This is a genomic window from Kordiimonas lipolytica (genome assembly GCF_001550065.1).
On record NZ_LRUB01000002.1, the window covers coordinates 112,209 to 169,228 of the forward strand.

Here is a 57,020-nt window from a genome sequence, read left to right on the forward strand (position 1 = left end):
CCTGATGCCGGCACCGATCGATTTCTCGCACCGCATCCTGAAGTCCCTTGCTGCTGCGCGTCATTCCGGTGAGGCGCCAGAATTGGAGCCAGACAGCAAAAGCCAGGTGACGCTTCGCTATGTGGACGGCAGGCCTGTTGGTGCCACATCTGTTGTGGTTTCCACTCAGCATAAGGAAGGCGTCACGCAGGAAGTTCTGCGCGCCCTGGTGCGCAAGCACGTGGAAGCGGTGCTGCCGGAAGGCTGGATGTGCCCTGAAGGTGAGTTTTATGTGAACCCGACCGGCAAGTTCGTGATCGGCGGGCCAGATGGTGACGCTGGCCTCACGGGCCGCAAGATCATCGTGGACACCTATGGCGGCGCAGCCCCACATGGTGGCGGTGCCTTCTCGGGTAAGGACCCAACCAAGGTGGACCGCTCAGCCGCTTATGCTGCCCGCTATCTGGCGAAAAACGTGGTGGCTGCGGGCTTGGCCAACAACTGTACGATCCAGTTGGCTTATGCCATCGGCGTATCCAAGCCGCTCGCGGTGTATGTGGACCTCTGGGGCGATCAGCCGCGGGTGGACCCGCAGCATCTGTCAAACGTGCTGCAGCAGATGGTGAACCTGAGCCCCCGCGGCATTCGCGAGCATTTGGGCCTCAACAAGCCGATCTATACCCGCACGTCGTCCTACGGTCACTTTGGCCGCAAGCCGGCGGAAGACGGTGGCTTCTCCTGGGAGAAGACCGATCTCGTGGACGCGCTGAAAAGCGAATTCGGCGTTTAATCAAATTGGGCCGGTTCGCCGGCCCAATCTCGTCTTGTGCCACCTCGGGCAAAGAGGCTACTCTCTCCTAGTTCAAGATGATTTTCTGTCTTGGTCCAAGGGGAGATTTTGGCTGTGCCGTTTGGTGACCTGCCATCATATGTAATCTGGATCGTCATTGGTGTTGCTGCAGCCGCGTGGGTTGGTCTGGCGCTATATGCCTTGTGGCGCACCGGGCGGGCGACAGACAGGGCGCGGTCGCTGCAGGACCTTGCCAACTTCCTTGATAGCATGATCCAGACAGACCGCCGTCACCCCATCTGGCTGTGGGCGGATGGGCGCATGCAGGCTGATGCCGATACGCTGGATCTTGTGGGCCTGGACGACAGCGCGCGTACCCTTGATGAGCTTGTCACAGCAGAAAACGGCATTCCGGACCGCACAGTCGCGGATATCAAGCGCAGCCTCTCTTCCGGTGGGGATATTTCCACACCGCTGATCATTGATCGCGGCAAGAACCAGCCGCGCCTGATCCTTGATTTTCAGTGGCTGCCTGCCCGCGATGACCGCTGGCCCGCGAGCATCCTGTGGATCGAAGAAAGCATGGACCGCGCAACGCGGACCAACCGCCAGGGCGTGCGGGCGCTTGAATTGAAGCTCAAGGACCTCACGCGGGTTTTCAACAACCTGCCGTTCCCGGTGTGGGTGCGGGGGCCGGACTATGGCATCGTGGATGTCAATGAAGCCTATGTGAAAGCCGTGGACGGCAACAGCGTCTATGATGTGACCGAACGCAACCTGGAGCTCTTTGACCGTGGCAGCCTGGCTGCTGCCCGCAAGGCGCGTGACAAAGGCGAGCGGGTGCGCGAACGCCGCTTCGGTGTCACGGACGGCCAGCGCCGGGCCTTTGCCGTTACCAATATTCCGCTTGATGATGAAGGCCATGTCATGGGCATCGCTGTGGATGTCACAGGTGAAGAGGAAGCCCTCTCGGAGCTCGCGCGTGTGCTGGAGGCTCAAAACGAAACGCTCAACCGGCTTCGAAGCCCGGTAGCGATTTTCGGACCGGCGCAGACGCTGAGGTTCTACAACAGTGCGTTTGCCCGGCTGTCGCATCTGTCCGAAGACGTGCTCTCAAGCGAGCTTCGCCACAGCGAAATCCTGGATGCCATGCGTGAAAAACGCCGCCTGCCAGAGCAGGCTGATTTCCAGCAGTGGAAGAAGAATATCCTCAAGCATTACACCACGCTTCTGGAGCCGTTCGAGGAAATGTGGCACTTGCCTGACGGCACGGCCCACCGGGTGGTGACCCAGCCGCACCCGTTCGGCGGGCTCCTGATCCTTTTTGAGGATGTTACCGACCGGCTGGCGCTTGAGCGGTCCTACAACACGCTGATGGCGGTGCAGCAGGAAACGCTGGATAATATGGTTGAAGCGATCGCCGTGTTCGGCACGGACGGGTTGTTGCAGCTTTCGAACCCGGCGTTTCGGTCTTTGTGGAACCTGACGGCAGACGATATTGACGGCAACCCGCACCTGACCGAACTGACTGCCAAGGTGCCTGCGATTGCGGACGAAAAAGACCCACGCTACAGCGATTTCAAGGATCGTCTGGTCAGCTGGATCAGCGAACATAAGCACCGGAGCGGCCGTTGGTACCGCACCGATGATGCGGTGATCGACTTTGCCATCGTGCCGCTGCCGGACGGCGGCGTGATGCTGACGCAGTCGGATGTGACCGACAGCTTCAAGGTGGAGCAGGCGCTGAGGGAACGGTCCTCGGCCCTTGAGGCAGCCGATCGGCTCAAGAGCGAATTTATCACCAACATGTCCTATGAGCTCAGGACGCCACTCAACAGCATCATCGGCTTCGCTGAAATGCTGGACCAGAAGATGTTCGGTGAACTCAATGACCATCAGGCGGACTATGTCAAAAATATCCTGACAGCGTCGGGCGAGCTCAAGGACCTTATCGCAGACGTGCTTGACCTGGCGGTGCTGGATGCGGGCGAGGCACACCTGACGCTCAAGCCCATGAATGTGACTGAGGCAATCAACGACACAGGCCATCTGGTGGTTGAACTGGCGCGCAAGTCGGAAATCCAGATCAAGCTGGACAAACTGCAGGATGTCGGTGTGATTGAAGCCGACGAGCGCCGCATTCGGCAGGCATTTTACAATATGGTTTCCTCCATGCTCAACTTTGCCCGCCATGGCGGCAAACTGTCGATTGAGCTTTCAGGGAGTGATGATCTGGTCACCATCAATATCAGCAACCCGGATTCCGGGCTGACCGAGCGGGAACGCGACCGGCTGGTGACCACCGTGCGCATGGGCGCTTCCCCGGGCGGCAAGCTTGCGACAGGCCTTGACCTGGCGCTGGTGCGTTCCATCGTCAATCTGCATCATGGCAGCATTCGGCTTGACCCGCTTGGCGAGGAAGGGCTATCGCTGAGCTGTGATCTGCCGCGTACCCAACCGGCTGACGCCGAACCCGCCAAATAGACTTTATGACCATGAGCGACACAGTTTCCCGGACCATAAAATGCCGAACCGAAGCAGACACACTGAAGCTGGCCGAGGCCCTGGCGGACCGCGTTCCCGCGGGGCGTCTCATCGCGCTTGAGGGCGACTTGGGGGCGGGCAAAAGCACGCTCGCCCGCGCCTTCATCCGCGCGCGCCTGCATGACCCGGAAGCCGAAGTACCAAGCCCCACCTTCACGCTGGTGCAAACCTATGGCTGCGATGATGGTGTTGAGGTCTGGCACGCTGATCTCTACCGCCTCACGGACCCCGAAGAAGCCTTCGAGCTTGGGCTGGACGAAGCGCGGGATGAGGCCATCTGCCTGATCGAATGGCCGGACCGCATGCCACAAGACTGGTGGGTTGGTGCGCTTACGGTGCGGCTGACGATTGGTGAGCGCGGCGAACGCACAGTCGTTCTGTCGGGCGATGCTCGCTGGCAGCCGCTCGTGGAAGGGCTTGAGGCATGAGCGCACCCCAAAACGCCATAAAGAATGCCATGGTGCTGGCGGCGGGCAAGGGCACACGCATGGGTGCGATCTCTGACACCACGCCGAAACCGCTTGTGCGCGTCGCTGGCGTGCCGCTGCTGGACCGCATTCTGGCGCACCTCTGGAAGGTGGGCTGTGAAAAAATCGTGGTCAATGTGCATCATCTGGCTGACCAGATCGAAAGCCACCTTGCCCCGCTTGTGGCAGAGGGGCATGTGGCTATATCTGACGAACGCGACGCGCTTCTTGAAACCGGCGGCGGCGTGAAAAAAGCGCTGCCGATGCTCGGGCGCGACCCGATCTATGTGATCAACAGCGACGCCCTTTGGGTCGATGGGACGGGCGGCACACTCACCCGGCTTGCGCAGGTGTTTGACCCCAAGCGCATGGATGTGCTGCTGTTGCTGGTGCCCACAGCGGAGGCGCTTGGTTATCATGGTGCAGGAGACTTTATTCCGGACGGTGATCCGTCTGGTCCAACACCTATTCGTTTCCGCGGCTCCGCTGCGTCTGCGCCTGTTATGTTCGGCGGCATTCAACTGGTGAACCCCGCGCTTTATGATGATATGCCGGAAGGCAGGTGGTCAAATGTGGAGATTTTCCGCAAGGCTGAAAAGGCTGGCCGGCTGTTCGGACTTTTGCACACCGGGCACTGGATGCATGTGGGCACGCCCGAAGCCATCAAGGCGGCGGAGGACAAGCTGGCCTCCCTGCGACTGGGCTAGGCCATGGCTGATCGCGACCCCACTATTTTCACGGTTGATCCCGCCTATCCCTTCGTGGATGCGCTCGCAGCGGGCCTGATCAGCCGCGCAGGCGGGGACCCTACAGCGCTCGCGGACATGACAGTGTTGGTGCCTAACCGGCGGGCCGGGCGGTCGCTCCGCGAAGCCTTCCTGCGCCAGCTTGGTCAGAAGCCCACGCTCCTCCCCGCCATGCGCCCGATCGGCGATGTGGACGAAGACGAAATCACTTTCCTTGGGGCTGGCTTGGGCCTCGACCCATCTGACCTTAAGCCCGCCATTGGTGGCACGCGGCGACAGGTTCTCTTGATGCAGCAGGTGATGCGCTGGATTGCGCTCAAAGGCGAGCGGCTCGCTCCCGCACAAGGCTGGCGTCTGGCCGGCGAGCTTGCCAAGCTGATGGACAGTATCGACACGGAAGGCCTGTCGTTTGACGGCCTCAAGGACCTGGTGCCCGAAAATCTGGCGCACCACTGGGAAGATACGCTCGCCTTCCTCAAGATTGTGTCAGAGCACTGGCCTGCGATCCTCGAGGCAGAGGGTGCGATGAACCCGGCGGCCCGGCGCGATGCCATGCTGGATATTGTCGCTGAAGCCTGGGCCCAGCGCCCGCCTGTTGGGCAAGTGTTTGCGGCCGGTTCCACGGGCTCGATTCCGGCAACAGCGAAGCTTCTCTCAGTTGTCGCGCGGATGCCGAACGGGGCGGTGATCTTGCCGGGGCTGGACCGCGACATGCCCGACCGCGCCTGGGACGCCATCGATGCCACGCACCCGCAAGGCGTGCTGAAAAGCCTGCTTCTTACCATGGGCGCAAATCGGCACGAGGTAGCCCACTGGCCTGTGCCCAGTCTGCCTGTCGGGCCGAACCGGGGGCTCCTTCTCAGGCACGCGTTGCTGCCTGCCAAGGAAACCGATGGCTGGCGGGGTCTTGGCCTCGCGGATGCTGATGACCCCTTCGCGGGCCTGAAGAAACTGGTGGCGCCCACGCGCCGCGAGGAAGCCGACGCCATTGCGGTGATGATGCGTGAGGTTCTTGAAGAGCCATCAAAGACCGCGGCGCTTGTGACGCCTGACCGGGCGCTTGCCCGCATGGTGCGCGCCAGCCTGTCGCGCTGGGGCATTGAGGTGGACGATTCCGGTGGTGACCGGGTGCTGAACACACTGCCCGGTCGTTTTATGGGGCTTTTGGCATCTGCCGCATCTGAACAGTTTTCGCCTGTTGCGCTGCTCTCGCTCCTGCAGCATCCGTTTGTCGCTGTGGGGCTGGATCGCCCGGCGTTCCTTGCGAGCCTCCGGCGGCTGGATACCTTTGTTCTGCGCGGCGTGCGGCCGGCGGGTGGCCTCCATGGCCTGATGGCCCGTGCCCGCGTTGTGGCCCAGGACACTAAGGCTGGCTTCAACGACGATGACATTGCGGTGCTTGAGTGCGTGATCAAGGCGCTTGCGCCGCTTGAACAGGGCCTCGCGGAAGAATTGCCGCTCGATGCGCTGCTGCGCCGCCATGTGGGTGTGGCCGAAGCGCTTGCCTCGACCGAGGCTGAAGCTGGCGAAGCCATCCTGTGGAAGGGCGAGGAAGGCCAGGCGCTGGCGGATGCGCTGGCGGACCTGATTCAGGAAACAACGCCAGTGACCGGTGTGATGGCAGACGGCTATGCCGCCCTGTTCGATGAACTGCTGGCTGGCGTCAGCGTGCGGCCCGTGTGGCGCCAGCACCCGCGCCTGTCCATTTGGGGGACGCTGGAGGCCCGTCTGCAGCGGGCTGACCTGATGATCCTTGGCGGTCTCAATGAAGGCACCTGGCCGGGCGAGGTGAAGCCCGAGCCCTGGATGAACCGCCCGATGCGGGCAGAGTTCGGCTTGCCGCCGCTTGAACGCCGGATTGGGCAGTCTGCCCACGATTTCGTGCAGGCGGCTTCAGGCGGTGATGTGGTGCTGACGCGCGCGGAAAAAGTGGGCGGCGCGCCAACGGTGCCAAGCCGCTGGCTGTTCCGTATTGAAGCCCTCGCAGGCCGCGAGGTCCCAAGTGCAGGGCCTTATCTTGATTGGGCGGCAGCGCTTGACCGCAGCGCGGTGGTGACACCCTGCCTGCCGCCGCGGCCTACGCCGCCACTGGATGCGCGCCCCTCCAAGCTTTCGGTTACACAAGTGGAAACCTGGATGCGTGACCCATATGGCCTTTATGCGCAGAAGGTGCTGGGCTTCCGCCCGCTTGACCCGGTGGACGACCGACCGAATGCAGCCACCAAAGGCACGCTGCTTCATGAGGCGCTTGAACGCTTCCTTCTTGAAGACGGCCCCACGCGCGGTGATGCGGGGCTCAAGCGCCTGATGGAAGTAGGCCGTAAGGTGTTCGAAGACGTCCTGACCATGCCCACGGTTTATGCTTTTTGGTGGCCGCGGTTCGAGCGTATTGCCGACTGGTTCGTGAAAAATGAGGCCGAGCGCGCGGAGCTTTATGACGTGGCAGCGGTGGAAAGCTGGGCAGAGGCGAAGCTGCCGGGCGCCGATTTCACGCTGATCGCCAAGGCAGACCGGATCGACCGCCGGCGGGAAGGCGGCGCGCTGACCATCATAGACTATAAAACCGGCAACATTCCCACCAAACGCCGCATGGAAGCGGGCTTCGCGCCCCAGCTGCCGCTTGAGGGCTGGCTAGCTGAGCGCGGCGCGTTCGAGGGCGTGGACGGGACAGAGGTTGAAGACCTTGTGTTCTGGGAACTGAAGGGCGGGGAGCCGGTGCAGAAACAGCACCGCCCCATCAAAGACGTGCCGGATATTATTTCGGACGCGGAACAAGGCTTAACCGGCCTGGTGAAAGAGTTCTCGAAGCCCACGACACCATATCTTTCCAACCCGCGGCCCAAGGAAGCCGGTTATGGCGACTATGACCATCTTGCGCGGGTGAAAGAATGGCGTAACGCCGATGATCCGTTCGGGGGAGGCAAAGATGGCTAAACCCCGCATGACGTTTGAACAGGCGCGTGCCACGCACCCGGAACTGACAGCCTGGGTGGGCGCATCTGCCGGAACGGGCAAGACCCACGTTCTGACCGCCCGCGTGCTTCGGCTGATGCTGACGGGTACAGACCCTGAAAACATCGTCTGCCTGACCTTCACCAAGGCTGCGGCAGCGGAGATGAAAAACCGTATCTTCGAGGAACTCGGGCGCTGGACCCTGATGGCCGATGACGTGCTGGCCGCAGAGATCAATCGCCGTACCGAAGAATACCCGGACGCTGACATGCTGACCCGCGCGCGTCAGCTGTTCGCAAAGGTGCTTGATCTGTCTGGTGGACTGCAGATCCAGACGTTCCACAGCTTCTGTCAGGCGCTTCTGGGCCGTTTCCCGCTGGAGGCTGGGATGGCACCGGGGTTCGAGGGCATGGACGAAGCGGACGCCGCAGAGACCATGGCGTCGGCCAAGGACCAGATGCTGGCTTACACCCAGACGCCAGCTGGCGCGGCGGTCAAGAAGGCGCTCGACAAGGTCGCGGGGCTGGTAACGGAAAACACCTTCGATGAGGTGATCGAGCGGCTGTCGTTCGAAGCCTCCACCCTCCGCCGTGCGGAGCAGGCATACGGCAGCATGGGGCTGGTGCCCGCCCTATACCGCGCGCTTGACCTGACGCCGGGAGAAACAAAAGCCGCAGTGCTTGAGGCGGCGATAGCGGACGACGCGTTCGACCTTGGGGGCATGCGCACTATCGGGCCGGTTCTGCTTGCAGGCAGCAAGACGGAAGCGAAAGCAGGGGAAGCGATCACCGCATTCACGGCAGCGGAAGGGGACGCGCGCAAAGCATTGTTTGATGACTATGCGCTGGCCTTTCTGACTGCCACCGGTACGCCCCGCGCCCGGATCGCGGTCAAGAAAACGCTAACAGACCATCCCGAGTTTGAAGCGATCATTGAGAAAGAACAGACGCGCCTCATGCGCGTGACGGACCGTATGGCACGGATCGAGGCGGCAGAGGCCACAACGGCGCTGTTGCAGCTTGGGCTCGCGCAGCTTGGGCGCTATCACGATATCAAGTCTGAGCGCGGGCTTGTGGATTTCGACGACATGATCGACCGCACGGTGGGTCTTCTGAGCCGCGGGGACGTGGCGCCGTGGGTGCTCTTCAAGCTGGACGCGCAGGTGGACCATATATTGGTTGATGAAGCGCAGGATACCAACCGCGACCAGTGGCGGGTGGTGGAGGCGCTGGCGGCTGAGTTTTTCTCAGGCGAGGGCGCGCGTGACCGGGATGTGGTGCGCACCATCTTTGCCGTGGGGGACGCCAAGCAATCGATCTTTTCTTTCCAGCGCGCCGACCCGCGCGAGTTCGTTGCTGCGCGCGACCGGGTGTTCCACCGTGCCTGGCAGGCGGAATGCGAGGCCGAACCTGTACCGCTTAATCTGTCGTTCCGCTCGGGTGGTGCTGTACTGTCGCTTGTGGATGCTGTGTTCCACCGGGAAGCAGACGCGTGGCACGGACTTTCCGCGGACCTTGAGCATGTGGAACACCAGTTTATCCGTTCTGGCCATGGCGGCCTTGTGGAGCTGTGGCCGCTCGAGGCACCAGCCGCGGATAATGAGGGCGACGAGGAAGCCACATGGGTGCCGCCTACCGTTCAGGAACAGGCAGATGACGCGGAAGGCCGCACGGCCTGGCGCATCGCCCGACGTATCAATGACATGATCCGCAACCGTGAGATTCTGGAAGCGCAGGGCCGCCCCATTGAGGCAGGCGACGTGCTGGTGCTGGTGCGCCGCCGGACGGCGTTTGTCGACCATCTGGTGCGCGCGCTCAAGTATCTGGGCGTGCCGGTGGCGGGCCGCGACCGGATGGTGCTGACGGACGAGCTGCCGGTGATGGACTTGCTCGCGCTGGCGCACGCGGCGCTTCTGCCCACCGATGACCTGACGCTGGCGACCGTGCTCAAAAGCCCGTTCGTGGGCTTCGATGACGACTTGTTGTTTGATCTCGCTTACGGCCGTAAGGGTGCCTTGTGGCACGCGCTCCAGAAGAAAGCGGGGGAGAGGCCGGAGTTCGCCCGTGCACTGAAGTTCATGCAGGACGTGGTGAAGGGCGCGGATATCCTGACGCCGTTCGAGTTTTTCTCTCATGTGCTCACTGACCTGGGCGGTCGGAAAAAGCTGACATCCCGTCTCGGGGAAGAGGTGCATGACCCGATCGATGAACTTCTGGAGGAAGCGCTGCGGTTCGAACACACGCAGGCCGCCAGCCTGCAGGCCTTCATTCACCGGGTGGAGCATGGCGGCACCCAGATCAAGCGGGATATGGAAGCTGCGGGCGGTGCCGTGCGCATCATGACAGCCCACAGCGCCAAGGGCCTTCAGGCGCCGATTGTGTTCCTCTCGGACCTTGTGAGCATGCCGGATGTGAGCCGTGACGGACGCGTGCTGCCCTTGGAGGCAAAAGACCCGGATATGCCGCCGCTATTGCTGTGGACATCGCCTGCCAAGAACCTGGCGATCGTTGAGGAGATGAAAGCGGCGCTGAAGGAGAAGCAGGTTCATGAATATAGGCGGCTTCTTTATGTGGCGCTGACGCGCGCCGAGGACCGGCTTTATATCGCGGGCTGGCAGGACAGGCGGGAGCCGAACGAGCACAGCTGGTTCAAGGCCATCGAGGCCGGTTTTGAGCGCATCGGGGCGGAGGACGTGACGCTTGCGGACGGGCGTGAGGTGAAGCGCCTGACGGTCGAGCAAACTGCCGAAGTGCCACCCGCGAAGGCGAAAGCAAAAGCAGACGCTGTGGCTGCGCTGCCGGATTGGATCACGCAAAGAATGCCCGATGAGCCTGATCCGCCGCGACCGCTGGCGCCCAGCCGCCCGGACGAGGACGAACCTGCCGCCACAAGCCCGACTGCGCGCGGTGACGGCAAGCGGTTCGAACGCGGACGCTTGATCCACACACTGCTAGAGTGGCTACCTGACATGCCTGTGGATACCCGGGCAGACGCCGCGAAAGCCTATCTGCGGCGCTCGGGCGGCTTGCCCGAAAGCGATGTGGATGCCTTCTGGGGCGAGGTGGAAAATATCCTGAATGATCCGGTCTTCAGCCCCTTGTTTGCACCAGGCAGTCGCGCCGAAGTGCAGGTGGCCGGCAGCGTGGGCAGCCGCATCATTTCTGGCCAGGTGGACCGCCTTGTGGTGACCGAATCAGATGTGCTGATTGTCGACTATAAGACCAACCGCCCGCCACCGAGGGATGCCGCGGGTGTGGCGCCAATTTACCTCAAGCAGATGGGGCTCTATAAAAGGGCACTCGAGGGCATATACCCTGGGCGCACGGTCCGTACTGCCCTTTTGTGGACGGACATCGCGCTTCTGATGGAACTCAGCAAAACCCAGATGGATGAAGCACTTAATACCATGGGGCTTTAGCCCATATCTGGTTTGTTTTCACGACCGTGTTACTAAACCTTGACCCCGCGCGGGCCTGTTCTTACGTTAGCTTTCAAGCCGCCAGTGAGGCGGACAAAAGAGGCAACATTCCGCTCGGGCCTTGTAGCGTTCCGGCCCGGCGAGCAAAAGAAAGAAGACAGAGTTATGGCGACTATCACCATCACCGACGACAATTTTGAAGCTGAAGTGCTGAAATCCGACAAGCCAGTTCTGGTTGATTTCTGGGCGCCATGGTGCGGCCCCTGTAAAATGATCGGCCCGGTTCTGGAGCAGATCTCCGGCGAGCGTGACGACATCGTGATCGCGAAGATGGACATCGACGAAAACCCAGAGACGCCAACGTCTTTCGGTGTGCGTTCGATCCCAACCATGCTGATCTTCAAGGGCGGCGAAGCCGTGGCGACCACCATGGGCGCCAAGCCGAAAGCCCAGCTTGAGCAGTGGATTGACAGCGCGCTCTAAGCGTTCGCTTCATCGAGACTTGAGAAAGGCGCCCTATCAGGCGCCTTTTTTTGTTGCGGAAGGCGTCACCCTGAACTTGTTCCAGGGTCCATTGCTTTAGGTGTCAGCGCGGAAGACGAACTGTATGGATACTGAAACAAGTTCAGCATGACAGTTTTTATCCTATTTAGCTCGGCAGGATGCCTGCTTCGCGAAGCACCTGGCCCGCGAGATAGAGCGAGCCTCCGATCAGGACAAAAGGCGGGCGTTCGTCCTGGGCCTTTTCACCCGTCATCTTGAGCGCCGCTGTTACGTCCTTGGCCACCAGTCCATTGATGCCTGCGTCGGTAGCCGCACCCGCAAGGAAGCCGGGTTCCGCGGCACCCGGCTCACCCGGGATCGGCACGGCGATCACTCGGTTGACGATGCCCGAAAGGGGCTTCAGGTAGCCCTTGGCATCCTTGTTCCCGAGCATACCAAGGATCAGAATGATCTCGCGCTCCACCGGGTCCACTTCTGATAGGAACGACCGGATCACTTGCCCTGCCGCCGGGTTATGGCCACCGTCCAGCCACAGGTCATGGCCTTCCGGCAGCATGGCGTTAAGCGGGCTGTTCTTGATCTCCTGGAGGCGCGCTGGCCAGCGCACCCAACCAAGCCCCGCCTTGATTGCGGCATCGGGGATGGTGATGGCCTGTTGCGCGTGCGCAAGGGCAATGGCCATGCCCGCGTTTGTCACCTGGTGTTCGCCCACAAGGTTCGGCATGGGCAGGTCAAATTCGCTTTTCCAGTCACCATAATTGAAGCCGTCACCGCGTGGTTTGATGCTGGCCTGCCAGTCACGCTCAAAAAGTTTCGGCTGTACGCCTTTTTTCTCGCACACGCCCAGGATGGTCCTTGCTGCTTCACCCATTTGTGGGCCAACGACCGTGGGGACGCCTTCCTTGATGATGCCGGCTTTTTCAAACGCGATTTTGGCGAGCGTGTCGCCCAGGAACTGTTCGTGATCCATGCTTACGGGCGTGATGCCCACGGCGGCAGGCTTTGCCACGACATTGGTGGCGTCAAGACGCCCGCCAAGGCCGACCTCGAGGATGCAGAGGTCTGCCGGCGTGCGCGCGAACGCAAGGATGGCAGCGGCAGTGGTCACTTCAAAGAAAGTGATCGGGTCTTCGCCGTTCGCTTGCTCGCATTCTTCCAATAGTTCCGTCAGCGCGTCTTCGGAAATCAGCTTGCCTGCAACACGGATGCGCTCTGCGAACCGAACCAGATGAGGGCTGGTGTAGACATGCACCCGGTGCCCGGCGGCCTCGGCAATCGCGCGCAGGGTAGCGGTGGTGGAGCCCTTGCCGTTTGTGCCGGCGATATGGATCACGGGTGGCAGCTTGTCCTGCGGGCGACCAAGTCGTTCGAGCAAGCGTTCCATGCGGCCAAGCGACAGGTCGATCTTCTTGGGGTGCAGGCGCATCAGGCGCGCCAGAACAGCATCGCTGGCCGATGTATCCACGAATGGGCTCCCTAAAGAAAGGCCGCCTGGCTGGATGCCGGCGGCCGGTCAAGACTTACAAAATTTATTCGGCGGCCTTTTTCTTATGCCGCCCGCCCATCAGGAGGCGGATCATAGTACCCAGCTTTTCGCCCAGCTCATGCCGGTGCACAACCGCGTCCACCATGCCGTGTTCCTGCAGATATTCTGCTGTCTGGAACCGTTCCGGCAGTTTCTCACGGATGGTTTGTTCGATTACACGCTGGCCTGCAAAACCGATCATGCAGCCCGGCTCAGCGATCTGAACGTCGCCCAGCATGGCATAGGATGCAGACACGCCACCTGTTGTCGGGTCTGTCAGCACAACAATGTAAGGCAGGCCCGCGTCGCGGAGCATCTGGATCGCGACCGTGGTGCGCGGCATCTGCATCAGGGAAAGAATGCCTTCCTGCATGCGTGCGCCACCCGAGGCGGTCATCATTACATATGGCGCGCCGATCTTCAGTGCATGGCGAGCGCCGGCAATGATGCCTTCGCCCACGGCCATGCCCATGGAACCGCCCATGAAGAAGAAGTTCTGAACCGCGACGACAACCTGTTCGCCGCCGATCTTGCCCACAGCAACCTTGATGGCATCTTCATCGCCGGTTTTCTTGCGCGCGTTCTTGAGGCGCTCGGAATATCTTTGCGTGTCGCGGAACTTCAGCGGGTCCTGCGTCACGTCTGGCAGGTCGATAAGATCGTAGGTGCCATGATCGAAAAGATTGTCGAACCGGTCGGTGGGCGGTACGCGGTCGTGATGGTCGCAGTGCGCACACACATATTGGTTGGCGACAAATTCTTTCTGGAAGATCATCTGGCCGCAGCTTTTGCACTTGTGCCAAAGGTTGTCTGGTGTTTCCTTTGGGTTCAGTACTTTTTGCAGCTTCGGTTTTACATAGTTGGTGAGCCAGCTCATGCGTCTCAACCCCTTCTCTTATCTGCCTTTTTGGCGCTTGGCGCCCTTCAGCCTTTTGTCCCGGCCCGCACACCTTCTGCGAGTTTCCCGGTAAAGTCCAGCACGTCCTTGACCATACCCTCTTTCGGCATGTGGGTGTCATCGAGCCCGGTTTCAATCAAGGAGACGATTGCGGACCCGACCACAGCCCCATCCGCCACGCGGGCGATGGCTTCGGCCTGTTCAGGCGTGCGGATACCGAATCCGACGGCAACTGGCAAGTCTGTATGTGACTTGATACGCATTACCGCCGATTCGATATCATCTGCCGTAGCAGATTTGCCGCCCGTCACGCCGGCTACGGCTACATAATAGACGAATCCGCTCGCGCCATCCAGTACTGTAGGCAAACGGGCGTCATCGGACGTTGGTGTGGCAAGGCGGATCACGTCGATCCCGGCCGCATTTGCGGGCAGGCGAAGCTCCTCATCTTCCTCGGGCGGCAGGTCGACGACGATCAGCCCGTCAACGCCCGCGGCGGCTGCGTCCGTGCAGAATTTTTCGGTTCCATAAGCATAAATGGGGTTGAAATAACCCATCAGGACAATCGGCGTACTGTTGTCGTCTTTGCGAAACTCACGCACGATTTCAAGGGTCCGATTCATGTTTGCGCCAGCCTTCAGCGCGCGCTGGGCCGCTTTGTCGATTGCTGGGCCATCGGCTGACGGGTCGGTGAAAGGCATCCCCAGTTCGATGATGTCGGCACCTGCGCCGGGCAGGCCTTTCACGATTTCCATCGAGGTCTCATGCGTTGGATCACCGGCGGTTACGAAAGTAACGAAGGCAGCGCGTTTTTCTGCGGCCATGCGCTCAAAGCAATTTGAAAGTCTGCTCATGCTTTAAATCTCCGCACCCAGGGCGTCTGCCACTGTGAAGATGTCCTTATCGCCGCGACCAGACAGGTTCATGACGATGATATGGTCCTTTGGCAGGTCTGGCGCCATGCGGATGACTTGCGCCAGCGCGTGGCTGCTCTCGAGCGCTGGGATGATGCCTTCCGTGCGGCACAAAAGCTGGAAAGCCTCAAGCGCCTCATCATCGGTGGCGGAAACATAGTTCACCCGGCCCGCTTCATGCAGCCACACATGCTCCGGCCCGATGCCAGGGTAATCGAGCCCGGCCGAGATCGAATGCGCTTCGGTGATCTGGCCGTCATCGTTTTGAAGCAGGTACGTGCGGTTACCGTGCAGGACCCCGGGTGTGCCACCGGCGATGGAGGCAGCGTGCTTGTCTGTATCCAGGCCGTGGCCTGAGGCCTCGACCGCATACATCTGCACGTCCGGATCATCAAGGAACGGGTGAAACAGCCCCATGGCGTTCGAGCCGCCACCCACACAGGCCACAAGGCTGTCGGGCAGGCGGCCTTCCTGGGCTTGCAGCTGCTCGCGGGTTTCGCGGCCGATAATGGATTGGAAATCGCGTACCAGCATAGGGTAGGGGTGCGGGCCCGCCACTGTACCGATGATATAGAAGGTGTCATGCACATTGGTGACCCAGTCGCGGAGCGCATCATTCATCGCGTCCTTCAGGGTCGCGGAGCCGCTGGTCACCGGTTTCACCTCTGCGCCCAACAGCTTCATGCGGAACACATTCGGCTTCTGGCGCTCGATGTCCACCGCACCCATGAAGACAGTGCATTCAAGGCCGAAGCGGGCGGCCACGGTGGCGGTGGCAACGCCGTGCTGGCCCGCGCCAGTTTCGGCGATCACGCGGGTCTTGCCCATGCGTTTCGCCAGCAGTACCTGGCCGATGGCGTGGTTGATCTTGTGCGCACCGGTGTGGTTGAGGTCCTCGCGCTTCAGGTAAATCTTGGCGCCGCCCAGATGCTCGGTCAGGCGCTCAGCAAAATAGAGCGGGTTCGGACGGCCAATATATTGGCGGTTCAGTTCGTCCAGCTCGGCCAGATAATCCGGGTCCTTGATGGCGTCGCGGTATGCCTTTTCCACCTGGTGCACCAGTGGCATCAGGGTTTCCGAGACATAGCGTCCACCGAATTTTCCGAAGTGACCCTTTTCATCAGGGCCGGTACGATAACTGTTAAGCGACATTGGTACGTCCTAACTCACATAAAACCACCGGAAACCCTACCTTACGGCTTTCGCAGCACTAAGGAAGGCTTCAATTTTCTCACCGGACTTCTTGCCCGGCGCATCTTCAACGCCCGAGGAGACATCCACGGCGTGGGCACCACTTTCCTGAACCGCCTGCCGGACATTCTCTGGCGTCAGGCCACCTGCCAGCAACCAGGGGTACGGCAGGTCCCTGCCCGACAGCAGGTTCCAGGGGAAGCTGTGCGCGTTGCCGCCCGGGCGGTCAGACCCTTTCGGCGGCTTGGCATCAAACAGGATCGCGTCCACGTGGGGGGCGAACATGTCAGCCTGATCGATATCCTCTGCCGTTGATACCCCGATTGCCTTGATGATTGATACGCCAAGGCGGTTCTTCAGGATCAGTGCCTCATTGGGGTATTCGTCGCCGTGCAGCTGCACCCAGTCCAAATCCAGCGCGTCGCAGGCATCCTCAATGAAATCATGATCCGCGTTAACGAACAGGCCCACCCGTTCAGTTGAGGACGGCAGCTGACGGCGCATGGCAGCAGCGTCCTTGAGCGTCAGGTTCCGGGGCGACTTATCGAAGAAAACAAAGCCAAGCCAGCGGGCGCCATAAAAGGCTGCCAAGTTGGCGTGTTCAGGCTTTGTAATGCCGCAAATCTTTACCGAAACAGACATGCCCCATGGGTTCCTCAAAACCGGCGTGGGGCAGGGTGCGCCCTTAGGCCGGATCGTCGCTTTTCATCAGATCGTCGAATTCCACGCTTTGGCGCGTCAGCGCAGCCGTTGCGGCCTTCATCAGATCTTCGCCAAGGAGCATCCCGCTGTTCCAGGTGGCGACATAATCAAGGCCGTCCGCAACCGAATGATCCCGTGCATGATTGAGTACAGCTTTTGTGCCTGCAACCGCAAGAGGACTTTTGGAAGCAATTTCTTGCGCGATCCGTAAGGCCTGCTGGTGCAAGTCGTCACGGTCTTTCGCGATATGATTGAGGAAACCTAACCTGTGGGCTTCGTCCGTGTGCATCTTGCGGCCCGTGTAGGCCAATTCCTTGACGATGCCGAACGGGAGCACGTGCGGGGCACGCTGCAGCGTGCCCACATCCGCCACGATTCCCACGTTGATTTCCTGGATGGTGAAATAGGCGTCCTCAACCGCCAAACGGATATCGCAGGCGGTGATCACATCCACGCCCGCGCCGATGCAGGCACCGTGGACAGCGGAGATTACAGGCACGCGGCAAGTGTCAATGGCGGTGAAACAGTCCTGCAGCCAGAGGATATGACGGCGGAGCTTTTCACGGATGCGCGCGGGGTCGCCTTCTGTTGCCCCCAGCACCGCGCCGCTTTCCTTCAGGTCCAGCCCAGCGGTGAAATGCTTGCCGTTGCCGGACAGGATCACTGCCCTTACGGAAGGGTTTTCATCAAGCTCGCGGAAGGCTTTGCCGATCTCGCCGAACATGGTGCCGTTCATGGCATTAAGCTTGTCTGGCCGGTTGAAGGCCACATGGGCGATATGGTCCTTGATCTCAACAGTGATGGTTTCAAACGTCATGCGTGGCTCCTCCCGGCTGTTCTGCTCCATTATATTGGGCGAAACAGCCGGGGGGCCACCTTGCTGCCGTGATTTTTTACCGGTAGAGCGCGACCAGCTCTTCGAAGCTTCCGGCCTTGGCCATATCCTTGCCGATGCGGCCTTTCTGGAACCAGTTGTTCGCGAATTTGCGGGCCTTTTTGTCTTTGATGTGCATATCCAGATGGTCTGCGACAGACTGCATATCGGCATAGCCGACGCTCAGGTCCGCGCGCATACTGCGCACCAGGGCGAAGAACTCGTCGCGGCCGAGGAGTTCATCTAATACATTGAAGGTAAGTGTGCTGACGGTATTGATCTTGCTGTCAAATCCTTCAACTGCATACTCGGTCAAAGGTGTCTTTGAAAACATTGGGTCTTTGGACGCGAATTCTCTGACGGATCTGTAAGCGCCTTTTCTCAAGTGCGGGAGGGCGACCTCTTCATTCAGTCGAATCTGAAGATACCGATCAATCCCAACAGCCCAATGATCCTGCTTGCCTCTTGGGTTCAAACGCCATAGGTCGATCAAGTTTGATCGTACAAATCCTTCGGACAGGTGACCAGTGACACCATTGGCCTGAAAGATATCGTCTGTATTGTCTTCAATTGGATGGACCCGTCCTGTTTTTTGCGCCAAATCAGGGACATTGATCTGATCCAGAGTTAGCAGGGCAAGGCCGGTGTCGCGCGGGTGTTTAAATCCATCGGGGATTTCGGCGATTGTAAGGTGTTTGGAATTTGGCAGTGGACCCAGAATATTCGACAGGCTCGATATTTCCCTTTCCAGAGATACGGCCACAGCTGCTGCAGATGATTGGTCCATAGTCATATACGCCAGGCTTGCCGCTGGTTGCGGCATGAACTTATAAGGCCCTATGGCGAGTGTCATCAGGCCGGTGGGTTGCTCGCTTTTCATTTCGAACTTGGTGATGTCGCCATCGGTGGTTTTCTGGGCAATCTTCAGGTTGCCGACCACGGAGTTCAAGCCGGGCACGTCAAGGAAGGCGACCTGATAAAAGGGTTTGTGGGTCCACGCCTCTTGGATGGACAACCTATCTGCGTCTGCGAACACAGGATAGCCGAAGCTTTGGGCGCGGATCATGGTGAAATCTGGGTGCAGCGTTTCCTTGACCCCCACGAGGCCGGTCTGCGAGAGGTCCTGCAGATACCCGCGGTAATGCACTACGATCTCCAAGCGGCTTTCACCCTTGCGCAGCGATTTTGGCAGGGTCACCTCGGCGACGTTCAGCTCTAACGGACGCATACCCGTTGCGGACGCAACCCGGCTGGTCAATTTGAGCGTCTTGCCGCCTGGACCCACAACTTTGTCGAATTGCAGGCCGGGGTTGAGAAGGAGGGAGATCTTGCTTACCGGCGTGTCGCCAATGTTGCGGAAGCTGACCTGATAAGCCCCCACCATCTGGCCGTCAGGTGCCTCTTCCGCGAAATGGAACTTGGCCACCAGTGTGGCGTTCAGAAGCTCGATATCGCTTTCCGCCCTGGCGCTGACAGCCCCCAGCAACAGCAACAATGCCCCAACCAACAATCGCATGATGTTCCCCAACTTCATTAACGTAATAGAATAACATAATGATAATTGGAGGGAAGGATCAAGCTAAAAAATGCGGGTGGTTGCCCTGGGGTCAGTCCGGTGCGCAGAAACGGGTGATCAGCGTATCGCCGATCTCGGCTGCCGCTTCCACGTGCGCGATATCGATATTCAGGCCAAAAAGCACCATTACGATGTGCGTGGTGTCTTCCGTCACCGCCGTGCGGGCGCTGTCGGAAAAGGGGGTGCCGAAGGGGCCTTTGTCGTCCTTCAGGACCGGTAGGCCCTCAAGGTTGATCGGCCCGCGGCCGATGCCTTCGTATGTGTCGCCTTTCGCACCGATGGTCAGCGTCATATCGCCATCGATTTTGGCGGTGTCATAGATGCCGATCGGGATGCCGGTCATCAGCGACACAAGGTTGCCGCTGTCGACCACATTATTGACCTGATATAAGGGCTTGCCCGCGATCACTCGGCGGGTCAGGGATTCAGATGACGGGCGGTAGCGGCTCGGGTCCTTGCCGCAGGCCTTGAAGGCGGCTCGCACGTTCGCGATCACCGGGTCGCTCGCCGCCGCTTCGCCCAAAAGTTCCTGCAGCCGCATCTCTGCGCCGTCCTCAATGGAGGTAACAAGGCCCGGCGGTGACGGCCGCACAGCGACATCATAATCAAGCGCGCCCACATGGACGGCAAAACCAAGTTCCTGAAACCGGGGATCGATGGATAGCTGCGGCATAATATACTCCCTGACTACCTCCATCTTAACGGGCGGTTTCCGTAAAGGCCATAATCTCCGCAGCACAAATTTCCGGCCGCGTGTGGGCTCAGATTTTGGCCCATATCCGCCGGTGAAAATAGAACCAGGCGCCCCAAAGGGTGGCCGAGAGCGTAAGCGCGGCATAGATGGCGGGCATGGGGTCATCCACCGTGCTGACTGAACCGGCATAGGCCGCGATCAGGCAATAGGGGACGGTGCCCAGCCACCATGCTGTCAGGAAGCGGCTGAAGCGCATCCGCGTGATACCCGACATGCAGGCTGACACTTCCGGGATGATGGGCATGGCGCGCCCGATCAGGATCATCAGGAAACCGTGCTTCTGGAACATGTCCTTGGCTTCAGCCACTTGCTGTGGGTTTCGGGCAATGCGCGCGAGAAGCTTGTCGCCATACAGGCGGCTCAGGCCGTGGCCCGCTATGCCTGCCAACGTCAGGCCGGTGATAGACGCCATGCTGCCGACGCCAAAGCCCAGAAAATAGCCCGCGAGCAGGCATAGCGTCAGGGTTGGCATGGCGATGAACAGGTCTGCAAACAAAAGGGCGGCGATGATGGCGGCGACAAGGCCCGGCGACAGGTTCGAGGCGGCATCAAGCCAGCCTTCGATCTGCGCGACAGAAAGAATGCCAGTGGCTTTCAGCACCACAAATGTTGATGCGAAGGCGAGCGCCAGCATCAGGAATATTTTCACAAGGGCTGCCATGTCATGCTCCCTTCAGGATGCGTGCGGCCAGTGCCGGGCTCAGGCGGCGGATGAACATCAGCAATTTCACTTTGCCAATGAAGTTGTCCGGAGTCCCGCGCTCAAGCCCCTTTAGGATGCCCTGCGCGGCCTCCAACGGGGATATCTTGCCGCTGCCCCGGCCTGTGGTCATGGCCGTGTCAACAAGGGGCAGGAAAGCCTGCTGAATCTCAACCCCCGTGTCTTCAAGCTGATACCTCAGCGACTGCGTCAGGATGTTGAGCGCGCCTTTGGTGGCGCAGTAAACAGCAGAGCTTTTCTTTGGTACCAAGCCGAGGGCTGAGTTGATATTCAGGATGCGGGCGTCTCCTGCGGCCTCAAGGCAGGGCAGCAGGCCATGGATCAGGTAGCAGACGCTGGTGAAATTGGTCGTGACCTCTTCCGCGATGGATGCTGGGTTGAAACCCGGGTCCGTGAACAGGGGCGTATGCTGGATGGCGGCATTGTTGATCAGGACATCAATTGGCCCCAAAGTTTGCAGGTGCTTGATTGCGGCGCGCAAGGCCTGAAGGTCTGTAAGGTCGGCGCGGATGGTCGTAACATTTGGCGCGGCCTGTGCCAGTTTCTGAAGTTTCTCTTTGCTACGGCCCAGTACGATCACCTGGTTTTCATGGCAGAGCATCTCCACAAGCGCGCGCCCCACGCCCGACGTGCCGCCCGTGACCAGAATCCGCTTATCCTTCAATTGAAATTGCATTTTCGCCTCGCTTGTTCCTTATTTGTGTGCGGACCATAAGGCGCGGCCAATGGGGCGGCATTAACCTGGGTTAAGAGGCGATGGATTTTTCCGAATTCCTGAATGAGCATGCAGAGACGCGCCAGTTTGTGCGGGGTGACCATGTCTTTCGGCAGGGCGACGCGGACCGCAGCCTTTATTTCGTGAAGGCGGGTTTCCTCAAGGCCTATTACCTGACAGAAAGCGGTGGGGAGCAGATCAAGTCTTTCATGGATCAGGGCAAGGTGATCGGCAGCCTGACGGCAGCGGTTGCGGCGGAACCCAATACCTTCAGCCTTGTGTGCCTTGAGGATTGCACATTGATGCGCTTCTCTTTTAGTGCCCTGCGTGAGAAGGCAGCGCATTCGCCCGCATTATCAGACATGGTGACCGGCCTGCTCCTGGAACTTGCGATGAAGAAAGAGCGCCGGGAATATGAACTTCTGTGCCTGTCGGCCGAGGAACGCTACCGACGCCTGCTAAAGCGCATGCCTGAGCTGACGTCACGCGTGCCCCAGCAGGACATCGCGCTTTATCTTGGCATCACGCCTGTGGCCCTTAGTCGGATCAAGAAGCGGCTTGCTGAACGGGGCGCGACTTAAAGAGGCTGGCGATGCAGGCTCGGCGCGCGCTGTTCGATCTTGCCGTCTAGATACATATCGACAATCCGATCACCGTACACTTCATAGACCATCCTAAGGTGTTCGGGCCTCCAATCTCCGGATGGCCAAAGCTTGCCGGATGTCTTGTGGTCTTTTTTGGCAATCTCGTGCCCGGCCGCGAGGCGCGCGACAAGCGCAGGCAGGTCGGCTGCCAGGCTCAAAACGGCGCGACAGGCCAGGTCATGCAGGCCATCGCCGCGAACCAGTTCGGCGACGCATTGGTGAACTACGGCACCAGCGTCCAGTTGGTTGGTCAGATCATGCAGTGTCATGCCGGTCATCTGCGGCTCCAGCATGTAACTGGGCCAGAAATGAGTAATAGCGCCCTTGTACCAGGGGGACAGGCCGCCATGGATGTTCCAGCGCTCGCTCGTGGCACAAGCCAGCGTTTCGTCCGACAGCTTGTGGCAGCCATAGGACAACAAGAGATCGGGTGCCTGCTTCTTGATGAAAGCCTGCACTTCTTTGCTATTACAGTCGGCCGGGTCAATGGACATCAGCGGCACATCGGGCCATTCGGCCAGGCCGTAGAACTTTTCTTCGCTGGCGATATGGCGTTCGAAATGCGTTCGGTACAGGGCCTGCAGGTCGGGTGCGAGATCTTCCGGCGGCTCCGGCAGGAACAAGGCGCGCTCCTCGCGAATGATGGCTGCCAGGTGGCCGGTGGCGGCTAGGGTGCGAGCCATGAAGGCGTGACGCCTGTGATTGCCGGTGAAGAAAACGATTTTCATCAGACAGGGTCCTTCTGGTGATAGGAAATCAGCTTTTCTTCTTCCAACCGTTCAATGATGCCCTTCAACTCGCCAATGCTGCAACCGCACTTGTCGGCAATTTCCGCAAGGGAGGTTTGCCCGTCCGCCATATTGAGAACCCACAGAAGCCGCTCCAGGCTGGTTCGACCGTCTGACAAGGCATCGTTTGAATCCGATCGTGTCTTTTCGGAATTCATGTTGGGGTAGAGATTACGTTTCCCAAGCTGTGGTTCGCCAAAAGGCGAATGATTGACCGGGTTGCCAGCAATCTCACCAAGTGACAGGAAGTGTTCTAGCGCGTCAACGCTTTCCACAAGATTGTCGATGCCCATGAAGTCTTTGGTGTCGTGCGAATTGTGGTAGCCGTCATAAAATCCATATGCTGCGCGTGCCACCTGTCCCATCGGCAGGTTAAAGCCGGGCGCACAATATTGCCGTTCATCACTGCCGCCGGTGGGGGTGAAATCCATATAGCTGAATGGCAAAGGGCCTTCTTCTTTCCCATTCGTGAAGCGCATGGCCAACGAATCAAAAAGGCTGTTGCCGCGTCGGCTGGCCTTATAGCGCAGGCCGGGTGCGCCGCCGCCGATACAGGTCACAATCAGGCCCGCTTCCAGCTTTTCCCGAAGGTGGTTGTGATAATCATAGAGGAAGCAAAGAGACCCGATGGTCTCTGGATTTAGCACGAAGCGATAGCTATAGCGCCGCTTGGGCCAAGCCTTGATGCGGCGATAGAGTGCGAGAAGCGTCAGCGGACCGCTCAGCTCATTGTTGGCCAGCGACGGGTGGCACAGATAGCTTGTCAGCATGATTTCCCTGTCGCTGTCGCCGGGCAAAACGCACGTGGCGTAGGGAACGCCGCCGTCCTTGAAGTCGCTCTCGATCAACACACGGTACTGGCCGGGCTGCAACGATTGCCGCGTCTCGTGGCTCATGCAAAAGCCCCAGGTGCGCTTATAGTAGCTTGTCACATACGGGATGGCGTCGGGAAGATCGGGCAGGCTGTGGAGATGCGGCTCTAGTTCTTCAAGGCTGAAGGTGCCGTCCACCGGCTCCGCATAGTTCACGACCGACAGGTTGTTCACCTCTGTGTCGCATAGAAGCGTGCCGTCGGGCGCCCAAAGGCGGGCTCGCTTGCAGTGCCACTCAGGCGGCACCGTCCAGTCGAACACCTCCGAACCGGTAGGAATCTTTTTGACTTCCAGGGGCATAAATTGCCTGAAATAGTCGATGGACGCCTCAATTCCCGGCCCGGTGATCGAACGGAAAAGCGGAAAAAGGTGGTCGAAACTCTGGTCAAGGAGGTCGAAATCCGTCTGAAAGCGGTCAAACATGCAAGAAGCCTACACTCAAATTTCTGAAAAATATGGTTTTCTTCGATCTAAAGCTCAGCAAGCACCATGCCAACGATGTCGTAAGGTCAAAACAAACAACTAACAGGGCTGTCCTTCCCTAGGGCTCACTTTGTCTGAATGGCGGCCAAAAACTCAGAGAAATGGGGCCGATTATGCTGGTATGTACCGTTTATCCCCATATATGCGACGCCGATAACGCCATTCGATGTAGGCCAAGATACAAATTCTTTGTGCAAAGCTGTGGCCTCATCCAGAATATGATCGCTGGTAAGTGGTGTGCTTGGGATTTTCAGTTTGGTTGTCCCAGCGGACATTCCAAATTGCTGCGTCCAGAAAGACTTGAACTTTTCTTCGTCAGAATCTGCGGTGTAGATAAGCATCAGGGTCGCTTGTGAATGCCCGTCTTTGCCTTCATGGTGCGCCGAGCCCGTGGATATAATCGCCAATTGGGTCTGTTGGCCATTGTTGGCTGTGAAATCGCGCAAGTCGCCAACCATAAAATAGTAAGGAACTCGCGTATGCCATGCTCCTGTTTTGGAGCCAACTTGAAGCATGCCATTTTCAAAGGTGAGAGTGAATGAATCTGGTACATGGCGAGAAGAGGGGATTGGTCCCATCTTCAATGGCTTGACTGCTTCATAAACCATAGACCCACCATAAACACCTAACCGCTCCGCCCATGAAAAGAGCGTGGCCAATATAAGGTCCGGTTCGCCTATTGGTGCGGTTGCAACCCCGCCATATTGGTTCTTATTGTGAGAATTGATCAGGTAATACAGGTGTTCACGAATTTGGGGTAGGCGATCTTCTGAGATTCTATCAATGTTTGCGTTGAGCCAATTATTGAGTTTCGCTGTGTAAACTGCGACCTCGGCCTCAGAATAAATTGCTTTGAGCGGTGTTATAGCTGTGTAGTTAATTTGTTCTAGCGAGGCAGGGTTTTGTGTCGCGGTGGCGGGCGAGTTTGTGATCAGAAAACCGGCGATCAGAAAGAGCAAGAATTTCATTATTTCCCCCATGGTTTCCAGCACGCTAACAAAAAGGGGCCGCCTAAGCGACCCCTTTGATACTCGATACAGCGCCAGAAACTGACATTTAACTGGCTGATCTGTTTTACGCAGCCTTGGCCGGGATTTTCCCGCGGCTGTCGCCCTTCGTGTAGAAGGTCTCGCCCTTGTCGGCCATGTCGCGCAGAAGCTGCGGCGGCGTGAAGCGGGCACCGTAGGCTTGCGCCAGGCGGTCGGCTTCTGCCACGAACTCATCCACGCCCATGGTGTCGATGAAGCTGAACGGGCCGCCGGTGAAGGGCGCGAAGCCCCAGCCGAAGATGGCGCCGATGTCGCCCGAGGCCGTGTCGCGCAGGACGCCTTCCTCGAAGCAGCGCGCGCATTCAACAGCCATGCGCACCATCAGGCGGGATTTCACCTCGTCAACGCTTGGCTGGTCGTCCGCCAGCGGGAAGTGCTCGGCAAGGCCAGGCCACAGGTGCTTGGGGCTACCGTCGGTCGGATAGTCATAGGCACCCTTGCCGTTCTTGCGGCCGAAGCGCTCCAGCTTTTCCACCATGGTTTCAACGAACCCGTCAGCAGGGCTTGGGACATATTTGTCGCCAAGGGCTTTCCTTGTCGCCATGCCCACTTTGTAGGAAAGGTCGATCGCCACTTCGTCGCCAACCGCCAGCGGGCCAACCGGCATGCCGGCCATCTTGCCTGCGTTCTCGATGAGCGCCGGGTTCACGCCTTCCTTGACCATCGCATAGCCTTCCTGCACGTAGGTGCCGAAGCAGCGGCTGGTGTAGAAGCCGCGGCTGTCGTTCACGACAATCGGGGTCTTCTTGATCTGGGAGACATAATCGAGCGCGAGCGCAAGCGTTGCGTCGTCGGTCTTTTCACCCATGATGATCTCAACAAGCGGCATTTTGTCCACCGGCGAGAAGAAGTGAATGCCGATGAACTGGTGCGGGCGGGTGAAGTTTTTCGCCAGGCCCGTGATCGGCAGTGTGGAGGTGTTCGAGGCGAACACTACATCCTTGCCGATAACCGCTTCGGTCTTTTCCGTAACGTCCTTCTTGATGTCTTCGGCCTCAAACACGGCCTCGATGATCAGGTCGCAATCCTTCAGGTCGTCGTAATTGTCGGTCGGGATGATGCGCTCAAGAAGGGCGTCGCCCTTTTCCTGGGTTACCTTGCCGCGCTCCATGCCTTTCTTGACCAGGTTGCGGCTATAGTCCTTGCCTTTTTCAGCAGCGGCCATGTCGCGGTCCAGAAGCACCACTTCCATGCCGGCTTTTGCGGAAACATAGGCAACACCTGCGCCCATCAGGCCCGCGCCCAGCATACCAAGGCGCTTCACTTTCTTGCGCTCAAACCCAGCGGGGCGGAGCGAACCCTTTTCAACGGCCTGCTTGTTGATGAACAGGCTGCGGATCATGTTCGGTGCCACAGGGCCCGAGAGGAGCTTCATGAAATATTTGCTCTCGATCCGGATTGCGGTGTCGAAATCAACAATGCCTCCTTCATAAAGGCACGAGAGAATCGCTTCCACAGCTGGGTAGTTGTGCTGTGTCTGCTTTTGCGCCATGGCGTTCGCGCCAATGAAGGTCTGAACGGCCGCCGGGTTCATGGCACCTGCACCGCCCGGATATTTGAAGCCTTTCTTGTCCCATGGGGCAAGCGCGGATGGCGTTTTCTTGACCCATTCCTTGGCCTTAGCGACAACCTGGTCGGTGGGCACCATTTCCTGAACGATGCCAAGGCCCATGGCGATCTGGCCATTATATGGCTTGCCGGTGGTGATGGCTTGCGCCGCTGCCTGAATGCCCGTCAGGCGTGGCAGGCGCTGAGTGCCGCCAGCACCAGGCAGCAGGCCAACCATCACTTCTGGGAAGCCAAGTTGCATGGCAGGGGTGTCGGAGATCACGCGGTGGTGGCAGGCAAGCACCAGCTCGAACCCGCCGCCGAGCGCGAGGCCGTTCACGGCTGCTGCGAAAGGCTTGGTGCCTTCCTTCATCAGTACCTTGCGGTCTTTGTCGCCAGTTTCCATTTTGCGGAAAATTTTGTTCAGACGGAAAGCGTTCTCAAACGCCTGCTCAGGCGTCTGGTTGGCGTCCGCGCTGCCGAGCATATTGAGGTCAGCGCCAGCGAGGAACGCATCCTTGCCGGAGGTGATTACAGCGCCCTTGACGTTTTCGTCGGCCAGCACTTTGTCCACACACGCGTCCAGATCTTCAATGAGTTGCGCGTTGAAAACATTCATGTTGGCGTTTGGCAGGTCGATCGTCAGAAGCGCGATGCCGTCGCCGTCTACTTCATAGCGGATGGTCTCAGTCATTGGTTTAAACTCCCCTTGCGCTTCTTAAACACGTTCGATGATGGTTGCGGTGCCCATGCCGGCGCCGATGCAAAGTGTTGCGAGCGCGGTGGATTTGCCGGAGCGCTCCAGCTCATCGAGAACCGTACCCAGGATCATTGCGCCGGTCGCGCCGAGCGGGTGGCCCATGGCGATTGCGCCGCCGTTCACGTTGATGTCGCTATGGTCGATATCCAGCGCTTCCATGAAACGCAGAACAACAGACGCGAAGGCTTCGTTAAGCTCCCACACATCAATATCGGATTTGTCCATGCCGGCGCGCTTAAGGGCTTTCTGGGCCGCGAATTCAGGGCCTGTCAGCATGATAGTTGGCTCAGAGCCGATAGACGCCATTGAACGGATGCGGGCACGAGGCTTCAGGCCGAACTTCTCCCCCATTTCCTTGCTGCCGAGAAGGATAGCAGCGGCACCGTCCACGATGCCGGAAGAGTTGCCCGCATGATGCACGTGGTTGATGCGCTCATACTCAGGGTATTTCTGTAGGGCCACATTGTCGAAGCCGAACTCGCCCATCTGCACGAAGCTTGGCTTCAGGGCGCCAAGGCTTTGCATGGTTGTCTCTGGGCGCATGAACTCGTCATGGTCCAGCACAGTCATGCCGACAACGTCCTTGACCGGCACGATGGACTTGGAGAAACGGCCTTCGTCCCAAGCCATTTTCGCACGCTTCTGGCTTTCAACAGCATAGGCATCTACGTCATCGCGGCTGTGGCCGTATTTGGTGGCGATAAGGTCAGCCGAAACACCTTGCGGTACGAAATAGCTGTGGAAAGCGACAGATGGGTCAACTGGCCATGCGCCGCCGTCGCTGCCCATAGGCACGCGGCTCATGCTTTCGACACCGCCGCCGATGGCCATGTCGGCCTCGCCTGACATGATTTTTGCGGCCGCGATGTTGGTTGCTTCAAGGCCAGAGGCACAGAAGCGGTTTACCTGAAAACCAGCTGTCGTCTCAGCGTAACCTGCGTTGATCGCGGCAACGCGGGCGATATCCGCCCCTTGCTCACCTACAGGGGAAACACAGCCAAAAGCGATGTCATCCACATTTTCAGTGTCGATCTCGTTCCTGTCACGCACCGCCTGCAGAACCTGTGTCGCCAGCTGGATCGGTGTGATTTCGTGAAGGCTGCCATCCTTGCGGCCACGGCCCCGTGGCGTCCTGACGGCATCATAAATATAGGCTTCGGTCATTTTGGATTAACTCCCCTTGGATCCCTATGCTTAGAAGTTCGCTGCGTCGAGCGCCATGACGTCGTCGGCGCCAGTCTCAAGCTCAGCGAGCAATGCTTTGATCTCTGGCATGCGGCGCTTCATATAGTAGCGACCCGTGGCCAGCTTGTTCTCATAGAAGGTAGGATCGGATGTGCCCGCGTCCAGCGCATCAGTGGAAACTTTTGCCATCTGGGTCCACATCAGGCCCAGAAGCACATGACCAAAGAGGTGCATGTAAGGCGTGGAGGCGGCCCCGGCATTGTCCGGGTTGGCCATGCCGTTTTGCATCAGCCACATGGTGGCTTGCTGAAGGTCTTTCAGGCCAGAGCCAAGCGCGTCAGTGAATGGACGCAGGCGGTCGTCGCCCTTGGCGCTTTCGCGGATTTCACCGGCATATTTGAAGAAGGCCTGCATCGCGCGGCCACCGTTGGCTGGCAGCTTGCGGCCCACCAGGTCAAGCGCCTGGATGCCGTTTGCGCCTTCATAGATTTGTGCAATGCGGGCATCGCGCACGAACTGTTCCATGCCGGTTTCAGCGATATAGCCATGGCCACCAAAGATCTGCTGGCTGGACACGCAATACTCAAAGCCGCGGTCGGTGAAGACGCCTTTGATGATTGGCGTCAGGAGGCCGATCATATCGTCCGCCCATTGGCGCTCTTCTTCGGTTTCGGCCTTGTGCACAAGGTCAACGAGCAAGCCACACCATAGGCTGGCGGCGCGGGATGCCTCATTGAACGCCTTGGCGTTCATCAGCATGCGGCGCACGTCAGGATGTACGATAATCGGGTCCGCCGGGCCGTCCGGGTTCTTCGGCCCCGTGAGCGAGCGGCCCTGGATGCGGTCGCGGGCGTATTCAACAGCGTTCTGGTAGGCGACTTCAGAGTTCGCAAGGCCCTGCATGCCAACGCCGATCCGTGCTGCGTTCATCATGATGAACATGGACTTCAGACCCTTGTGCGGCTCGCCGATCAGATAGCCTTCGGAGCCCTCATAGTTCAGAACGCACGTGGAGTTGCCGTGAATACCCATCTTTTCTTCGATGGAGGCCACATTCACATTGTTGAATTCACCCGGCGTACCGTCTGCGTTCAGCTTGTATTTCGGCACAATAAAGAGGGAGATACCCTTCACGCCCTTCGGGGCATCGGGCAGGCGCGCCAGCACCAGGTGGATGATGTTTTCCGCCATGTCGTGGTCGCCGGCGGAGATGAAGATTTTCGTGCCGGAAATGGCGTAGGAGCCATCTGCATTGGGCTCGGCTTTGGTGCGCAGCATACCCAGGTCGGTACCGCAGTGCGGTTCCGTCAGGTTCATGGTGCCGGTCCATTCGCCGGTGATCATTTTCGGCAGGTAGGTCTGTTTCTGTTCGTCCGACCCGTCGATGCTGATCGCAGCTTGCGCGCCGGCGGCCAAGCCTGGATACATGGCAAAAGCGTGGTTCGAGCTGATCATCATTTCTTCAAAGCAGAAGCCCAGCACATGCGGCATGCCCTGACCACCATATTCAGGGTCAGACGTCAGGCTTGGCCAGCCGTTCTCAATGAACTTCTGATAGGCTTCCTTGAAACCCTTGGGCGTGGTGACAGAGCCGTCTTCATGACGGGTGCAGCCTTCGCGATCGCCGGAATAATTGAGCGGCTGAAGCTCGTTCTCACAGAATTTGGCGCCTTCCTCAAGGATGGCGCTCACAAGGTCTGGGGTCGCTTCCGAATAGCCCGGCAGGTTGGAATATTTGCCGATATTCAGCACTTCATTCAGGATGAAGAGCTGGTCTTTCACAGGGGCGCGATAGATTGGCATTTTAGGTCCTCAACTATGTTGTGTGTTCTGATGAATCGATGAATGTCTGTTACGGCTGATATTTACCGAGCGGTTCACCGGTGTCCCGGCGTACCCAAAGGCCGCGGTCCTTGTCGCGGACCAGATTGGAGATCAGCTCGCTGAATTCTTGAAGCTCCTCGATGGTGGCGTTGATGTCGTCCCGCTGGGCTTCCAGTGCGCGAATACGCTCGCGGCAGCGCTCAGCCGTCACGGCGCGCTGGGTCTCGCGGCCATCGCCGACATTGTAGAGATCAAGCATCTCGCCGATCTCTGACAGTGAAAAGCCCACGCGCTTGCCGCGCAAAATCCAGGCAAGGCGCACGCGGTCCTCAGCGCTGTAGATGCGGTTCTGGCCCTGGCGCTCGGGCGAAATCAGGCCCTGGTCCTCATAGTGACGAAGCGTTCTTGGCGTCACGCCGAAGTCGCAGGCCAGCTCTTTGATAGAGTATGTTTTTGGCTTGTCTGCAGGCATGAAAGGTTCCCTCTAATGTGCCCCATTAGATAGTTGACGTTTACGTTAACGTCAACCTTGATCCGATCACAATTGCTAGACTCTTGGAAATCCTTTATATTTTCTGGACGCATGAGTTTGATTTCGGCCGAAATGGTATATTTCAATGGCTGAAGAAGGTGCGACTCGAGGCCTTGGGGGAGGCTTTGGCCGCAATAGCCTGCGAAGGGGAGAGAAAATGGCACCAAAATTTGACAGTTTCCGGGAGTTTTTCCCTTACTATCTGGCCGAACACGCCGACCCGGTGTGTCGGGCGCTCCATTATATGGGCACAACATTGGCGACACTGGTTTTGCTTTATGCCCTTTACAGCCAGAATTGGTGGCTGCTTCTGGTGGTGCCGCTGTGTGGCTACAGCTTTGCCTGGGTTGGCCATTTCGTGTTTGAGAAGAACAAGCCTGCGACATTTGATTATTGGAAATGGTCCCTGATCGGGGACTATAAAATGTACAGCCTTTGGATCACTGGAAGGCTTGGCCCGGCACTTGAAGATGCGCTTGCACAGTATGGTCGCCGCAACAGCAAAGGCGTCACTGGCGCGTAAAGGCACATAAAGGCCCTATTTCGTTAGGCCTTTGTTTGCATTTTACAATTAGTTTCGGTAGGTCTTAGCCTTAAGTCGTCCGCGGTCCATCTTTTGGAATCCGAAGCAGCATGCCTCTGTATCTACCCATTGCAGAACTGTCGATGAATGTCTTTGTTGTCATGGGCATGGGCGCCCTTGTGGGCCTTTTGTCCGGCATCTTTGGCGTGGGCGGCGGCTTCCTGATGACACCGCTACTGATTTTCGCAGGCGTGCCGCCGGCCGTTGCTGTGGCGACCCAGTCGAATCAGATTACCGCAGCGAGCGTATCGGGCGTGATTGCTCATTGGCGCCGTCAGGGCGTCGATGTGAAAATGGGCGTTGTGTTGATTGCGGGCGGCGCGGTGGGCGCTTTCATCGGCGCTGAAATCTTCACCTATTTGCGATCGCTCGGGCAGGTCGATCTGATGATCTCGATCGCCTATGTAGTGTTCCTCGGGCTCATTGGCGGCCTGATGTTCTGGGAAAGCATGCGGGCGATCATGCGCCAGCGGCGCGGCTATGTGCCGCCGCGGAAACCCCGCGAGGAAAGGCACAAGGCCTGGATTCACGCGCTACCTTTCAAGATGAGGTTTCGCAAATCCCGGCTCTATATTTCGGCGCTGCTGCCGCTGTTGATCGGCTTCTTTGTTGGTGTGCTTTCAGCCATCATGGGCGTGGGCGGCGGTTTCGTGATGGTGCCCGCCATGATCTATATCCTTGCGATGCCAACCAACGTGGTGATCGGCACCTCGCTGTTCCAGATCATATTTGTGACGGCCCTGACCACCATTTTCCATTCGGTGAATACCCAGACGGTGGACATCTTTCTTGCGATCCTGTTGCTGCCGGGGGCCGTGATCGGCGCCCAAATCGGCGCCCGGATCGGTATGAAGCTGAAAGCTGAACAGCTTCGCGCGCTTCTGGCGCTGATGGTGCTACTTGTGTGCGCAAAGATGGCTGTGGCGCTGGTGGTTGAACCGCCAGAGCTTTATTCGGTCGCAGACCTCGAGGAAATCGGGGAGCGGCACTGATGGCGATCAGGAAGGCAATGGCCCTCATGTTGCTGCTTGGCCTGGCACTGGTGCCAAGCTCATCTGCGCATGCCCTGGTGACGGATCTATCGAACAAGCGGATCGAAATTCGCTACAGCTTCTCTGGCGCCGAACTGATCCTTTTCGGCGCTGTCGGGTCCACCAACATTGATGTGCGGCAGGAAGACTATGACGTGGTCATTGTGGTGCGTGGTCCTGAAGCGCCTGCGGTTGTGCGCAAGAAGGCCAGGGTAGGCGCCATCTGGGTCAACGCAGATGATATGCGCTTCCCAAGTGCGCCTGGTTATTATGCGGTGGCGGCCACGCGCCCGCTCAATGAAATTGCCAATCCGGTTGCTTTCGCGTCATACGGCATTGGTTTCCATAACTTGCCGCTGGTGGCAGACAGTGGCAATGGCCTGATGATGCCTGATCCAGAATTTCGCGAGGCGCTTTTCCGTCTCAGAAGCGGTGATGGCCTTTACCGGCAGGAAAAGGACGAAGTCGCGATTATCGGCCAGGGTCTGTTTCGCACCAATGTGCACCTGCCCGCCAATGTGCCGGTTGGCGAGTTTATTGTGGAAACCTTTATTTTCCAGCACGGTAGCATGCGGTCCAGAAACCGGATCAGCCTGACTGTGGACAAAGAAGGCTTTGAGCGGGCGGCCTATAATTTCGCTCACGGCTATCCCTTCTGGTACGGCATTGTGGCCGTTATTGTGGCGCTTGCTGCCGGTTGGCTTGCTGGTGTGCTGGGCAAGAAATAGAATTTTCATGAGCCGCGCGAACAAACTTTTTTTCTTGCTGTTGCTGGTGATTACGGTTGCTGGAGTATCACACTGGCCCTCTGTTTGGTTTGCGGTTTTTTGCTTCTTTGCGTGGGCGGCACTGTTTGCGCGTCTATATGCCGAGCAACAGAAAAAATGCCCGGCTTGTGGGCTTGAGGTTTACAAAGATAAGAACGGTATCTTGCACGCCTGGAACAAACGCTTTGCCTGCCCCCATTGCGGCGCAAAGCTATAGCGATTAACGCTCGCTACTGCCTTTCCTGATCTCAAATAAATATTTGTCACCTTCAACGCGTGCCATCACCAGTGTATGGCCAGCCATTGAACAAAAGGCTGGCATATCCTGAACCACGGCCGGATCAGTTGCGGTCAGCAGCAGCATATCGCCGGGGGCAAGATCATCCAGCTTTCGCCGGGCGCGAAGGATCGGCATCGGGCATAACATGCCTGAAACGTCCAGATGAGCTGCGAACCGTTCGTCGGTATCATCCATTATTCATAACCCTAACCCAATGGGTGACAGGATCGCCGCGGTTTAACCGGGCGCTACCTTGGCTTTGAGTTTAATGGCCATTTCTCAATAGCGCGTTAACAGGCGCGCTATATAGAAGCCGGGCGGGGGTATGGCAAGGCGGTCTTCGCCGTTTGATGAGGTCAGTCTTCGAGAATGCCAAGGCGAAGGGCGCTTGGTAGGATCTCGCGGGTGGAGGTGACCTCAAGCGCGTCTTTCAGTTCCTTGATGTGAAAGGAGACCGTTGGTGCGCTGACGCCAAGGCGTTCGGCGATCTGGCCGTTTGTAAGGCCCGCGTTCAGTTGCTGCAGGACTTCGAGCGGGCGTCCCTTGATGCCGACGCTTGCGGCACGCTCGGTGCGCTCCAGCGGCTGATAGAAGGTGTGCATATAAAGGCTTGCCAGATGCACCTCGTCGCCGTGCATTCGCATGATGTTCTTGAGGTCACCAATCCGCTTTTCGCAGTGCAGTGTCACTTCCCCATGGCCGCGCCCAAACGGATGCCTGAGCGGGAAGCCGACGGCAGAAAAGATGCCATAATGCTCGGCTCGTTGCAGAATGAAATCGAAGCCTTCGAAATTGGGATCGCGAGGGTCCAGAAGGTCGCGCGCCATGTAAAGTGGCTGCATGGACCGGCGTTCGATCTGGTGGATCATCGGGTCCACCTTTTCGTATTTGCGGCTCAGATATTCCTCGACGCCTTCTTTGGGCATGCTGGTGATCCAGGTTCTGCCTGCCAACGACACCCGGACGTGTGTATCTTTGCCGTTTTCAGTTACAATTCGGGAATTGATGGGTGCATAGCTATAGCCATAAGTGGCGCATTTAAAGCCACGCTCGCCAACAAAATCAAGAAACAGCTGCCATACATCATGGCTGGTATCGACCGCCTCCAGTTGGCCGATCAGGGTGCTGACACTTTCCACAAAAGAGTCTCCGTTTGGTGATCGGTATTGCTTTATTATTTGTAACAATGAGCAGAACAGCCGCCAATTAAACGAAATATATACATTTCACCGAACAATGTCGCCCCTTGATCGTGATTATTTCTGGTGGCCATAAATAAAGCCCGCCCTGGGTGAGGGCGGGCTTTTACCGGGTTGGGTGTTCCCGGTAAAACGGACGGAACGGTTGGGTGCCGGGTGCTGAGAGATGTTCCGTCCGCAAACTCAAAACTGAAACTGGTGCCTAGTGAACAACGGCCCGGTTGGGTTTGAACGAACCTGCTGCGATCGTGGTCAGATGCTCATGAATCGATAGCCACAGGTCGAAACCCTCGTCGTCACCAATTGCCTTCATCTTGGAAAGCGCCTCATCCGCATAGTCGAGCGCCTTGGGGCCCAAATTCTTCAAAAGGTTCTCGGCGACGAGACCAAAATAAAAGTTTGGGTCGAATGGCTGGGACTGTTGCATCTGATTAACTCCTCGAAGCGGCGTTTGAAACTTGCCCTCCTTATGAGCAACAGGCGTGCCAACTTTTGGCCTTTAGGGTTTTCAAGGGGTTGGGGGGATATGCCCGCTATTGTGTCACCCGTCAGGCGTGAGAGCGGACAAAGCTGCCGGGTGAAAGCTGCCGCCTGTTGGTAAGGCTTGCCGTGTCAAATTGGGGCAGGAGGGTGCTTGCCCGTTCAGGCCTCAAGCAGATGCAGTAGTGCTGGCGCATGGCGCCACGGGTCGGTTGCCTGAATACGGGGAATAGTCGCAACCGGTAGGTTGGTCAGGCCCTCGATCTCCTCTGCCGTCTCGGACAGGTCAGGGTTGTCATAGATCGTGCCGGGCGCGCTTTCACTGACAATGATACCCCGCACCTTTAGCCCGCGCGCCTGCATGGCCTCCACTGTACTGATGGTGTGGGAAATGGTGCCCAGGTAACTGCCGACCACCAGCAGGCTTTCAAGCCCAAGGTCCGCGATCCAGTCGGCCACAAGCCGGTCGCCGGTGAGCGGCACAAAAGATCCGCCAACGCCCTCGATAAGCGTGAAAGTATCAGCCTCAAGGGCTTTCCTGCATGTGCTGATCACGGCATCATATTCAAGCGTGCGGCTTTCTGCCTTTGCCGCCATCGTAGGGGCCAGCGGGGCCTTGAAGCGGAACGGTGAGATCTGGTCCAGCGTGTCGGCGTGGATGGGCAGTCCAAGCGCTTTGGCGATCACAGCCGTGTCGCTTTCAGCCATGGTGTTGTCGTCAAAGCCGCTGATAATGGGCTTCAGGGCTGTCAGATCCATGCCCATTTCGCGGGCCTGATGGCACAGTGCTGCGGTCACAAGTGTCTTGCCGATCTCAGTGCCGGAGGATGTGATGAAAAGTCCAGCCATATCAGTCTCCCAAACCAAGTTTTTTGCATACGGCAATCAGCCTGTCGACGTCAGCATCCCGGTGGCTCGCGGAAAAGCTGAACCTGAGCCGCGACGTGCCTTCAGGCACAGTGGGCGGGCGGAAGGCGATCACCTTGAAGCCTTCAGTGGCCAGTGCGTCGGATGCCCCTAGCGCGTCAGCCTCTGTACCAATCACAAGGGGAACGATGGGCGTGTCGGGTGCTGGAAGGCCAAGTGCAGCCGCAAAGGTTCGCGCCAGTTTGACGGGGCGCGCGACCTTTTCCTGGTCGTTTTCGATGAGTTCAAGCGCTTTCAGGCTGGCACCAACGGCGGCAGGCGGCAGGCCCGTCGTATAGATGAAAGACCGTGCGCGGGTCTTGATCAGGTCAATCACAGGCTTTGATGCAGCCAGGTATCCGCCGTACGAGCCAACAGCTTTCGAGAGCGTTCCCATCTGCAGCGGCACCAGGCCTTCAGCGCCAGTGGCGTGCATGGACCCGCGCCCGCCACCGATGGTACCCAGTGCGTGGGCGTCATCTGCCAGAAGCCAGGCATCATGGTTTTGTGCAAGCAGGCCAAGTTCCTTCAGGGGGGCGATGTCGCCGTCCATGGAATAGACGCCGTCCACAACCATTAGGCAGCGGCCATGAGCTGCTCTGTGCTCCGCCAGCAATTCTGCCGCGTGGCCCACGTCATTATGGCGGAAGAATTTCACGGTGGCGCGTGAAAGCTGGACGCCCGCGTGGATGCAGGTATGCACCAGCTCATCTGCGATGATCAGGTCTTCCTTGCCCACAAGGGTTGGGATAATGCCCACGTTCGCCAGATAGCCTGACCCGAACACGGCAGCATCTTCTGTGCCTTTGAGGGCAGCGATCTTCTGTTCCAGTTTGCGGTAAAGCGGGTGATTGCCGGTCACGAGGCGGCTGGCCCCGGCCCCGGCCCCGAACTGGTCTGCGGCTGCCTTGGCAGCGTCGATAACGTCTGGGTGGGTTGACAGACCCAGATAGTCATTGTCCGTGAAGCTGATAAGCGGCGCACCACCATCAACTGAAAGCGCCATGGCCATGGACCGCGCCGTGTCCACAAGCGTGCGCCGCTGGTTTTTTGCTTCAAGTGAAGCCAGCTTTCCAAGGGCAAAATCTGACAGGCTGTCTGGCATGGCGGGGTGGGGCTTTTTGATCTGTTGCATGGGGGCTGACTTAAGGCCTGCGGAAGGCCCAGTCAATGCCCGTTTTTCCTTGACTTCCCAGCCTATCCCTTCACATTAGCGCCCGCAAAAAGACCACCCGCACACAGGCGTGCGGCAAGGAGAGAAACGCATGAACGCCCCAGCTAAAATCGACACTCAGGACGCCCCGATCCGCCATGACTGGACACGGGAAGAGGTTATGGCCTTGTTTGAAAAGCCGTTTATGGATCTGGTGTTTGAGGCCGGGCGTGTTCACCGCCTTTATCATGACCCCAACAAGGTGCAGCTTAGCCAGCTGATTTCGATCAAGACGGGCGGTTGTGCCGAAGATTGCGGCTATTGCTCCCAGTCAGCGAAGTACAAGAACGGTACCGGCCTTGACGCGACCAAGCTGATGGAGGTCGAGCGCGTGGTGGAAGCCGCGAAGAAAGCAAAAGCCGGTGGTGCGTCACGCTACTGCATGGGGGCGGCATGGACGAGCCCCAAGGACCGCGACATGGACACCATTGTCGCTATGGTCGAAGGCGTGAAGGAATTGGGCATGGAAACCTGCATGACACTGGGCATGCTCTCCGATTGCCACACAAAAAAGCTGAAGGACGCGGGCCTCGATTACTATAACCACAATGTGGATACGTCCGAGGAATTTTACGGTGAAATCATTACAACACGGACCTATCAGGACCGCATCGATACACTGAATCGCGTCCGTGAGGCGGGAATCAATGTCTGCTCCGGCGGTATCGTCGGCATGGGCGAGCGCGTTGAAGACCGTGCGGGTATGTTGCAGACGCTCGCGAACCTGGACCATCACCCGGACAGTGTGCCGATCAACATGCTGGTGGCTGTGCCGGGCACGCCGCTTGAACATGTCGAACGGCTCGATCCGCTTGAGTTCGTGCGCACCATCGCGGTCGCGCGCATCATGATGCCGAAATCTGAGGTGCGGCTTTCTGCAGGCCGTCAGGAAATGACGGAAGAGGCGCAGGCGCTGTGTTTCCTCGCGGGCGCCAGCAGCATATTCTATGGCGAGCAGCTTTTGACCACGCCGAACCCGGAAAACAACAAGGATATGGCCCTGTTCCAAAAGCTCGGCCTCAGCCCGGCATAAGATGACAGGCCAGCCAACATGGTTTGACGAGGGTATCGGGCATATATGGCTGCCCTATACCCAAATGAAAACCGCTACCCCACCGCTGCCGGTGAAGGCGACAAACGGCGTGCGGATCACGCTTGAGGACGGGCGCCAACTGATCGACGGCATCTCCAGTTGGTGGGCTGCGGCGCACGGCTATAACCACCCGCATATCATTGAAGCCATGAAAGCCCAGCTGGATACCATGCCGCACGTGATGTTTGGTGGTTTGGTGCATGAGCAGGCGCTGAAGTTGTCGAAGCGGCTGGCCGATATGCTGCCGGGGGACCTGAACCGTGCATTCATCGCCGAATCCGGTTCTGTGTCGGTCGAGGTGGCCATGAAGATGGCGGCGCAATATTTCATGAACCGCGGTGAAAAGCGCACCAAGTTTGTTCATTTTCGCGGCACCTACCACGGTGACACGCTTGGCACCATGGCAGTGTGTGACCCGGAAGAGGGTATGCACGGCCTCTTCAAAGGCATGCTGGCGGAAAACCTGCTAACGGATTTGCCGCGCACCCCGGAAGATGCCGAACGCTTCGCCGCCTTCCTCAAGGTGAATGCCCCCGACGTGGCCGCGGTTATTACAGAGCCACTGGTGCAGGGTGCGGGCGGCATGGTGTTCCACACGCCTGAAACGCTCAAGTGGATCCGTATGGCGTGCGATGCAGCGGGCGTGCTGATGATCGTGGACGAGATTTTCACAGGCTTTTACCGCACAGGCACCCGCTTCGCCATCGATCAGGCCGACATCGTGCCTGATATGGTAACGCTGTCGAAAGCCTTGTCTGGGGGTGTGGCGCCGCTCAGCGTCTGTGTGGCCCGGGACGCAATATTTGATGCCTTCTATGACGACGATCCGATGAAGGCGCTGATGCACGGGCCCACCTATATGGCGCATGCGCTTGGCTGTGCGGCGGCCAATGCGTCGCTTGATCTGTTCGAGCGGGAAGATTACGCCGCGCGGGCAGAAGCTATCCAGCATCAGATGATGGCGGAGCTGGCGCCGTGCGGGTTTCTGGACAATGTGAAAAGCGTGAGGGTGAAGGGTGCCATCGGTGTTGTGCAGCTTGAAGACGCGTCAGGCATTGAAGCGCTGAAGCCGAAGTTTGTGGCAGAGGGCGTGTGGATCAGGCCTTTCCGCGACATTGTCTATCTGACGCCGCCACTTATCATTGAGCCGGCGGACTTAACGAAGCTCACCGGCTCAATCTACAAGGTATTGTCTGAGGTTTAAGGCTTAGCGGCCATCTGGTTCGCCATCCTCCGCCTTGGTTGGCGCAACCTCGATTTCCTCATCCATTTCTGTTTCAGGTGCTGCTTTTGGATCCAGCTTTACTTGCTGGATGCTGACATTTCCGGCGCGATTCATGTTCCGCCTGACAACGTCCACTAACAGGCGCTGCACATGTGGCGGATACATGCTGACATCAAGGTTTCGGCCATTTCGACCAACTGACTGGAAGTTGGCGCCGCCGTTGGCAGCGCTAAGATAGCCATTATAGAGATCGGCGATATGCCAGTCCTCCAGCTTCACCTCGATGCTGGTCACGGGACCAAGCAGGAAGCCGAAATCACGTCGGGCGTATTTGTTGATATGTGCCAGAAGGTCGCGTTCGAAATTCGGGAACTTTTGCGCGACATCCCGATAATAGGTAGAGACGCGGAGAATATAATCATCCTTGATACGGGTGCCGCGAATGCTGTTCACAAAGTCTCGCGCGTTGTCTTCAAGGTCGGCATAGACGGTCTCTCCAGTGTAAGCTTTGGTACGCAGGTTGGGCGAACCCACCGAGCCCAGGAAGAAGCCGTAAATGACAACCGGGTCATCCCAGTTATCGAGCACATGCTGGCGGATGTCATAAGGTGAAACCATGGTGCCCATGACATCAAATTGGCGGTCGCAATAGAAACGGTCTTCATGGTCTGGGTCTGTGCAGTCACCATACAGGCGGTCAACAAGCGTGACCGGATAGCGGTCAGCAATCTTGGCATAGACAATCGCGTTGTGCAGGTTCAGCCAATAGGCCAGTTGCTCGTTTTTGTTCAACCTTGTGAGGTCAATTTTCTCCGGCAGGTCCAAGAGCACGTCCCGCACCTCGCGTACCACGAACTCCTGCTCGCTGGTCTTGATGTCATGGAACATGATCCGGTTGCCCTCAAGGCGCGAAGGTTCGGGGTTGTCGCGCACGAAACGTGTCCCGGTGCCAGAGCCCGGCCAAACGCGCCGGGCTGGCTTATGGTCGGACCGTCCCAGTGGCAGGACTGTCTTTTCCAGAAGATAGTCCATGTCCTCATACTTGAGGGCAGTTTGTGAATTCGGATTATAGGCTGTCGGCAAAAGCGGCTCAGAAGCCGTTGCAGAGATGCTTACGGTCAGAATTGCGCCGGTGATGGCCGCGCAGGCACCCTTGATGATGTTCATTGAAATTCCCCACTATCTCGCGTCAATGAAGTTGTTTTAATTATAAGAAAAATATAGGGGCAGTATTCCAAGTCTACAAGTATGACTGGTCTGAAACTATGCTTTGCGGAGTATTTTTATAACTTTAGCTCGGTGTAGTAATCGGTCAGGCTGCGGGTGTCACACCAAATACGGGCTATGAGCTATTGATCTGCAATCTCTCCTGGGTCGAGCTCTTCAATCCCAACCTCTGCTTCCCGCAGGTGTCGCTTCCGCTCAACCAACTCTGTCAGGAATTCCTGCACATGCCTGGGGTATTTTCCGGATGATGAAGTTTTTCGGATTATAGCAGCGATGTCTTGTGGGGACGCATTTGGGTTTGATGCGGTGGCTAAAACAATTCTTGCCGGGTTCGTGTTGGCGGAGGTCGTCAGACCGAGATGTCCGTTATAGAGATCGGCTATGTACCAGTCTGAAATGTCAGGCTCGAATGTGCTCAGATTGGCAATCAGGCTGGTCATGCGAACGTCTGTATAGCGCATCAGGTGAGCTTTCAGGTTCCGGTCAAAGTCGGGAAATAAGGAGGCATAATTGGCATAAAGCGTTGAGACGCGCGCACCTTCATCCCACAACTGGATGCCGCGCAGGCTGTTAACAAATTCGCGCGCATTATCTTCAAGGTTGGCCCAAACATTTTGCGCGGTATAAGCCTCGCGTCGCAGGTTTGGCCCGCCGATGGTGCCCTGGTAGAAACCATAAAGCACCCGGGGATCCTGCCAGTGGTTTACCACATAGGTTTCAATATCCTTGAGCGACATCCGCTTGCCTGCAACGGTTAGTATCTTTCTTGTCCAGTTTTCTTTGTGAAAGCCCTTCAAGTTTGATTGGGGATACACTTGGGCGATCTGGGTGAAGGCCGTGGCGTTATGTAGGTTCAGCCAGTAGGCGAGCTGCTCATCTGGTGAAAATTCGGTCAGCGGAACATCATCTGGCACGCGGGACAGACCGTCTACAATCGCAGCCACATAGGCTTTGTTGCTGTCCCCAAGTGCATGGAAAAACACTCTGTTGGCTTCAAGTCGGGTGGGGTTGGGGTTGGTTTTTGTGAGCCTTGACGCTGGGGCGGTTTTAATACGCGCTGCGGGTTTGCGGTCAGACCGCCCTGTATCCATCACAGTTTCCTTCAGAACCATGTCCCAGTCGGCATAGCTGATGGATAGTTTTTCCTCTGCGAGTGCAGGGTGCGCGAATAATAATGCGATTGTCAGTATGGCTAAAAGCGGTCGCATGCAAAGTCTCTCCCCCAGTATCGAGTTGAAGAGATGTTAGCCTTAAAGTGTTATTAAGACAACTATTGCGATGAGGAGCTGTCTACACGCACAGGCCAAAGAAAAAGCCCGGCGGTGAGGCCGGGCTTTGTGTGTTTCTTATGCAGCTTTTCGCCTATTCGCGATTGCCAAGGAAGCTCAGCAGATACATGAACAGGTTCACGAAATCGAGGTACAGGCTTACAGCACCCATGATCGCGCCTTTGGCGACAGCTTCGCCCGTGGCCATCATATAGTAGCTGTGCTTGATGCGCTGCGTGTCATAGGCAGTGAGGCCAGCGAAGATCAGTACGCCTGCAACAGAAATAACGAACTGCATCATCGAAGACTGCATGAACATGTTCACAACGCTTGCGATGATCAGGCCAATCAGGCCCATGAACAGGAAGGTGCCCATGCCGGACAGGCTTTTCTTCGTGGTATAGCCGTAAAGGCTAAGCGCACCGAAAGAAGCTGCAGTGATGAAGAAAGTCCGTGCGATACTCTCACCGGTGTAAACTAGGAAAATCGACGCCAGCGACAGGCCCATAACGGTGGCGAACGCCCAGAAGACCATCTGCAGTGTGCCGGAGCTCATTTTTTGAACACCGAAGCTCATCACCATAATGAAGGCTAGCGGCGCGAGCGCCAGAACCCAACGAAGCGGCGAGCCGTATACAGTTTGAACCAGCTCCTGGCTGCCCATCAGCATGTTGCCAAAAACCATGGCAACAATGCCGGTCAGCAGAACGCCGGACGCCATATAGTTATAGACCTTGAGCATGTAGGCGCGCAGGCCTTCATCGAACTCAGCAGTTTGGGTGGCAGAGCCAGCCCGGAAAGTAGTATTGTATCGTTCCACGATAGTTGCTCCCCATGGGGTTACAGTCAGTTGCAGCTAATATGGGCATTCGCCCTTTTGCTTGCAACCGTATTCGCAAGAATTTGATCGCAGAATTTCCAAGGCGATAGACTTTATCTATCACTGAAAATCCTGCATTTGATCACTCGGTCCGCAGGACCGCGTTCGGCTTGATCCCCAGTGCCCTGTAGCTAGAGCCCAAACCGAACAGAATGGTCACCAACAGGCTTGTGACCACGGTGAAAATCATCGGCGCGGGCAGGAAGCTGAATTCCATATCCATGACGAAATCCACCACGATCCATCCCGTAAGGCTGCCAAGCCCCAGCGCGATGGCGGCTGTAATCAGGCCGATAAGGGTATATTCCAACAGGTATGCCCTGAGAATCTGGCCCCTGACGGCGCCCACCACCTTCAGGATCACGCTTTCATAGACCCGCTGGCGGAAACCGGCAGCAATCGCGCCCGCCAACACCAGAATGCCGGCGATGATGGCAACAGCGGCTGTCGCCCGCACGGCAGTGCCGATCTGGTCCATCATGGTGTTGACGCTTGAGAGCACCTCTTTCATGCGGATGGCCGTGACATTGGGGAAAGCGTTCGTCAGCACTTTGTGGGCTTCCACTTCCGCTTCGTTCGACGCCTTCAGTGTTGCCATATAGGTGTGCGGCGCGGCCTTGAGCGTGTTCGGGTCAAACAGGATCACGAAATTGAAGCCGAAGGTGCCCCAGTCAATCTCCCTGAGCGACCGGACTGTCGCTGTGATCTCACGCCCCAGCACAGAAACGCTGATGGTGTCGCCTATTTTGAGGCCGAGGCCGTCTGCAGCTTCCTTGCCTAGGCTGACTTCAGGTTCACCTGCATAGCCAGCGGGCCACCAGTCGCCTTCAACCAGATGGCTGCCGTTGCCCAGCTCTTCCATATAGGAAAGGCCGCGGTCCCCGCGCAAGATCCAGCGCACATTCTGGGCCACTTCAACTTCAGACGCGTTCACGCCGTTCAGTTTGGTCACCCGGCCCCTGAGGTTCGGCACACTCACCAGCTCCTCAACCCCGTCGATGCCCTTGGCTTTCGCTTCGAATTCCGCAAGCTGATGGCCCTGAATGTCCAGAAGGAAGAAGGCCGGGGCCTCTTCCGGCACCTGTTCAGTCAGGCGTTCTGACAAGTTGCCTTCAATCAGCGCCAGCGTGGAAAAGAGCGTCAGGCCAAGCCCGAGCGAGATCACGACCGCACCCGTGGCCGCCCCGGGCCGGTGCAGGTTCGCAACGGCCATGCGGATCAGTGGGTTTCGTGACCGCGGCGCCTTGGATGCCAGCCGTTCAATCAGCCAACTGGTGAACCTTAGAAGGCCAAGTGTCAGCCCAGCGCCGCCCATGAAGCCTGCCGCGAGCATACGGTTGTCTGACATGCCAACCGCCAGCAGCACTACAACGGTGGCGGCACCGAAGATGGTGGCAACATAGATGAAGCGCGGCCAGCGGCTCTCAGGTGCCACGAGCGCCCGGAACAGGCGCACCGGCGGCAGGTCCCGCGCTTTGCCAAGCGGCCAAACCGCGAAGGCGACGGTGATCATCAGGCCATAAAGGGCAGAGAGGAAGAGCGCCAAAGGGTAAACCCCGCCATCGGGGCGGACCGGGAGCGTGTCAGGCAGGAACATCGCCAGCACGCTCGGTAGCATTGAACCCACGATCATGCCAACCGCGATGGCGATCAGGCCAATCAGCAGTATCTGGAAGAAATAGGTTTTGAAAACTGTGCTGCCGTCCGCACCCAGTATCTTGAAGGTGGCGATGGTCTTGGTCTTGCGGTCCATATAGCCGCGCACCGCATTGCCCACACCCACACCGCCAACAACCAGCGCGGAAATGCCGACGAGCGTGAGGAAGATACCCATCTGGTCAATGAAGCGGCGAAGTCCCGGCGCACTCGTGGACCGGTCACGCACCCGCCAGTTGGCGTCCGGGAAAGCTTCCTTCAAATCTTCGCGCACGGCCTTGATATCGGTGCCTGCAGGCATTTTAAGTTTGTAATAGAAGTTCACCAGGCTGCCGGTTGTGATCAGGCCGGTTTCTTCAAGGGCTGCGCGGCGGATCATCACGCTGGGGCCAAGCTGGAAGCCCATGTTGGCCTTGTCGGGTTCCTTCTCAATGAACGCGCGGATATCGGCTTTCACGTTGCCGAAGATCAGTGTGTCGCCGGGTTCAACGCCCAGGCGGTCAGCCAGCAGCGGGTCAATCGCCACGCCCCATTTACCCGCGCGCTTTTCAAACAGCGCTTCGTTATCGAGCATTGGTTTGGTGACGAAATCCCCATAAAGCGGGTATAGGCCATCGACCGCCCGGAGTTCCACAAGGGTGGACCGGGGCGCGCCGTCAACCCGCGCCATGGTGCGAAGGCGCGCGCTATCGGAAAGCGTGCCGCGTTCATTCAGCCATGTTCTGGCTTCAGGCCCCAGTTGAGCCTGGAAAATGTTGATCTCCATGTCGCCGCCAAGGATCGATTGTCCTTCGCGCTCCATGCCTTCCTGGATCGCGCGGGTGAGCGAGCCGACGGCGGCGATGGCAGTCACGCCCAAAATCAGGCAGGCCATGAAGATGCGGAAGCCCGAAAGGCCGCCACGAAGTTCCCGAAGCGCCAGCCTTAACGCCACTGGCAGGGCGGGGTTGCGGCTGATCATTTGTTTGACACCTTGCCCATAACGCCCATGTCGCCAGTGACGGACTTGGTGTTGCCCGTATCGTCCACCACTTTACCATCGGCCATTGAAATCACACGGTCGCAGCGGTCGGCGAGCTCCGGGTCGTGGGTCACCAGCACAAGGGTGGACCCGCGCGCTTCGGCGAGATCGAAGATCAGTTTGATGATGGCATGGCCGGTCTTGCCGTCCAGGTTGCCTGTGGGTTCGTCACCAAACAGGATTGCGGGCTCAGGGGCCAGTGCGCGGGCCAAAGCCACTCGCTGTTGTTCGCCGCCCGAAAGCTGCGCCGGGTAATGGTCCATCCGGTGCGCAAGGCCCACAGCCTCAAGTTCCTTGGCCGCGCGGTCGAAGGCGTCGTTGACGCCCGCAAGTTCAAGTGGCACGGCCACGTTTTCCAATGCCGTCATGGTGGGGATCAGGTGGAAGGCTTGCATCACGATGCCCACGCCCTTCAGCCGGTGGCGGGCAAGCGTGTCTTCGTCTGCGCCCTCGAATGTCAGGCCGTCAACTTCTACTGATCCGGTCGTTGCCTGCTCCAGGCCGGTCATCAGGCTCATCAGCGATGATTTGCCGCTGCCCGATGGGCCAACAATGCCCACAGTTTCGCCTTTTTCGATGCCGAAACTGATGCCCTTCAGGATATTCACAGGGCCCGCGCCGCTCTCGAGCGTCAGCGTGACATCGGATAATTTGATGATGCTGGAAGTGTCAGCCATTGTAATTGTCTCTCTTCGCTGCCAGATATTCTGATTATGGTTTTAAACGTCTCTATAAGCTGGGAGTTTGCCTCGTGAAGGTCAATCAAACGCTCAAACTTTTTTTCTATACGCTTACTGCGGTCATTTGGACGACTTTTGCGCCCGGAAGCACCGTAAGCGCGACGGATGGCGAAAGTGCGGCAGATACGGTTGAAATACTGGCGTTTGGCGACAGCTTGACCGCAGGCTATGGCCTTGAGGCAGGAGACGGTTTCACGGACCAGCTTGAAGACTGGCTGAATGCCAATATGAATGTCCCGGTAAAGGTGACGAATGCGGGCGTGTCTGGTGATACCACATCGGGCGGCCGGTCACGGCTTGAGTGGGGGCTTGCACCTTTTGAAGGCGGCAGGCCGGATCTCGTGATCCTGACACTGGGCGGCAATGATGGCCTTCGGGGGATCGACCCAAAAATCACTCGCGACAATATTGATGCCATGGTCGGGCTTCTGACCGAACGCGGTATCCCGGTGTTGATTGGCGGCATGATGGCGCCGCCAAACCTGGGCCCGGATTATGCTGAAATCTTCAATCCATCCTACAAGGCAACGGCGGAAAAATACGGCCAGCCGCTTTATCCCTTCTTTCTTGAAGGGGTGGCAGCCGATCCGGCGCTTAACCAGACTGACGGAATTCACCCCAACGCCGAGGGCGTAAAAATTATCGTGAATAATATCGGACCAGTAGTCAAAGACCTGATTTTACGCTAGAGTTAGTGTGTCGTGGGTATGTGACCCACGAAATCTTGTCGCTTACGACTCTTTTAGGGAGGTCGACCATGGTTCGTTTATTTGTCGGCCTGGAAATTCCCGAAAATGTGCGATCTGCGCTCGATGAGGCGCGCGGCGGTGTGGAATGTGCACACTGGCAGCGGGATGACCAGCTCCATCTAACCCTTGCTTTTATCGGCGATGTTCCCAAGCGAACAATGCATGAAATCGAAAGCGAGCTTTCCCGGATAATTGTGACGCCCTTTGAGCTCGACCTCAGGGGCGTTGGTCTTTTTGGGAAGCCCAAACAGCCCAAGAACCTGTGGGCCGGTGTGTCTGACAGAAAGCCACTTGTACATTTGCATGAGAAGATTTGCTTCGCGCTGGAAAGCGTGGGGGTGGATGTGGAACGCAGGAAATACAAGCCGCATGTTACGCTGGCGCGGTTTCGCCGGGGGGCGCAGGCTCGCATCGGCGACTGGCTGACGGAGCATGAAATCCTGCGGACACCCGCGTGGACGGTGGATCATTTCACGCTGTTTTCCAGCCAGCTGACGTGCGAGGGGTCCTTCTACACCGTCGAAAGCCGGTTTGGCCGTGCCTATGAGGGCGAGACCGAGGACGAGGATTTCACTGCCTTCAGCGGCTTTGAACTGGAACCAGCCTGGTAGCAGGCAGCCTGGACGCCATGTCGGTTATGGCGTCCAACAGCGCGCCGCGCGCATTCCAGGGCAGGAAATGGTTGGTGCCTTCAAGGGTAACCAGCTTTGGCACCGTGTCCGTAAATTCCCGCAGCATATAATCCGTGTTGGCATAGGGTACCAGCTCGTCTGCCGTGCCGTGCACGATGGTGACCGGCACATGGATGTTCTTGAGGCGTGGCTCAAGGGCGCGTAGTTCATCTTCAAGGCCGATCAGCTCAAGATTGGCATTCCTGAGTTCCCGTTGCAGCAGCCAGGAAAAGGGTGGCACGGCCCCCAGTCGCTGTATCCACATGACTTCTTCAAGGTCAGGATCCAGTGCACCCGCTGCGATGATGATACCGCCAACCTTGTCACCATACAGCGTGGCCGCTGCAGCCACAATCGGGCCGCCCAGCGAGTGGCCGACCAGAATGGGCTTGCCGCGTTCCGGCATGGTAATGAGCGGCCCCAGCGCCTGGGCCTGTGCCATGATGGATGTCTGGGCACGGTCAGGTCGGGTCTGGCCAAAGCCGGGCCGATCAACGGCGATAAACTGAAACCCATCGGGTGCGTTCTTCAGCATGTCATACCAGTCTGATGAATCGCCGGGCGTGCCATGCACAAAAATAACCCGCTGACCCGTAGGGGCTCCGCCCTCAAGATAGCTGAGCTGGTAGAGCTCCTCGGCCTTGGTGGCAACAGCCCGGCGCATGGCGAATTCGTCATGATCGAACCGCGGCTGCATGGAGATATAAGCGGAGGCGCAACCAACCAGAAGAAAGGGAAGCGCCAGGAGACAGCACCAGAATTTCTTTGATTTCAGGATCGCCAGTATGCGCATGGGTAGTCCTCGCTTTATGCCTTTATGCCTGCCCCATTCAAATCATAGGCGGTCAGGACCATGCAGCCAGTGACATCATCTCAACTTTGCGTGACGCGATTGCTTCCCATTTGGTCATAAATCTGTGACACTCGCCGCGTAATCCTGACTGTTCAGACAAGATTTTCCAGAAGGGGGCTTTCATGGGCAATTTTTCACGGCGTCAGATTTTGCGGGGGGCTAGCCTTCTTGGCTTGGCGGCATTTTCGAAACCGCTCTTGGCTACGCCAGCATGGTTGACGGGTAAACCTCGTTTTGCCAGCTATCCCTTCACATTGGGCGTGGCATCGGGCGACCCGCTTCCCACGGGTTTTGTGATCTGGACACGGTTGGCCCCCAACCCGCTTGACGCGATGGCTGTGGGCGGCGACCCGGTCCCTGTGCGCTATGAAGTGGCTGTGGATGACCGGTTCAGGAAAGTGGTGCGACAGGGAAGCGCCATTGCTTACCCTGAAAATGCGCACGCGGTGCATGTGGATGTAACGGGGCTGGAGCCGGGCAGGCCATACTTTTACCGCTTCATGGCGGGGGATGAGGTCAGCCCGGTGGGGCGGGGCCGCACCACGCCAGCCTTCATGGCACCAACAGACTGCTACCGTTTTGCTTTTGCCTCCTGCCAGAATTACACTGTCGGTTATTTCAAGGCATACCGCGATATGATCGCGCAGGATGTCGACCTGATCGTGCATCTGGGCGACTATATCTATGAGCACTCCTATGACCCGATATTGCGGCATGTGCCGACGATGCTGGCCCGATCGCTTGATGACTATCGCGCGCTGCATGCGGCCTATAAGCTTGATACAGACCTGCAGGCCGCCCATGCCCATACAAGCTGGCTGCTGACATGGGATGATCATGAAGTCGCCAATGATTATGCCGCAGACCAGGATGCGCTTTATGAAGACCCGCGCACCTTCCTGATCCGAAGGGCGGCTGCCTATAAAGCCTATTTTGAGCATTTGCCGCTGCGCCGGGCAGCCACGCCGGCAGGGCCCGATATGCATCTCTATCAGCGGGTCAATTTCGGTGACCTGATGGAAATCAGCATGCTGGATACGCGCCAGTACAGGTCAGACCAGCCGTGCCAGACACCGGAAGACGGGGGTTGGCAGCAGGTGAATTGCGCGGAGCGGTTTGACCCCAATCGCACTATTCTGGGCGAGGCCCAGGAAAAGTGGCTGGGCTGGGGGTATGGCCGGTCCGGGGCGAAGTGGAATGTGATGGCCCAGGGCATGCTGTTTTCCAAGCATGACTATCAGTTGGGCGAGGGCGAGCTGATTGGCAGCGAATATTGGGACGGCTATGTGGCCTCGCGCGACAAGGTGCTTGACCTGATCGAACAACGGCCCGTCTCAAACCCGATCATTATCGGCGGCGATGTGCATGCGTCCTACGTGTGTGACGTGAAGCAGGACTTCAGCGACCCGGCATCGAAAACACTGGCCAGTGAATTTGTCGCAACCTCGATTACAAGCGGCAACAGCCATTGGCCGAAAAACGTCAGGTCCTTGCCGGAAAACCCGCATATCAAGCTCTATGAAGGCAGGCACCGTGGTTATACCCTGTGCGACCTGACAAAGGACACATTCACAGCCGACTTGCGCGTGGTTAACGATGTGCTGAAGCCGGACCTGGAGGCCAGCAGTTTCAAGCGATATGTGGTGGAAGACGGCGTGGCTGGCCCACAGGAAGCTTAAACGCCGAAGCGCTCCAGAATGTTGGCTGTTTGGTGAACGTACCCGCCACCGAACAGCCGTACGTGGACCAGAAGCGGCCATAGCTGATAGAGCGCCGTGCGTTCTTCCATAAAGCCGGGCTCGATGGCGAAATGCGCGTGATAAGCATCGAAGAAAGCCGGGTCCATTCCGCCCATCAGCTGAATGAAGGCCAGGTCCATTTCGCGGTGGCCATAGGATATGGCGGGGTCGATAAAGCCAGCGGCACGGTCACCATCAATCAGCATGTTCCCGGCCCACAGGTCACCATGCAGCAGGCTAGCGCCGGGGTCGGCAGGGATTAGGTCTGGCAGTTTGACGGCCAGCGCCTCAACCCTTTTCATGAAGGCTGCGTCAATGCGGCTGGTGTTGAGGCATGACCGCGCCATGGCCAAGAGGCGGTTGTCACGGAAAAAAGTGATCCAGTCTGCGCATAGCGTGTTCTTCTGCGGCAAGGGGCCGATCACGGTGTCCGCCTTGAAGCCATAGGGCTTCTTGCCTGTGTCTATCACGCGGTGAAGTGCCGACACGTGCTTTGCCACATCCTCAGCCGCCGCGCGCGGGTCAATGATGCCCTTGTGGTCTATATGGCTGATCACCAATATGCCGGCTTCCTGGAACAACACGTCCGGTACCGGCAGATCGCTCGCGGCCCGAAGATGCTTCAGCATCATGGCTTCAAGCTTGGTGGTGTCACCCTGATCGGCGCGTGGGCGCTTGGCCACTACCTTGCGTCCGTCCCCCAGTGTCAGGCAGGAGACATCGGCGATGTCGCCGCCGCGCATGGGTTTTGAGGCCGTCACGGGGCTACCAAGTGCTTTCGCGAGTTTCTGTGCGAGCGGGGAAGCCATGGCGCGTCTAAAGGTGTCGCGCTTTGATGGCTTCAAGAAGGCCCGCGGCAGCTTCCGCTGCTGCCTCAAAGCACAGGTCGAACTGGTTCACTTCACCATAGTATGGGTCTGGCATTTCTTCATAAGGGTGGTCGGGCGCGTAGCTCATGAACAGCTCGATCCGGCCCTGGTGTTCAGGTGCTGCGCGGTCCATCAGGTTCTGCAGGTTGTCGTGGTCCATCACCAGGATATGGTCGAAGGTGTGGAAGTCGTCGTCGCGCACCTGTCGTGCCCGCTGGCCGGAAATATCGATGCCGTTCTTTTTCGCGGTGGCCTGGGCGCGACGGTCGGGCGGGTTGCCAGCGTGATAGCTGATGGTGCCGGCGCTGTCGATTGTGATGCGGTCTGAAAGCCCCGCTTTGTCGACGGCAGCACGGAACGCACCTTCCGCCATCGGGGACCGGCAGATGTTCCCCATGCAAACAAACAAAACTTTCACCATCTGGATTTGCTCCCGCGCCGCTTTTGCCTATAAGTATCCCTTGTTAACCAGTAGCGTATCTTGACGGGGAGAGAAAGAGCGCATGGGGCCATACAGGGACATCGTCATACTGACCGGGGCGGGTGTTTCCGCCGAATCCGGCGTGCGCACCTTTCGCGACAATGACGGGCTGTGGGAAGAACACCGGGTGGAAGATGTGGCCACACCTGAAGCCTTCGCGCGTGACCCCAAGCTGGTGCAGCGCTTCTATAACCTTAGGCGCGCTCAGCTGCCTACTGTTCAGCCCAATGATGCTCACAAGGCCATCGCCCGTCTCCAAAAGGAGCTGGATGGCCGCGTGACGGTGGTGACCCAGAATGTCGATAACCTGCACGAGCGCGGCGGAGCAGAGGGTGTGATCCATATGCACGGCGAACTCTGCCGGGTCAGGTGCGTGCACTGCGGCATGCGCCATGATTGGACGACCGATTGCACGCAGGCAACACCCTGCCCATCATGTGGCGCTGCACCCGGACTTCGGCCCGACATCGTCTGGTTCGGCGAGATGCCATACCATATGGACCTGATTTATACGCGCCTCAGGGCCTGCGACCTGTTCATATCGGTTGGGACCAGCGGCAATGTCTATCCGGCGGCCGGCTTTGTGGCAGAGGTGCGGCGGATCGGGCACGCACATACAATTGAAGTCAACCTGGAGCCCAGCGCGGGCGTCAGCTATTTTGAAGAATGCCGCCACGGCATGGCAGGCGAACTGATGCCGCCCCTGGTGGATGAGTTATTGAAGAAGGGACAGTAAAATGAGTGACAGACCAACAAAGATGACAGACGCCGAACGCGATGCAGCCCTGGCTACAGTTTCCGGCTGGGTCTATGATGCGGATGAGAAAGCCATCAAGAAGACTTTTCAGTTTGCCGATTTTTCCGAAGCCTGGGGCTTCATGAATCGTGCTGCTCTTCTGGCCGAAAAAATGGACCATCACCCTGAATGGTTCAATGTCTATAACCGGGTTGAGGTGAAGATGACCACGCACGACGCCGACGGTGTCACAACCCTTGATTTCCAGATGGCGACCGCGATGGATGGTTTCGCCGCTTAAGGAGACTGCCATGAAAACCACGGCAATGGCCCTTGCGGTCAGCATGTTTGTTGCTGGACCTGCAATAGCGGGGGCGGATGTGAAGCTGAAGGGCACAGAAGACGTTCTGGGGAACAAGATCGGTTACCCGGAAGGGCAGGCAGAGATCACAGGTGTTGACGTGGTGCAGAAGCCCGGGGAATGCAACGGCTGGCATAGCCACCCGGTGCCCACCTTCGGGCTGGTGAAATCAGGGGAGCTGACCGTCACTTACGCCACGGGTGAGGTGAAGCTGTTCAAGGCCGGCGATATGCTGATCGAAGCGCAGCATGTCGCGCATGAGGGCTGCAATACAGGTAATGCGGACCTGGAAGTCCTGGTGTTTTACGCCGGGTCCAAAGGTGTGCCTAACACGAACATGCGCGAAGACGAACGACCGCAATAGCGGCTGGGACCCGGGGCTGGCCGAGCTTCACCCCCTTGGGTGGTCAGGCAGTCTTGGAAATGAAGTTGCTCACCAGCAAAATTTTGTCCGGTGTCTGGTGGTCGTTCGCAAGTGGCAGGAAAAGAAGCGTGGAGCGCAGGAAGGCCTTTTGCGGCCCGACATAGGGCACTTCGCGGAAAAGCGGTTCCTTGCTGGTGCGCACGGTGTCCAGAAATTCCCAAATCTTGCTGCCGGGGCCCTTGCCTTCCATCTCGCTCAGTTTCATGCCTGTATAGTCGCCGTGCGTATGGGCGCGAACTTCGGTGCCCACAAGGCGATAATGAAAGTCGAGCGGGTCATCAAGGATGTCAAAGATGACAACATGCGGCAGATATTTGCCGACAGTGCGCACGTCCAGATCTCTGCGCGCGGGCAAGCCGCCATGGTTGGCGTGCCAGTCTTTCCAATAGTCCAGCAATAGATTTTGTATGCGGGAAAGATCCATCACAGAGGTCCAGCTTTGCTAAAATCGGGTCAGCCACCCATGGCTGACGTTACTCTTCCAGCCACGCTTTAACAAGGTTATGCGCAATTGCAAAGGGTGGCGGTACCAATCGGTAGGCGCTTTCACCTTTCTGGCTTGCACGGACATCGTCTTTAGAAATCCAGAGCGCTTCGGCGATCTCAGCCTCTTGAAGGCTGATTTCGCCTTCTTCCACCCAGGCTTCCACACCGATCATCAGGGTCGATGGCCAGGGCCATGGCTGGCTGGTGACATAGCGCACGCTCACAGTCTTCAGGCCGACTTCCTCAAAAACTTCCCGCGCAACGGCTTCTTCCATACTTTCGCCCGGCTCCATGAAACCCGCGAGCGCAGAAAAATTGCCTTCGGGCCAGCCTTTGCCACGCCCCACAAGTGCCATGTCGCCGCGCCGCACCAGCATGATCACCACGGGGTCCGTGCGCGGAAAATGATGGGCGTGACAAGCCGGGCATTCACGTTCGTAGCCCGCTTTGATCAATTCGCTTTCCACGCCGCATTTGGCGCAGAAACGGTGGCTTTCATGCCACATCAGCATGCTCTTGGCCTGCGCGACGATCCCCAGCGAAGGATGTGGTTCACCCACCGGATCGGTCAGTTTGTGAGCGACATTGCGGCCATCACGAAACTTGGCGCCCTGTGGCTCGAAAAATGGGGTGAAATCATCAGTTGTGCCATCAAGCAGGATGGCATAACGGGGCGCACCCTCAGCGGTAAGGCCAAGAAAGATGGTGTTCTGTGCGGGCAGCAGGCGGATCGCAGAGGGTTTTTGCCAGGCGATGTCGCCGGCCGGTTCTGTCAAAATCCAATAGTCATTGCGCGGCAGGAAGCTGCTACTGTCCTCATCCCGCGCACCTTCCGCGGCGAACAGCACGACTCGGGCATCGTCCCGGTCCATGCAGGTGCCGAATATTTCCGGGTCTTCCCTCATGTGCTCGGCACGGTCAAGCGGATTGCCGGAAAAAGCGGTCGGTACGGGCGAAAGCGCCATAAAAAGCTCCCAAATTAGACAACCCATTACCTAGGGCGGACACATTACTCTTGCAAGTCACTTCAAGAATCGCCATATACACCCCCGGGAGAGCCGGCGGACATTCCGCTCGCCAACCCGGTCAGGTCCGAAAGGAAGCAGCCGTAACGAGTTAGGCATGGGTCGCATTGGCCCTCCCACCCTTTCAGGGGATCAAGATGAACGCGCAAGGAATTTGCGGGTTCATTTTTTTTGCCTGCAACACCCATGCTAAAGCCTTTTCCCCCGCTTCCAGACCTGCTAGTCATATGCCCTCAGTATTACAGGGATGAGGCTTTATGAGCGATAGCGCACCAAAGACTGAATATCAGGTTCTGGCCCGTAAATACCGGCCGTCGGATTTCGACAGCCTGATTGGGCAGGAAGCCATGGTGCGGACGCTTTCGAACGCCATCGATACAGGCCGCCTGGCGCACGCTTTCGTGCTGACGGGCGTTCGCGGTGTGGGTAAAACCACCACGGCGCGGATCATCGCCAAGGCGCTCAACTGTACAGCCCACGACGGCCCCACCATCAACCCATGCGGCAAATGCGAAAACTGTAAGTCCATTGCCGAATCGCGCCACGTTGACGTGCTCGAGATGGATGCCGCGTCGCGTACAGGCGTGGACGATATCCGCGAGATTATCGAAAGCGTGCGCTATGCGCCGGTGTCCGCGCGCTACAAGATTTACATCATCGACGAAGTGCACATGCTGTCGAAAAACGCCTTCAACGCACTTCTTAAGACGCTTGAAGAACCGCCTGAGCATGTGAAGTTCATCTTCGCCACCACGGAGATCCGCAAGCTGCCTGTGACGGTTCTTTCCCGCTGTCAGCGCTTTGACCTGAAGCGGGTGGAAGCCGAAACGCTGATCGCGCATCTGGCGAAGCTTGTGGAAAAGGAAGGCGCGAAGGCAGACGAGGGCGCGCTGAAGCTTATTGCGCGAGCCGCCGAAGGCTCGGTGCGTGACAGCCTGTCGCTTCTGGACCAAGCCATCGCCCACGGCGGTGGTGAGGTGTCGGAAAGCCAAGTCCGCGATATGCTTGGCCTCGCGGACCGCGCCCAGGTGCTGGACCTGTTTGAGCAGGTGATGAAAGGCGAGATCAAGGAAGCCCTTACCACGCTTAGGTCCCAGTATGACTCCGGCGCTGACCCGGCTGTTGTGCTGAATGACCTTCTGGAAGTTACCCACTGGCTGACCCGCCTCAAGGTGACGCCGGATACCGGCACAGATACTCTTGTTTCGGAAGCGGAACGAAAACAGGGTGGCGCCATGGCTGAAACGCTTGGCATGCCGCACCTGACCCGCGCGTGGCAGATGCTCTTGAAGGGTGTGGGCGAGGTGAAGGTTGCCCCAAGCCCGATTGCGGCGGCTGAGATGGTTCTCATTCGACTGGCCTATGCTGCCAACCTTCCGGCCCCGGCCGACCTGGTGAAGCAATTGCAGAACGGTGGCGGTACGCCCGCGGCTGGTGGCGCTGCACCTGCCGGTGGTGGCGGACCAGGAGCAGGCAACGTGACCGCCATTGGCGGCCAGCAGGTCCAGGCCGGCGCGCAGGGCGGCCCAACGGCCAATATGCAGAGCGCGCAGGTTGTGGCGCTGAGGCAGGACCAGTCGGGCGACCACCCAATGCATCCGATGCCGGTTGATTTCGAGAAGCTGGTGGCGCTTTTTGAAGCCGAGCGCGAACCCACGCTTGCGGTCGTGCTGAAGGACCATGTGCGGCTGGTGGACTATAAGCCTGGTCGGGTCAGCTTCAACACCACGCGCCAGACACCGCCTGATTTTATCATGCGTACCAAACAGTGCCTGAAGGCCTGGACCGGCGTTGATTGGCAGATCACCATCACCAAAGAGGTGGAAGGTGACGACACGATCCGCACCAAGGAAATCCGCCGCGACAAGAAGCGTCGTGACGAAGCCATGGCGGAGCCGATAGTGAAGGCGCTGTTGTCGACCTTCCCAGACGCCGAATTGTTGGCCGTGCGCGACAGCCGCACTGAAGAAGAGCTTGAAGCCGATCTGGCGGATGACGCGATGGAAGGCATCAGTTTCGATGACGACGCCAGCGAATTCGATTTTTAGCGCACTATAGATGATAGCGACGAGTACAAGGCTCCGCCGTTGATGAAGGGCGGG

53 protein-coding genes and 1 other RNA gene (1 of these 54 only partly in view) are annotated in these 57,020 nt (G+C 58.2%); 22 read left to right on the forward strand and 32 right to left on the reverse strand.

Annotated elements, in window-relative coordinates; translation table 11 throughout:
- The 7 genes from metK to trxA all read left to right on the forward strand — a co-directional run.
- A protein-coding gene (gene metK, locus KORM41_RS00605) for a methionine adenosyltransferase (RefSeq protein WP_068143317.1) crosses the window boundary here: on the forward strand, positions 1–769 show its 3' portion. The gene continues 398 nt to the left of window position 1, outside the view; 769 of the gene's 1,167 nt are visible here — the last part of the coding sequence; its start codon lies off the left edge, out of view; the stop codon is at positions 767–769.
- 114 nt (positions 770–883) lie between these two features.
- Positions 884–3,253, forward strand: coding sequence for a PAS domain-containing sensor histidine kinase (locus tag KORM41_RS00610; protein ID WP_231727095.1), 2,370 nt, complete (start codon positions 884–886; stop codon positions 3,251–3,253).
- Between the two features lie 11 nt (positions 3,254–3,264).
- Positions 3,265–3,741: a tRNA (adenosine(37)-N6)-threonylcarbamoyltransferase complex ATPase subunit type 1 TsaE gene (gene tsaE / locus KORM41_RS00615; protein ID WP_068144056.1), complete on the forward strand. Its 477-nt coding sequence runs from the start codon at positions 3,265–3,267 to the stop codon at positions 3,739–3,741.
- The gene (locus KORM41_RS00620; protein WP_068143321.1) at positions 3,738–4,487 is read left to right on the forward strand and encodes a nucleotidyltransferase family protein; all 750 of its coding nucleotides are present in this window, start codon (positions 3,738–3,740) and stop codon (positions 4,485–4,487) included. Before tsaE ends, KORM41_RS00620 begins: the two co-directional genes overlap by 4 nt.
- Before the next feature lie 3 nt (positions 4,488–4,490).
- The gene (gene addB / locus KORM41_RS00625) at positions 4,491–7,460 is read left to right on the forward strand and encodes a double-strand break repair protein AddB (RefSeq protein WP_068143322.1); all 2,970 of its coding nucleotides are present in this window, start codon (positions 4,491–4,493) and stop codon (positions 7,458–7,460) included.
- Positions 7,453–10,896: a double-strand break repair helicase AddA gene (gene addA / locus KORM41_RS00630; RefSeq protein WP_068143323.1), complete on the forward strand. Its 3,444-nt coding sequence runs from the start codon at positions 7,453–7,455 to the stop codon at positions 10,894–10,896. The genes addB and addA overlap by 8 nt, the downstream gene beginning before the upstream one ends.
- Positions 10,897–10,980: 84 nt before the next feature.
- Positions 10,981–11,379, forward strand: a complete 399-nt coding sequence (trxA, locus tag KORM41_RS00635; protein WP_331709186.1) for a thioredoxin — start codon at positions 10,981–10,983, stop codon at positions 11,377–11,379.
- Positions 11,380–11,545: 166 nt separating this feature from the next.
- On the opposite strand, the gene KORM41_RS00640 is transcribed toward trxA, so the two are convergent.
- The 10 genes from KORM41_RS00640 to KORM41_RS00685 form a co-directional block, all read right to left on the reverse strand.
- Positions 11,546–12,865, reverse strand: coding sequence for a bifunctional folylpolyglutamate synthase/dihydrofolate synthase (locus KORM41_RS00640; protein ID WP_156431840.1), 1,320 nt, complete (start codon positions 12,863–12,865; stop codon positions 11,546–11,548).
- Positions 12,866–12,929: 64 nt separating this feature from the next.
- Positions 12,930–13,802, reverse strand: coding sequence for an acetyl-CoA carboxylase, carboxyltransferase subunit beta (accD, locus tag KORM41_RS00645; RefSeq protein ID WP_068143327.1), 873 nt, complete (start codon positions 13,800–13,802; stop codon positions 12,930–12,932).
- A 47-nt stretch (positions 13,803–13,849) separates the two neighbouring features.
- A complete protein-coding gene (gene trpA, locus KORM41_RS00650) occupies positions 13,850–14,677 on the reverse strand; it encodes a tryptophan synthase subunit alpha (protein WP_068143329.1) in 828 nt (275 codons plus the stop codon).
- A 3-nt stretch (positions 14,678–14,680) separates the two neighbouring features.
- Positions 14,681–15,889, reverse strand: a complete 1,209-nt coding sequence (gene trpB / locus KORM41_RS00655; RefSeq protein ID WP_068143331.1) for a tryptophan synthase subunit beta — start codon at positions 15,887–15,889, stop codon at positions 14,681–14,683.
- 36 nt (positions 15,890–15,925) lie between these two features.
- A complete protein-coding gene (locus KORM41_RS00660) occupies positions 15,926–16,570 on the reverse strand; it encodes a phosphoribosylanthranilate isomerase (protein WP_068143333.1) in 645 nt (214 codons plus the stop codon).
- A gap of 43 nt (positions 16,571–16,613) precedes the next feature.
- Complete coding sequence (locus KORM41_RS00665) at positions 16,614–17,447, reverse strand: crotonase/enoyl-CoA hydratase family protein (RefSeq protein WP_068143335.1); 834 nt, start codon at positions 17,445–17,447, stop codon at positions 16,614–16,616.
- A 76-nt stretch (positions 17,448–17,523) separates the two neighbouring features.
- Complete coding sequence (locus KORM41_RS00670) at positions 17,524–19,020, reverse strand: hypothetical protein (protein ID WP_068143336.1); 1,497 nt, start codon at positions 19,018–19,020, stop codon at positions 17,524–17,526.
- A 91-nt stretch (positions 19,021–19,111) separates the two neighbouring features.
- Positions 19,112–19,753 carry a B3/B4 domain-containing protein gene (locus KORM41_RS00675; protein WP_068143339.1) on the reverse strand — a complete coding sequence of 214 codons (642 nt, stop codon included), beginning with the start codon at positions 19,751–19,753 and terminating at the stop codon, positions 19,112–19,114.
- A gap of 88 nt (positions 19,754–19,841) precedes the next feature.
- Entirely contained in the window at positions 19,842–20,495 is a 654-nt protein-coding gene (locus KORM41_RS00680) for a TVP38/TMEM64 family protein (protein WP_068143342.1), read from the reverse strand.
- Position 20,496: 1 nt separating this feature from the next.
- Positions 20,497–21,231, reverse strand: a complete 735-nt coding sequence (locus tag KORM41_RS00685; RefSeq protein ID WP_068143345.1) for an SDR family oxidoreductase — start codon at positions 21,229–21,231, stop codon at positions 20,497–20,499.
- A gap of 80 nt (positions 21,232–21,311) precedes the next feature.
- Between KORM41_RS00685 and KORM41_RS00690 the strand changes: the two genes are divergently transcribed.
- On the forward strand, positions 21,312–21,851 hold the full coding sequence (locus KORM41_RS00690) for a Crp/Fnr family transcriptional regulator (RefSeq protein ID WP_068143347.1): 540 nt from the start codon (positions 21,312–21,314) through the stop codon (positions 21,849–21,851).
- Here KORM41_RS00690 and KORM41_RS00695 read toward each other — a convergent pair.
- From KORM41_RS00695 to KORM41_RS00725, 7 genes are all read right to left on the reverse strand, one after another.
- Complete coding sequence (locus KORM41_RS00695) at positions 21,848–22,642, reverse strand: formyltransferase family protein (RefSeq protein ID WP_068143349.1); 795 nt, start codon at positions 22,640–22,642, stop codon at positions 21,848–21,850. The two genes, KORM41_RS00690 and KORM41_RS00695, sit on opposite strands and share 4 nt — an antisense overlap.
- A complete protein-coding gene (locus KORM41_RS00700; RefSeq protein WP_068143351.1) occupies positions 22,642–23,997 on the reverse strand; it encodes a DUF4910 domain-containing protein in 1,356 nt (451 codons plus the stop codon). Before KORM41_RS00700 ends, KORM41_RS00695 begins: the two co-directional genes overlap by 1 nt.
- Before the next feature lie 125 nt (positions 23,998–24,122).
- Entirely contained in the window at positions 24,123–25,025 is a 903-nt protein-coding gene (locus tag KORM41_RS00705) for a hypothetical protein (protein ID WP_068143353.1), read from the reverse strand.
- A gap of 106 nt (positions 25,026–25,131) precedes the next feature.
- Positions 25,132–27,348: a 3-hydroxyacyl-CoA dehydrogenase NAD-binding domain-containing protein gene (locus tag KORM41_RS00710; protein ID WP_068143355.1), complete on the reverse strand. Its 2,217-nt coding sequence runs from the start codon at positions 27,346–27,348 to the stop codon at positions 25,132–25,134.
- 24 nt (positions 27,349–27,372) lie between these two features.
- On the reverse strand, positions 27,373–28,578 hold the full coding sequence (locus KORM41_RS00715) for an acetyl-CoA C-acetyltransferase (RefSeq protein ID WP_068143357.1): 1,206 nt from the start codon (positions 28,576–28,578) through the stop codon (positions 27,373–27,375).
- A gap of 30 nt (positions 28,579–28,608) precedes the next feature.
- The gene (locus KORM41_RS00720; RefSeq protein WP_068143359.1) at positions 28,609–30,402 is read right to left on the reverse strand and encodes an acyl-CoA dehydrogenase C-terminal domain-containing protein; all 1,794 of its coding nucleotides are present in this window, start codon (positions 30,400–30,402) and stop codon (positions 28,609–28,611) included.
- Between the two features lie 49 nt (positions 30,403–30,451).
- The gene (locus KORM41_RS00725) at positions 30,452–30,895 is read right to left on the reverse strand and encodes a MerR family transcriptional regulator (RefSeq protein ID WP_068143362.1); all 444 of its coding nucleotides are present in this window, start codon (positions 30,893–30,895) and stop codon (positions 30,452–30,454) included.
- A gap of 217 nt (positions 30,896–31,112) precedes the next feature.
- Between KORM41_RS00725 and KORM41_RS00730 the strand changes: the two genes are divergently transcribed.
- The 4 genes from KORM41_RS00730 to KORM41_RS00745 all read left to right on the forward strand — a co-directional run bounded on the left by KORM41_RS00730 (position 31,113) and on the right by KORM41_RS00745 (position 33,553).
- On the forward strand, positions 31,113–31,478 hold the full coding sequence (locus tag KORM41_RS00730; protein ID WP_068143364.1) for a DUF962 domain-containing protein: 366 nt from the start codon (positions 31,113–31,115) through the stop codon (positions 31,476–31,478).
- A gap of 110 nt (positions 31,479–31,588) precedes the next feature.
- On the forward strand, positions 31,589–32,530 hold the full coding sequence (locus KORM41_RS00735) for a sulfite exporter TauE/SafE family protein (RefSeq protein WP_068143367.1): 942 nt from the start codon (positions 31,589–31,591) through the stop codon (positions 32,528–32,530).
- Positions 32,530–33,297 carry a TIGR02186 family protein gene (locus tag KORM41_RS00740; RefSeq protein ID WP_068143368.1) on the forward strand — a complete coding sequence of 256 codons (768 nt, stop codon included), beginning with the start codon at positions 32,530–32,532 and terminating at the stop codon, positions 33,295–33,297. The genes KORM41_RS00735 and KORM41_RS00740 overlap by 1 nt, the downstream gene beginning before the upstream one ends.
- Before the next feature lie 7 nt (positions 33,298–33,304).
- Positions 33,305–33,553 carry a hypothetical protein gene (locus KORM41_RS00745; protein WP_068143370.1) on the forward strand — a complete coding sequence of 83 codons (249 nt, stop codon included), beginning with the start codon at positions 33,305–33,307 and terminating at the stop codon, positions 33,551–33,553.
- A 3-nt stretch (positions 33,554–33,556) separates the two neighbouring features.
- On the opposite strand, the gene KORM41_RS00750 is transcribed toward KORM41_RS00745, so the two are convergent.
- From KORM41_RS00750 to KORM41_RS00770, 5 genes are all read right to left on the reverse strand, one after another.
- Positions 33,557–33,811, reverse strand: coding sequence for a sulfurtransferase TusA family protein (locus KORM41_RS00750; protein ID WP_068143371.1), 255 nt, complete (start codon positions 33,809–33,811; stop codon positions 33,557–33,559).
- Positions 33,812–33,972: 161 nt separating this feature from the next.
- On the reverse strand, positions 33,973–34,755 hold the full coding sequence (locus KORM41_RS00755) for a helix-turn-helix transcriptional regulator (protein ID WP_068143373.1): 783 nt from the start codon (positions 34,753–34,755) through the stop codon (positions 33,973–33,975).
- 262 nt (positions 34,756–35,017) lie between these two features.
- The gene (locus tag KORM41_RS00760; protein ID WP_068143374.1) at positions 35,018–35,242 is read right to left on the reverse strand and encodes a hypothetical protein; all 225 of its coding nucleotides are present in this window, start codon (positions 35,240–35,242) and stop codon (positions 35,018–35,020) included.
- 215 nt (positions 35,243–35,457) lie between these two features.
- Positions 35,458–36,144 carry a dethiobiotin synthase gene (bioD, locus tag KORM41_RS00765; protein WP_068143377.1) on the reverse strand — a complete coding sequence of 229 codons (687 nt, stop codon included), beginning with the start codon at positions 36,142–36,144 and terminating at the stop codon, positions 35,458–35,460.
- Between the two features lies 1 nt (position 36,145).
- Positions 36,146–37,336 (reverse strand): aminotransferase class I/II-fold pyridoxal phosphate-dependent enzyme, encoded by a 1,191-nt coding sequence (locus KORM41_RS00770; RefSeq protein WP_197420910.1) that lies wholly within the window; start codon positions 37,334–37,336, stop codon positions 36,146–36,148.
- Positions 37,337–37,466: 130 nt separating this feature from the next.
- Here KORM41_RS00770 and bioB point away from each other — a divergent pair, with 130 nt between their 5' ends.
- Both bioB and KORM41_RS00780 read left to right on the forward strand, forming a co-directional pair.
- Complete coding sequence (gene bioB / locus KORM41_RS00775) at positions 37,467–38,447, forward strand: biotin synthase BioB (RefSeq protein ID WP_068143379.1); 981 nt, start codon at positions 37,467–37,469, stop codon at positions 38,445–38,447.
- A gap of 1 nt (position 38,448) precedes the next feature.
- Positions 38,449–39,711 (forward strand): adenosylmethionine--8-amino-7-oxononanoate transaminase, encoded by a 1,263-nt coding sequence (locus KORM41_RS00780; RefSeq protein WP_068143381.1) that lies wholly within the window; start codon positions 38,449–38,451, stop codon positions 39,709–39,711.
- 3 nt (positions 39,712–39,714) lie between these two features.
- Here KORM41_RS00780 and KORM41_RS00785 read toward each other — a convergent pair whose 3' ends face one another.
- From KORM41_RS00785 to KORM41_RS00805, 5 genes are all read right to left on the reverse strand, one after another.
- Positions 39,715–40,899 carry a DUF547 domain-containing protein gene (locus KORM41_RS00785; RefSeq protein WP_068143383.1) on the reverse strand — a complete coding sequence of 395 codons (1,185 nt, stop codon included), beginning with the start codon at positions 40,897–40,899 and terminating at the stop codon, positions 39,715–39,717.
- 182 nt (positions 40,900–41,081) lie between these two features.
- Positions 41,082–42,167, reverse strand: a complete 1,086-nt coding sequence (locus KORM41_RS00790) for a DUF547 domain-containing protein (protein WP_068143385.1) — start codon at positions 42,165–42,167, stop codon at positions 41,082–41,084.
- A 154-nt stretch (positions 42,168–42,321) separates the two neighbouring features.
- Complete coding sequence (locus KORM41_RS00795) at positions 42,322–43,050, reverse strand: Bax inhibitor-1/YccA family protein (protein ID WP_068143388.1); 729 nt, start codon at positions 43,048–43,050, stop codon at positions 42,322–42,324.
- 139 nt (positions 43,051–43,189) lie between these two features.
- Positions 43,190–45,724, reverse strand: a complete 2,535-nt coding sequence (locus KORM41_RS00800) for an ABC transporter permease (protein ID WP_068143391.1) — start codon at positions 45,722–45,724, stop codon at positions 43,190–43,192.
- Positions 45,721–46,461, reverse strand: a complete 741-nt coding sequence (locus tag KORM41_RS00805; RefSeq protein ID WP_068143393.1) for an ABC transporter ATP-binding protein — start codon at positions 46,459–46,461, stop codon at positions 45,721–45,723. The genes KORM41_RS00800 and KORM41_RS00805 overlap by 4 nt, the downstream gene beginning before the upstream one ends.
- A gap of 74 nt (positions 46,462–46,535) precedes the next feature.
- On the opposite strand from KORM41_RS00805, the gene KORM41_RS00810 reads away from it, so the two are divergent.
- Both KORM41_RS00810 and thpR read left to right on the forward strand, forming a co-directional pair.
- Positions 46,536–47,213, forward strand: coding sequence for an arylesterase (locus tag KORM41_RS00810; RefSeq protein ID WP_082719640.1), 678 nt, complete (start codon positions 46,536–46,538; stop codon positions 47,211–47,213).
- A 68-nt stretch (positions 47,214–47,281) separates the two neighbouring features.
- A complete protein-coding gene (gene thpR / locus KORM41_RS00815; protein WP_068143395.1) occupies positions 47,282–47,884 on the forward strand; it encodes an RNA 2',3'-cyclic phosphodiesterase in 603 nt (200 codons plus the stop codon).
- On the opposite strand, the gene KORM41_RS00820 is transcribed toward thpR, so the two are convergent.
- The gene (locus KORM41_RS00820) at positions 47,853–48,737 is read right to left on the reverse strand and encodes an alpha/beta fold hydrolase (RefSeq protein WP_068143397.1); all 885 of its coding nucleotides are present in this window, start codon (positions 48,735–48,737) and stop codon (positions 47,853–47,855) included. The genes thpR and KORM41_RS00820 overlap by 32 nt on opposite strands.
- Before the next feature lie 182 nt (positions 48,738–48,919).
- On the opposite strand from KORM41_RS00820, the gene KORM41_RS00825 reads away from it, so the two are divergent.
- The gene (locus KORM41_RS00825) at positions 48,920–50,476 is read left to right on the forward strand and encodes an alkaline phosphatase D family protein (RefSeq protein WP_068143399.1); all 1,557 of its coding nucleotides are present in this window, start codon (positions 48,920–48,922) and stop codon (positions 50,474–50,476) included.
- Here KORM41_RS00825 and KORM41_RS00830 read toward each other — a convergent pair.
- Positions 50,473–51,345 carry a fructosamine kinase family protein gene (locus tag KORM41_RS00830; protein ID WP_082719641.1) on the reverse strand — a complete coding sequence of 291 codons (873 nt, stop codon included), beginning with the start codon at positions 51,343–51,345 and terminating at the stop codon, positions 50,473–50,475. The genes KORM41_RS00825 and KORM41_RS00830 overlap by 4 nt on opposite strands.
- A 7-nt stretch (positions 51,346–51,352) precedes the next feature.
- Entirely contained in the window at positions 51,353–51,826 is a 474-nt protein-coding gene (locus KORM41_RS00835) for a low molecular weight protein-tyrosine-phosphatase (protein ID WP_068143402.1), read from the reverse strand.
- Positions 51,827–51,908: 82 nt separating this feature from the next.
- Here KORM41_RS00835 and cobB point away from each other — a divergent pair, with 82 nt between their 5' ends.
- The 3 genes from cobB to KORM41_RS00850 are packed head-to-tail and all read left to right on the forward strand — an operon-like array spanning position 51,909 to position 53,347.
- Positions 51,909–52,622, forward strand: coding sequence for a Sir2 family NAD+-dependent deacetylase (gene cobB / locus KORM41_RS00840; protein WP_068143403.1), 714 nt, complete (start codon positions 51,909–51,911; stop codon positions 52,620–52,622).
- 1 nt (position 52,623) lies between these two features.
- The gene (locus KORM41_RS00845; RefSeq protein ID WP_068143405.1) at positions 52,624–52,923 is read left to right on the forward strand and encodes a 4a-hydroxytetrahydrobiopterin dehydratase; all 300 of its coding nucleotides are present in this window, start codon (positions 52,624–52,626) and stop codon (positions 52,921–52,923) included.
- A gap of 10 nt (positions 52,924–52,933) precedes the next feature.
- On the forward strand, positions 52,934–53,347 hold the full coding sequence (locus KORM41_RS00850; RefSeq protein ID WP_068143408.1) for a cupin domain-containing protein: 414 nt from the start codon (positions 52,934–52,936) through the stop codon (positions 53,345–53,347).
- 43 nt (positions 53,348–53,390) lie between these two features.
- Here the strand turns inward: KORM41_RS00850 and KORM41_RS00855 are convergent, their stop codons facing one another.
- Positions 53,391–53,831 carry a PAS domain-containing protein gene (locus tag KORM41_RS00855; RefSeq protein WP_068143410.1) on the reverse strand — a complete coding sequence of 147 codons (441 nt, stop codon included), beginning with the start codon at positions 53,829–53,831 and terminating at the stop codon, positions 53,391–53,393.
- A 49-nt stretch (positions 53,832–53,880) separates the two neighbouring features.
- Positions 53,881–54,858 (reverse strand): NAD(+) diphosphatase, encoded by a 978-nt coding sequence (nudC, locus tag KORM41_RS00860; RefSeq protein ID WP_068143412.1) that lies wholly within the window; start codon positions 54,856–54,858, stop codon positions 53,881–53,883.
- Between the two features lie 85 nt (positions 54,859–54,943).
- On the opposite strand from nudC, the gene ffs reads away from it, so the two are divergent.
- Together ffs and KORM41_RS00870 are read left to right on the forward strand one after the other, a co-directional pair.
- Positions 54,944–55,040, forward strand: an RNA gene (gene ffs / locus KORM41_RS00865) — signal recognition particle sRNA small type.
- A gap of 135 nt (positions 55,041–55,175) precedes the next feature.
- Positions 55,176–56,966, forward strand: a complete 1,791-nt coding sequence (locus tag KORM41_RS00870; protein ID WP_068143414.1) for a DNA polymerase III subunit gamma/tau — start codon at positions 55,176–55,178, stop codon at positions 56,964–56,966.
- Positions 56,967–57,020: the final 54 nt, after the last annotated feature.

Bases quoted from the DNA above. Each gene is read 5' to 3' on its own strand.
- KORM41_RS00715 (WP_068143357.1), bottom strand. From the start codon at position 28,578: ATGACCGAAGCCTATATTTATGATGCCGTCAGGACGCCACGGGGCCGT.
- trpA (WP_068143329.1), bottom strand. From the start codon at position 14,677: ATGAGCAGACTTTCAAATTGCTTTGAGCGCATGGCCGCAGAAAAACGC.
- KORM41_RS00750 (WP_068143371.1), bottom strand. From the start codon at position 33,811: ATGGATGATACCGACGAACGGTTCGCAGCTCATCTGGACGTTTCAGGC.
- KORM41_RS00830 (WP_082719641.1), bottom strand. From the start codon at position 51,345: ATGGCTTCCCCGCTCGCACAGAAACTCGCGAAAGCACTTGGTAGCCCC.
- KORM41_RS00760 (WP_068143374.1), bottom strand. From the start codon at position 35,242: ATGCAACAGTCCCAGCCATTCGACCCAAACTTTTATTTTGGTCTCGTC.
- KORM41_RS00725 (WP_068143362.1), bottom strand. From the start codon at position 30,895: ATGCCTGCAGACAAGCCAAAAACATACTCTATCAAAGAGCTGGCCTGC.
- KORM41_RS00800 (WP_068143391.1), bottom strand. From the start codon at position 45,724: ATGATCAGCCGCAACCCCGCCCTGCCAGTGGCGTTAAGGCTGGCGCTT.
- KORM41_RS00770 (WP_197420910.1), bottom strand. From the start codon at position 37,336: ATGCAACAGATCAAAAAGCCCCACCCCGCCATGCCAGACAGCCTGTCA.
- addA (WP_068143323.1), top strand. From the start codon at position 7,453: ATGGCTAAACCCCGCATGACGTTTGAACAGGCGCGTGCCACGCACCCG.
- KORM41_RS00695 (WP_068143349.1), bottom strand. From the start codon at position 22,642: ATGAAAATCGTTTTCTTCACCGGCAATCACAGGCGTCACGCCTTCATG.
- KORM41_RS00670 (WP_068143336.1), bottom strand. From the start codon at position 19,020: ATGCGATTGTTGGTTGGGGCATTGTTGCTGTTGCTGGGGGCTGTCAGC.
- accD (WP_068143327.1), bottom strand. From the start codon at position 13,802: ATGAGCTGGCTCACCAACTATGTAAAACCGAAGCTGCAAAAAGTACTG.
- KORM41_RS00870 (WP_068143414.1), top strand. From the start codon at position 55,176: ATGAGCGATAGCGCACCAAAGACTGAATATCAGGTTCTGGCCCGTAAA.
- KORM41_RS00680 (WP_068143342.1), bottom strand. From the start codon at position 20,495: ATGGCAGCCCTTGTGAAAATATTCCTGATGCTGGCGCTCGCCTTCGCA.
- KORM41_RS00835 (WP_068143402.1), bottom strand. From the start codon at position 51,826: ATGGTGAAAGTTTTGTTTGTTTGCATGGGGAACATCTGCCGGTCCCCG.
- KORM41_RS00660 (WP_068143333.1), bottom strand. From the start codon at position 16,570: ATGTCTGTTTCGGTAAAGATTTGCGGCATTACAAAGCCTGAACACGCC.
- KORM41_RS00785 (WP_068143383.1), bottom strand. From the start codon at position 40,899: ATGAACATCATCAAGGGTGCCTGCGCGGCCATCACCGGCGCAATTCTG.
- KORM41_RS00820 (WP_068143397.1), bottom strand. From the start codon at position 48,737: ATGCGCATACTGGCGATCCTGAAATCAAAGAAATTCTGGTGCTGTCTC.
- KORM41_RS00675 (WP_068143339.1), bottom strand. From the start codon at position 19,753: ATGCCGCAGCTATCCATCGATCCCCGGTTTCAGGAACTTGGTTTTGCC.
- KORM41_RS00855 (WP_068143410.1), bottom strand. From the start codon at position 53,831: ATGGATCTTTCCCGCATACAAAATCTATTGCTGGACTATTGGAAAGAC.
- KORM41_RS00825 (WP_068143399.1), top strand. From the start codon at position 48,920: ATGGGCAATTTTTCACGGCGTCAGATTTTGCGGGGGGCTAGCCTTCTT.
- KORM41_RS00745 (WP_068143370.1), top strand. From the start codon at position 33,305: ATGAGCCGCGCGAACAAACTTTTTTTCTTGCTGTTGCTGGTGATTACG.
- KORM41_RS00705 (WP_068143353.1), bottom strand. From the start codon at position 25,025: ATGAAATTCTTGCTCTTTCTGATCGCCGGTTTTCTGATCACAAACTCG.
- thpR (WP_068143395.1), top strand. From the start codon at position 47,282: ATGGTTCGTTTATTTGTCGGCCTGGAAATTCCCGAAAATGTGCGATCT.
- KORM41_RS00720 (WP_068143359.1), bottom strand. From the start codon at position 30,402: ATGCCAATCTATCGCGCCCCTGTGAAAGACCAGCTCTTCATCCTGAAT.
- KORM41_RS00850 (WP_068143408.1), top strand. From the start codon at position 52,934: ATGAAAACCACGGCAATGGCCCTTGCGGTCAGCATGTTTGTTGCTGGA.
- nudC (WP_068143412.1), bottom strand. From the start codon at position 54,858: ATGGCGCTTTCGCCCGTACCGACCGCTTTTTCCGGCAATCCGCTTGAC.
- KORM41_RS00690 (WP_068143347.1), top strand. From the start codon at position 21,312: ATGGATTTTTCCGAATTCCTGAATGAGCATGCAGAGACGCGCCAGTTT.
- KORM41_RS00710 (WP_068143355.1), bottom strand. From the start codon at position 27,348: ATGACTGAGACCATCCGCTATGAAGTAGACGGCGACGGCATCGCGCTT.
- KORM41_RS00685 (WP_068143345.1), bottom strand. From the start codon at position 21,231: ATGCAATTTCAATTGAAGGATAAGCGGATTCTGGTCACGGGCGGCACG.
- KORM41_RS00735 (WP_068143367.1), top strand. From the start codon at position 31,589: ATGCCTCTGTATCTACCCATTGCAGAACTGTCGATGAATGTCTTTGTT.
- KORM41_RS00620 (WP_068143321.1), top strand. From the start codon at position 3,738: ATGAGCGCACCCCAAAACGCCATAAAGAATGCCATGGTGCTGGCGGCG.
- KORM41_RS00805 (WP_068143393.1), bottom strand. From the start codon at position 46,461: ATGGCTGACACTTCCAGCATCATCAAATTATCCGATGTCACGCTGACG.
- trpB (WP_068143331.1), bottom strand. From the start codon at position 15,889: ATGTCGCTTAACAGTTATCGTACCGGCCCTGATGAAAAGGGTCACTTC.
- tsaE (WP_068144056.1), top strand. From the start codon at position 3,265: ATGAGCGACACAGTTTCCCGGACCATAAAATGCCGAACCGAAGCAGAC.
- addB (WP_068143322.1), top strand. From the start codon at position 4,491: ATGGCTGATCGCGACCCCACTATTTTCACGGTTGATCCCGCCTATCCC.
- KORM41_RS00700 (WP_068143351.1), bottom strand. From the start codon at position 23,997: ATGTTTGACCGCTTTCAGACGGATTTCGACCTCCTTGACCAGAGTTTC.
- KORM41_RS00780 (WP_068143381.1), top strand. From the start codon at position 38,449: ATGACAGGCCAGCCAACATGGTTTGACGAGGGTATCGGGCATATATGG.
- cobB (WP_068143403.1), top strand. From the start codon at position 51,909: ATGGGGCCATACAGGGACATCGTCATACTGACCGGGGCGGGTGTTTCC.
- KORM41_RS00730 (WP_068143364.1), top strand. From the start codon at position 31,113: ATGGCACCAAAATTTGACAGTTTCCGGGAGTTTTTCCCTTACTATCTG.
- KORM41_RS00845 (WP_068143405.1), top strand. From the start codon at position 52,624: ATGAGTGACAGACCAACAAAGATGACAGACGCCGAACGCGATGCAGCC.
- KORM41_RS00665 (WP_068143335.1), bottom strand. From the start codon at position 17,447: ATGACGTTTGAAACCATCACTGTTGAGATCAAGGACCATATCGCCCAT.
- KORM41_RS00740 (WP_068143368.1), top strand. From the start codon at position 32,530: ATGGCGATCAGGAAGGCAATGGCCCTCATGTTGCTGCTTGGCCTGGCA.
- bioB (WP_068143379.1), top strand. From the start codon at position 37,467: ATGAACGCCCCAGCTAAAATCGACACTCAGGACGCCCCGATCCGCCAT.
- bioD (WP_068143377.1), bottom strand. From the start codon at position 36,144: ATGGCTGGACTTTTCATCACATCCTCCGGCACTGAGATCGGCAAGACA.
- KORM41_RS00790 (WP_068143385.1), bottom strand. From the start codon at position 42,167: ATGCGACCGCTTTTAGCCATACTGACAATCGCATTATTATTCGCGCAC.